The following is a 55,656-nucleotide window of genomic DNA, read 5'->3' on the forward strand; positions in this document are numbered from 1 at the left end:
CGTCGGTGTCCTGGGACTACCCAAAAGACCGGATGTTGGCCTTGCAGCGCCAGTCGCAGGCGGCTAGCGCCGCCGCACCGGTCGATACCGGACTGTCGCTGGAGAAGATCCGCTTCCGATATTCCGTCTCAGGCAGCAATCCGCCGTGGAAGCCGCTGCGCGCCTTCGACGATGGCGAGAAGGTCTATATCCAGTTCCCGCCGGGAATCGCCCAAGGCGAGCTGCCACCGCTGTTCGTCATCGGCGCGCAGGGCGACGGACAACTGGTGAATTACCGTTTTCGCTCGCCTTACTACATCGTGGATCGGCTGTTCGGCGCGGCCGAACTGCGCCTGGGCGGCGACAAGGGTGACGTGGTGCGTATCGAACGCACGGATGGCTTGGCGCGGAGGAACTGACCATGAGCCAGGACGACACTCCCGACCTCGCCACGCCGCATGCGGGCAAGGTGGCACCCGAGGCAGTTGCGCTGCGCGCCCAACCGCGCCCGGTCACGCGCCTGAACCGGCGCACGCTGGCCATCCTCGTCGGCGGTCTCTCGGTCGCTGTGCTCGGCGCGCTGATGTGGTCGCTGCAACCGCAGCGGCGCGGTGCAGGCGAGCAGACCGAGCTTTACAACGTCGATCGCGTCTCGAAGTCCGAAGGGTTGGACGCGCTGCCGGCGGACTACTCGAAGCTGCCGCCCCCCTTGGCGGCATCCGTGCCGGAGTTGGGGCCGCCGCTGCCAGGCGATCTTGGCCCGGCCATTGTGAAGTCGCAGCAGCCGGTGACGGCCGCCTACGCGGCCCCCGGCAACGACCCCAACGACGCGTTGCGCAAGGAAGCCGAAGCAGCAGCGGCATCGGCGGTGTTCTTCCGCTCTGGTTCGCAGAAGGCCGCGCCGGTGGCGCAGACACAGGTAGCCGCTGCGCCGGGCTTCACCGCCAATGCGGCCTTCGACCCGCTGGCGGCCGGGCCTGCGTCGACGGCGGCCCAGCCCGCCGACCCGACCGCCGTGCAGAACCGGCAAGACCAGAAAGAGGCATTCCAGAAAGCCGGAACCACGGAAGCCCGTGATTCCGGCAACCTGACGCTGCCGGCGTCGCCGTATCAGGTCATGGCCGGAACGGTGGTCGCCGGGGCGCTGGTGACGGGCATCAAGTCGGACTTGCCGGGCGATGTGATCGCCACAGTGACGGAGCCGGTCTATGACACGGCTACCGGCAAGTTCCTGCTGATCCCGCAGGGGTCACGCATCCTGGGCAAATACAACAGCCAGGTCAGCTACGGGCAGAGCCGCGTGCAAGTGGTGTGGAACCGGATCATCCTGCCCGACACGTCTTCGCTCAAGCTCGACAACTTGGCCGGCACCGATCCGGCCGGCTACGCCGGCTTGGAAGATGATGTGGATTGGCATTGGGATCGCGTCTTTGCCGGTGCGGCACTGACGACGCTACTGGGCATCGGTGCCGAACTGGCTGCGCCGGAGAACCGGCAGGACGGTGATCGCGTCATCATCGCCGGCCGCGATAGCGCCCAGGACAGCATCAATCAGGTCGGTCAGGAGATGACCCGGCGCAACCTCAACATCCAGCCCACCTTGACGGAGCGCCCCGGCTTGCCGGTTCGCATCATCGTCAACCGCGATCTGGTGCTGCGGCCGTACCAGCCACTTTTCTTCAACAGGGGGACTTCGCGATGACGACGCGCAAGCTACGGCTCGGGCCGCTGCCGAAAACGGAATCCACGAAGCTGACTTTTGCTTGCCCGGCCAGCCTGAAAGCCGACCTCGACCGCTACGCTACGCTGCACGCGCAGACCTACGGCGAGGCGGTCGATGCCACGGTGCTAATTCCGCACATGCTAGAAGCCTTCATGGTCGGAGATCGGGGATTCAGGAAGGGAGGCGCGGGCAAGGCCGCGCCGCCGAAGCCAAGCTGATGATGCCGGTTTCCGCTGGCGGCCATCCCTCAAACGCGCAGCCCAAGGCTGCGCGTTCTTCATTCTGGAGGACGGCGACCGATTGGGCTATGAAGACCAAACGCGGCTACCGCCTGCAGGCAACCGCCCCCGATGCAGCACGCTCGGGCTTTCTACCGCGAAGCTCCTATGTGGCTCCCAGCCCACAACGCCACAGCCCCGCAAGGCGGCCCGAAGTAGAGCCAAACCCGCACCCCATATAGACTTCCGGCCATCAGGCTGATTTCAACAATCGCTTGACTGCGGACATTTTTTATTCTGTTTCGTTAAAGGTTCAACGGAAGTTCAACCGTGATTGAGCCTTGCTAGTGGATTGAGCTGCCGTGTCTCCTGCAGGTGCTCAGGTGACAGGTGGGCGTATCGCATTGTCATCGTCAAACTGTGATGCCCCAGGACCTTCTGTAGGGCCAGGATGTTGCCACCATTCATCATGAAGTGACTCGCAAACGTGTGCCGCAAAATATGTGTGAGTTGGCCTACAGAGAGCTTAAGCTTAGCCTTAGTCAGCGCTTCACGAAATGCAGAATAGGCAGTGGTGAAAAATCGCTCGCCATCTCCGGTGATCCCGTGATGGGTCTTTAATGATTTTTCGAGTTCATCTGTAATTGGAACTGCCCGTGCTTTGCTCGACTTTGTTTGCACGAACTGAATCAGGCCGTTTCGAACCTGGGTTAAGCGTAAGCTTTCCGCTTCTCCCCAGCGCGCGCCAGTCGCTAAGCATACCTTAGCCACAAGTGAGACATGTGCATTTCTAGATTTATCAAGTTGCGTTAGTAGCGTGACTATTTGCCCCTGCTCCAAATACGACAATTCTTTTTCCTGAATTTTGAAGGCCCGTAGTTTGGTCAGCGGGTTCTCTTTCTTCCAATGGCCTAGTCTGATCGTTTCGTTGAATACAGCCCTCAGATACGCTTGCTCACGGTTCATGGTGTTGGCAGTGATGCCAGCTTCCATGCGCTTCATCCGATATTCAGCAAATTGATCGGGCGTAAATTGATCTGCCCGTGGATTCCCCATCGCTTCACACATTGCGAGCAATATGCGCTTCCGTCCTGCTCCATCCTTTAGACCGGACCCGTGGTGCTGGTGCCATACGTCGATGAGATCAGAAAGTCGTCGTGCATCTTTCTTTGGTGGCGCCCACTCTGGGACTTCTTGCACCTTTGCTTGTATGTGTCGCTCCCAGGCGATTGCTTCTGCTTTGGTTGGGAATGTTTTCTTGATTCGTTTCCCACTTCTCCCACCAGGTTGCACATTTACCTGCCAGCCAGTCTTGACAGGCTTAATTGTCATTTTCGTTCTCCAAAGTTATTTGCTGTGGGTCTCATTTTTTACGTAAATTGATCATGGATAGCAGCTTGTCCAAGACTTCTTCAACCTGCACACTTTCCCCCAGATGAGTTCGCTCTATGTAAATGCTTTTTTGCAATTTCAGCTCTGCTTTCCAGCGCTCTAGTCGAATGTTGCGTAGTTCTTTGTCATATTCAAGCAAGAACAATTCGTCCCGGCTTTCTTGCCCTAGAGCGCGCATGATGCGCTCGTAGCATAGTTGAACAGCTGGCATAACTTGCCGCTCACGAACTTTGAATACTTCGTCCCTGATCTTCTTGTCTCGTAGAGCTTTTTCGACCGGCTCTACTGGCACTTTGTCAAGAAGTTTTTGTTTATATATTCTTTCCGCAGATGCCCAATGCTGCGGAACACCGTTCACGATTGGATAGCTCACTGCAGTGGTGATCGGCGCGACATGCCCCCGCTCTGGTTCTGTGTCTCCACATGCCAACCAAAATGCATAGTCTGGCCAGAGTTTAGCAATAGCTTCGATCATTTCAGCAGTGGGGCGTTGCCGTCTATGCCAAACGGCTGTCCAGCTATCTTTCGCTATCCCCGTGGCGTCTTCCAGCGTTTTGAAGCGATTTCTCTGCTGCGTCTCTGCTTCGATTATTTCCAACAGTCGATCTGTAATCACACTTCCTCCTATTGACACATCTTCATTGAGCTGATAATGTTCATTTGCGCTGATACAGTATCATCGCAATGAATTATTCAAAGGAAATTATGGCGCAATTCAGTGAACTTGTCAGATTTGACGCATCTACATCTTCGCCGTTGGTGAGCCGAGAGCGGTTCGCAGAGATGGTCGGGCTTCCAGTTGGTGTCATAACAGGATGGTGCAACAAGGGCTTAGTGCCGTGCATGTCAATCGGCAAGTACAGCCTCATCAATGTTGCGCTCTTAGTGCAACGTTGTGTTGCTAAGGAATTCAGCTAAGTTATGTCGAAAACATCCTCAAAAATTTCATCCGTTGCTGAGCATGCTCAGCGCTACATAGATGCTTCTGGTGGCGTGTCAGCAGTCCGTTCTGTTAAGTCTCGGATTTATGGTGTCGGCAAACTTGCGGCCGCATGCACCGACCGTTCCGTCAGCGCGCCAGCGCTGCCGGTGCGGATCGGTGCAGAGGCCGAATCGGCCGGGTTAGTGCCGCAAATAGCGCAGGTAAGCGCGAGCGAAGGTTCCCACATTAATAACATGTGGGAAAACCTAGAAAGCACCGAATCGGAGACCTGGTCGAGCATCTGCGACGAAGACCTAGGTGAAGTTGAACTGGTTATGACTGACAGCGGGAAAATCAAGTCGGTGATGGTACGCCGTCCCTCTGCCGCTCAAACCTGTGTGATCGACTGGATTAATTTTTCGGTTCTAGAAGACACCTGGTTCAAGACTGCGCGTGAGCAATTGATTTCTGATGACCAGATCATCGTTGAAGCCAGCCGGCAACTGGAAAAAATATTCGGCTTTGGGATAACGTCAAATCGTGGAAAGGGCATGAACTTTTACCGTGATTCTTGGGTGCTTGGAGACGGTATGGGCTTCGTCTGCTTCGGTGGGCAGCGTTCAACTATGCTGATCACGTTGACTGGTCAAGGGTGCTTGAACGCTGTCGCTGGCTGGGAAAAGCGCCTGCACGGCTTCCTCACGAGAACGGCAATCAGACCCACTATTTCCCGCATTGACCTTGCGCATGATGACCTTGACGGCTCCTACCTTTCCGTCGATTGGGCAGAACAGCAATGGTGGGACGGCGGATACAGCTTTAAAAAAGGTGGTCGACCTCCGGAGATCCAAGAGATTGGTAACTGGAAACGTCCTAGCGGTAAGGGACGTACTCTGGCAATAGGCCAGCGTACTTCCAGCAAATATTGCCGCTTCTATGAGAAGGGCAAGAAGGAGGGCGACAAGCTGTCTTTGTGGTGTCGTTGCGAGATTGAGTTTAAGAACACGAACACAATTATTCGTCCGGATGTGTTGCTTGATCCAAGCTCTTTTTTTGTCGGCGCATATCCATGCTTGGCAATGTTTGCCACTGTCGAAACGCCTGCCCGCATGGAAGTGAAGGCCCGCGCCCAGCACATCACGGTGGATGACTCTATCGCTGTGACGAAGCGCCAATACGGCAAATATATCCGTGTCTTTCGCGCGTTGTTTGGCGACAAGGAAACGCTCGATCTGATCACCAATGAAGACGAAAACGCTTTTCCAAAGCGGCTCAAACCGTTCCTCAGTTTTGCCGATACCGGACCAGCTCCCGTTCACGTCGAGCCGCCTCCGTACGTCCCGTCATTTTTTCATTTTATTAACACCGTCCCATCTTTCGGCCTCAATGGGGAACACGGTTTTGCGTAGGCCATGAAAAACGTAAGGTTATCCAATGAAATTTAGCTCAACCATCAAAGTAACAGGCATGAAGTTCTCCAAAGGCAAGATGGATAACGGCACAGAATTTGACAGCACCAAGGTGTATGTCGAGACCGAGCTGGACAGCAGCAAAGACTCTGCCATGGGTACTGCGTGCGCCGAATACGGGCTGGGTAAGTCAGATGAGTACCAGAAGTACAAGCACCTTGCTGATTCGCTTCCTTTCATGGCCATCGCCGAAATGGAGATTGTCACGAATGGCACAAAGCAAAAGACCATCGTTCATTCATTGAAGCCAATCGAGCCTGCGAAGCCTTCCGGCCAGGGTGTCAAAAATGTGGCTGCATAGGCCGGAAGTAAAGTTCATCGTCCAGGACCGGGAGTCAGCATTGTTTCTAATGCCTTGCAAAGGTGATGTGGCCTTCACTCCTTGGGCACATGAGGCGGGACGATTTGAGGGCCTTGCTGAGGCTGTCGATACGGCCGCTCTGAATTGTCATGAGGGTTTTTTCGTGACCGAAGTTTTACCAGATATGGGATCTGCAGGGGGGATCCATGCTTTCTGATTATCCGATTCAGGATATCGCGCTGGTCGTGTCGTGCGTGGTTATCTGGGCACTTGGCTTTCAGGCCGGGTTGAGCCTCAGATGAGTGCGCAGGACGCAATTGAATTAGGCGGTTTATTGCTCGCCGTCTATGCCGGCGGTTTTTGTTGCGGCTTCATTGTCAACTATTTCCGCAGGTTTCTTGAGCAAATTTAAACATGGATGATATTCAAATGAAAAACAAGTTGATCGCTGGTGTTGTTCTGTCGATTGCCTCGGCTGGCTCTGCAATGGCTGAAGTACCTGCTGCTGTAGCGACTACGGTTGCATCGATTTCCGCAGATGGTAAGAGCATTTTCGACACCGTGTTTCCGGTTGTTGGCGTCGTCATCGGCCTGATGGTAGTCATCAAGCTGTTCAAACGCTTCATCGCCAAAATCTAAGGCGGTTCAATATGCGCGTGCCACTGTTTAGTAAAAAACGGCTAGTAGCCCTAGTCCTTTGTTTCGTTTTCGTCGCCCCATTGGCGCATGCGATTCTTCCGGCTTTCGCTGCTGCTTGGCTGATCAGTGGCACCAACATGCTTATTACCGATCTGGTCATGGCGCAACTTGGCGTGATCAGCGGTTGGCTCTGGTACGAGTGCAACGGCTTCACGTCGCTCAGTGCGTGCAAGGCTACAACGCCTGCCATCGACCCCGCCGCCGTAGACAATGCCTTTGGCAAGAAACCAATTGTAGTTAAGCTCAACCCTGATGCCACTCGCAAGAATCCTGATGCTAAAGTCTTCAATGATCCGTCAGGCGGATCTCGTGATGTGACGCCCAAAAATACCATTGCACAGAATTCGCTTTATTCGCCTGCTTCTGGCGGATGGAATGCAGATGCAATGATGTACCAGAGCATGGATAATCCGGTTACGACCTATGGTACGCCCAGCGGGGCTACTGTTCAAAAAATCACATATCTCACTCCGTCTAGTAAGGCCGCACCGGGCACACCTTACACGGTTTACATGACCTGGACCTTCACATCGGGGGCTCAGCAGGGCAAGTCATATACGTTATATTCCAAGTCAGAGACCGTTCCTTACACCTGCCCGGCTGGCTACACACTATCCTCCGGAACGTGCAATTTGACGGCGCCAGCTGATGTCAAGAAACCCTCTACGACAACATGCGAAGTGCTCTATAGCGCTGGAACGCAGACCTTTGATTTCGATGCTGCCAACCCAAACTGTGACGGCCTTAAAGATTCCCTCACATCCAGCGGTGGTCTCAATTCCCCATCATCGGCTACTGGCGAGAAGATGAGCGCCAAACCTACGGCTAATGGCGGATTCAATATTTGTCAGACACAGCCGGATGGGGCCTGGAAGTGCGTCCAGACTGGTTCTTATAACCCAGGCATTGGTGGCTATCCTGGCCAGACGACCACTAGTGGCACAGGTGGCATTCCTGGTGATATCGGAGGCGGTAGTGGCACTGGTACGGGCACCGGCACTGGCACTGGCACTGGCACTGGCACTGGCACTGGCCCTGGCACCGGCACCGGCACATCTTCTGGCGGTTCATGCGGTGGGACATCGCAGGTCAAGTGCGGAATTGACGATTCTGGCCTCGATGGTAAGACCGCTAACACCGATACTTCAATTGCAAACGTTCAGGCTGCACATGATGGAGTTCTCGGTGCGATCCAGTCGCACATGCCCACACCGTTCAGCTGGAACTGGGTTATCCCTATCCAGCCTATTGCATGTAGCTCTCTTTCGTACAACGTTCTCGGCATGGTTTTCGTGATTGAGTGGTGTAAGTACATATCTATGATGCAGCAGGCAATATCGTTCCTTGCCTACTGTTTCACAGCCTTGCATTTGTTCAAAATCGTCACGCGGCCAGCTCGTCGCTAGGAGGTAATTATGCAGTTTTTCGGCAGCTTCTTCATCGGCCTTCTTGGAAGTCTTTTCGAGTTTTTCGTTAAGTATCTTGGCAAGCGGCTTTCGCTTGTCATAGCACTTATTACTTTTCTCGGTGGATTGGCAGCAGCTTTTTTCACTGCCATCTTTGCCCTCATAACAGCCGTTCAATATGCGATCAGTGACTATTCAATCTCATTCGCTATTGCTGTGCTCTGGCCCGTGCATGTTTCCGTTTGCATATCCGTCATTTTCAGCGCGGAGATAACTCGGTGGGTTTACGACCGCTCCACGTTCTATGTCGGCCTTTTCTGGGAGTCTGCAGGCCGTTAGGTGGAAGCATGGATGCATTGCTCAATCCATGCTGTTTCAGATGTGTAGGGAGGTGGGCGGTAAAGCTAATCCCTGTACTTACTAATTTTCATTGGAGTCGCTTATGGCAATTATCTTATTTAGTGGACGTCTTGGTGAAGGAATGAGTTACCAATCCTTCGCTCGAATAACAGACATGCAAATTCGTCTTCAACAGCTGCATAAGCTCGAATACACAATGCTGGATGTTCGCCGCTGCTTCATTGCACTTGGGGAAACTAAGAGTGTCAGCGTTGTTGATGCCCTTCTTACTCTCATACACCAGAGAACTGATGAGTGACGCTATGGCTAATAATTACTCGTTTGGATGTTAAATGGCCTTCTACATTGTTACTGGAAAACTTGGAAGCGGTAAGAGCTTGATATGCGTTTCGAAGATCAAGGAAGCGCTTCTAAATGGTCGTCGGGTCGCCACGAACCTTGATATCTTTGTCGAAAAAATGCTGCCGGTAGACTGCCGCAGAATTTCGCTCACTCGCCTTCCTGATTTACCCTCGCTTGCTGATCTTGATGCACTTGGACGTGGCTCCGAATCGTTTGCTGATGAAGATAAATTCGGCATGATCGTGCTCGACGAGGCATCCGGTAGTTTCAATGCTCGTGAGTGGGCTGACAAGTCACGACAAGGAATGATCGATTGGCTCAAGCATGCGCGCAAACTTCGCTGGCACGTGTACATCATCGTCCAGACTGAGGGCATGCTCGACAAGCAGATACGCGACGCCTTCGGTGAACATCTTGTCACCTGCAAGCGTATGGACCGGCTTGCTATCCCGTTCGTCGGGCTGCTTGGCAAGCTTGCCGGCTTCAATATTCGACCTCCGAAAATTCATGTCGGTATTGTTCGGTATGGCCTTGGCCAGCGCGACCCCGTCGTTGACCGCTGGTTCTTCCGTGGCACTGGACTGTATAAGGCATACGACACTGAGCAGAAATTCGATGCCGCTACGTCGCCAGGACGATTCTCGTATTTGGCACCTTACTCTCTCGTGGGACATTCAATGAACAAATTCCAAATCGCGAAAGCCATCGCAGCCACGTACGTCGGTTCTGCTCTTTTCATCGGCGCTTTGTTCAGCTGGTCGGCCAGTTGGTGGCTCTATAAGGGCAGTCAAAATGATCTTATCAAGCATGGCTCTGCCACGTTGAATCAGTTCAAAGCGGGTGACGTGGACAACTCGATCTCGATCGATGGCGTGATGTTTCTCGATAACGTTGTTGTCGCGTACCTCAGCGATGGCAGGGTGATGCGTACTACCGACTTCGCGAGGGACGATGGAGGCATTCGTGTCAAGGTCGGCTCCAAATGGATTTACAAAAAGGACTGACATGAAAAATTTCATCGTGGCTGCTATATTCACTATGACCGCTTTGTCGGTCACCGCCAAGCCCATCGCTTTTAACTTCTCCAAGGTGGACCTTAATAAATTTCTCGACGCAACCTATGGCGAGGTACTTCACAAGAATTACGTTCAGACGCCAGAGCTGATGGCTCAGGGCAAGAAGGTGTCGGTTCGTATTTCTGTCGAGGAATCTGAATTGTTGCCTTTCCTCGTCGGTTTTCTCGATCAGCTTGGAGTGGCGCAGCGTGAGACCGGCGGTGTTGTCTACCTCGCTCCTAAATCGTTAGCGGCCCCACAGCCGCTGCAAGGTATGTCGGCACCTGTTATGCCAGTGGGCCTTGATTCACCGCTTCCGGTAGCGTTTGGTGGCCTGCAACCAGTATCCACCGCTCTTATTGTTAGAAAAGAATACGAGGTTTACACGCCTGTGGCGCGTACCGGGGAGTTCATCTGTGCGTTTGTTGGCGCTATGTTTTCACCAGGTGCCTGCCACGTTTCCGGTCCTGTGGTCGTCTTCAAGCTTGATACTGAGGATATGGACAAGCTAAATTCGCTTCTTGAGAAAATCGATACCGTCGCCGGTCGCGTTAAGATCAATGCCACCTTTGTGGAAGTGACCAGCACCGGCCGCGACGGTTTTGGCATGTCGGTCTTGGCCAACGTCCTCGGTTCGCAACTGGGCGTCACTCTCGGGACTCCATCCTCGGCTGCTGCCATTTCGCTTAAGGGTGCGAATTTTTCGGCGGTTGTTGACGCTATCAAGCGTGACAGTCGATTCAAGCAGATCGCTGCCCCTTCCGGCACTGTTTATTCGGGTGAGCGATTTAGCATCACTACCGGTGAAGACGTTCCGACCCTAGGTGACATCCAGCTGGACAACAAGGGCAATACTTCGCAAGCGGTTGTTTATCGCCCATCAGGTGTTATCCTCGATGTCGTTCCTCGTGTCGTGCGTGGCCCGGGCGGATCACGTGTTGAGGCCGTCATTAAAGCGCAGGTGTCTTCGTTTGTTGCTACGACCAACGGTGTGAACGGGAGTCCTACTCTCAGCAAGCGTGAGGTTCAAACTGTCCAGTTGCTTGACGATGGAGAAGTCGTTGTACTAGGTGGTCTTAACTCATCCAAGACTACACATACCAAGGTTACCTTGTTAGGTTTGCCGTTTGGACACGGGGATCAGTCTGATTCTACGGAGTTGATGTTAATCCTGGCAGCGTCAGTAGATCGGTGATTTAGCCATGAAATATTTGGAAATAAACTGATATGCAGAGAAATTGTTTGAAATTTAACTAAATACTGTGCAAATAGTTGAAATTGTTTGAAAATCGGCATCTACGTCTGGCCTTTCGAGGGTCTACCATGACCTGTATGAAGGTCACGACTGGATCTTTTATCTCACTCTGCTAGCAATGTGCCAGTGAAAATTTTAAAGGTAAAGTAAATGAGCTGGATCGTATACGCGGTAAGTCCGATTGATTGGAACTGGGAGCACCTTCAAAGCGTTGAGGCTGTGGCACGGAAACTTGGTAGTGAGCATGCTGCTCTGCAATTGGGGCGTGATGACGTTGATGCATACTATGAGGATGGGATTTCCCTGGAGGATTTCCTTTCCGATTGGAAGGCAGCCCGTGAGGCAGCAGCAGCTGAAGGGTGGGAGGGTGATTTTCGTCAACCACCTGTTGTCTTCTGGATTCCGGACGAAACAGGTTTCCGCTACGGATTCGCCTTCAAGCAGGACAATAACGGTACTACCTTCATCATTACGCCCGTCCAGCTGCGTTGGCTTGAACGCTTGACCTGACACATGCTGCCCAAATCCATTTGTTTGGAAGACTCGCTGTACAGGTTGAGCTGTGGGAAAAGGGCGATTTGAGGCCCGCGAGGGCTGGAGCGCAGCGGAACCCTTTTTGCCGCACGGTGGCATGTAGGAGCGTTTTGGCCGGTCGTCCCGGCCAGCGACGATGCCAGCCGGCAACTGGCAGTTTAGTCTGTGCTTACTTAAGCTAACATTTACCGGGAACCTTCCTCTTCAGCTGTACTTAATCAATAGTTCAGTAACCAGCGCTGTGGCTGAATAGCCCAGGGATAAACCCGTTTTTCTGCAGTAGATACCTCTAAATCTGCCCATATCTTGCTTTCTTGGCAGCATATTGAGACCATAAACCCTATACTAATCAAATGTGCTGCAGAAAAACTGCAGATCATTGCAAACTCCTTCATAATCGACAGGTCAAATAACCCTTAGTGAGACCTCTCTATGTTGATCGAATTCTCAGTCAGCAACTTCCGTTCTTTTCGGGAGAAGGAAACCTTCTCCATGGTTGCTGCGCCGCGCCTGCACCGGCGTGGTAATGTGTTTAGTCCAGAGGTGGTGGGTGAGAAGCTGCCTGACCTCCTTAAAGTTGCTGCTATCTACGGCCCCAATGCTTCTGGAAAGAGCAATCTTTTAATGGCATTGAACATAGTTCCTACTATGGTTCAAACGTCCCCAGCTAACTTAGTTCCAGTAAAACCTTTTCGTTTTGATAAGAATCTAGCTCACTCTCCTAGCGTATTTGAATATCATTTTATAAATAATAAGATTCGTTATCAATTCAACTTTTCAGCGACATCTAATCGAATTTTCGAAGAGCGTCTAATATTTTTTCCCGATGGTAAAGCTGTAACTTTATATGATAGGAAATATAGTGAAGAATGTGGTGAGGAGTACGTTTTTTCGGAGAAATTAGAGGGCGGAAGCGAGTTGCATCAGATTTGGACGCGCTTGACTAATCCGACTACTTTGTTTTTAGCTCAAGCAGTTGCAAATAGCAGTGAGGAAATTAAACAGTTATCTTTTCCATTTCAATGGTTAAAGAATAAACTTTTTATTGTGGGTACTAAAATGGAGTATTTAGCAAATTCTGGCAAGAACTTGGTGAAAGACAATCCAGTTTTTGCTCAAGAAATTGCAAGTTTTTTGCAAGAAATAGATGTTCCTGTGACTTCTGTTCGTACGGAATTTATATCTGAAGAGCCGTTAAATAACCTTTTAGCATCAATAAATTCTGAACCAACATCTAAAAATAAAAAAAGTACATCTTCGACTACAACTTTTACGCATCGGACAGCATTAGGGGACGCTGAATTTGATTATGACGAGCAATCTGAAGGAACTAAGAATTTATTCGGATTTTATCTGCCATGGGGTCTTATAGAAAATGATACTGAATTTTTTTCAGTTATGGGGATTGATGAATTAGATAGTAGTTTGCATCCAGAAATAGTTGCAAATCTAATTGAAAGGTTTTTGAAAAGGGCCAAAGTCACTCAGCTTATTTTTACAACTCACGATACCCATTTGATGGATACAAAGTTACTTAGGCGTGATCAAATATGGCTAACAGAGCGAGATATGAATGGCGCCACTAAGCTCCGTTCGGTTTACGAATTTGAGGGCCGTGAGAGCGAAGATATTGAAAAACGTTATTTTGAAGGCCGTTATCGCTCGTTGCCAAATTTACGTAAAGGATGAATATGGTGCGCCAGATCAAAAATGCCACATCATTTTCTCGCAAAGGTTCAACGCTAAAGACGCAACCTAAGATATTAATTATTTGCGAAGATTCAAAGTCTGGAAAACGCTATATAGAGGATGCAACTCGATACTATAGAGTTCATGTTTCAATTAAGGTGTCTCACTGTGGAAAAACTGATCCAAAAGGAATAGTTGTTGAGGCAATAAGTCAGAAAAATAATTACGATAATGTATTTTGTGCAATCGATCGCGACACTCACCTGAATTATGATGAGGCATTAGCTCTAGCTTTTAAGGTGGAAAATGTGACGGTTATTTCATCTCACCCATGTATGGAATATTGGTATGTTTTGCACTTTGGTTATAGTAGGAAGGCATTTAACGCGTTACCAGGAAAATCGCCGGGTGATCAAATGGTTTCTGAGTTGAAGAATCTTATTCCAGATTATGATAAATCTTCTGGCAGTAATTTATTTATGGAGCTATTCCCAAAGCTAGATGATGCAAAACGTTATGCGAAGAAAGTAATTAAACATGCTGGGGAAGACGGTGGTTTTAATCCAAGTACGAGGCTGTATGAATTAATCGAGTTATTTGAGAAGTTGTCTGTGCCTCAGTTAAAGGACGTTGTAGTTGAGTGAAGGTTCAACGGAGGTTCAACCAAGTAGTTAGATAACAAACACGTATAGTTAGAGAACGAGCTTTAAGTGCTTGTATTGTTAGCTGTTGTTATCTAATGTTGCATGATGATAAGGACTCATAATCCGTTGGTGCCGTGTTCGACTCACGGGAGGCCCACCAATTAAATCAAGGACTTAGGTGCAAACCTAAGTCCTTTTGTATTTCTACTGTCAACAAAGTGTCAACCGAGTTTTATCGTTTAGCTAGCGCTCTTGGGAGGCCAGCTTTAAAGACTCAAGCTGCTTTAGGCTTAGCCAATGGGTTTAGGTGTTTTGCCTCTTGTAGATGCTCTGGGGCCAAGTGTGCATAGCGCATTGTCATTGTGAGACTTGCATGCCCAAGAATACGTTGTAAGACTAAGATGTTGCCGCCGTTCATCATGAAATGACTGGCAAAAGAATGCCGAAGGCAGTGTGTAAGCTGACCGTCCGGAAGTTCGATTCCGGTTCTTTTAATGCCCTCCCGAAACGCAGAATACGCATAGCCAAATATTCGGGCTCCATCCCCGTGTACCTTGAAATGTGTTTCAAGGTCGCTTTGCAATTCCTTCGAAATTGGAACTGACCGTACTTTGCCAGACTTCGTTTTAGCAAATTGAATTTGCCCATCTCTTACTTGTGTTGAGCGTAACTCTTCCGCTTCGCTCCAGCGAGCGCCAGTACTCAAACACACTCGGGTCACCAAGTGAACATGCGGGTTTTGTGCAATGTTTAATTCTAGCAACCGGTAGTTGTCAACAAAGATGTCGCGTCAAGTCATGCAGCTTTTCTTAATTCCTCTGGCGGTTTCCGCTCCGGATTCAGCCAGACCTCATCGTTCAATTCCCAATCCCGCGTAGTCCCGGTCCAGCGCTCTGGATGACGTTGCTTGGCGGCCTCGTAGACCTGCTTGCGGTGCTTGAGGATCGCTCCGTCCCGGCCATCATGGCGTTGCGCAGGCGTCACGAATTTCAGGCCGCTGTGCTTGTGCTGATGGTTGTACCACTGCACAAATGACAGCGTCCATTGCCGCGCCTTTTCGATACTTTCAAACGGCTTGCTCGGATAGTTCGGCCGGTATTTGCAGGTCCGGAACAGCGACTCGGCGTAGGCATTGTCGTTGCTCACACGGGGCCTGCTGAACGACGGCATGATCCCCAGCTTTTCCAACGTCGCCAACATTGTGGAGCCTTTCATCGAGCTGCCATTGTCCGAGTGCAGCACCACCTCACGCCCGGCCAGTCCCTCTGCCAGACTGGCTTTGCGCATCAGCAGCGAGGCCATTTCCGCCGACTCGGCGATGTTCACTTCATGCCCGACGATCTTGCGGCTGTAGACGTCAAGAACCATGTACCAGTAAAAATATAAACCCCGCACACCGGTCGGCAACCAGGTAATGTCCCACGCCCACAAGCGGTTCGGTTCGATTGCGCAGTGGCTCGTGACGACCCTTGTGCTGGGCTTCTTCGCCCGACCGCGGTGATGCTGCTGCTTCTCTTCTTTCAAGATCCGGTAGACGGTCGATTCTGATGCCAGATACTCGCCCCGGTCAGCCAAGGTCGGCACGATCTGGCTAGGCGGACTGCTGGCAAATTCAGGGCTGTTGGCAACCGTCAGAATCTGCTGGCGTTCCTCTTCGCTCAGCTTGTTGGCCGGCGCCCTGCGGCGGCTGCCTTTGCGCCCGTCGGCCTGGCTGCCATCACTGTCGAGCATCCAGCGCTGATAGGTTCGAAGGCTGATCTCCAGCGCACCACATGCCTGCGCACGCCGACACCCGCCGTCAACGGCTTCTTCAACCAATATCATCACCTGCTGGCGATCTGGGGTGCCGATCAATCGTCCTCGGGCTCCCCCCAGATCGCCTGTGCTTTTTTTCTGAGAATGATCAGCGCCGCTGCCTCTGCCAGTGCCTTCTCTTTGCGCTGCAAATCCTTCTTCAATTGCTTGATTTCTTTGCGGTCGCTTTTGCCTTGCTCGCGCAGTTCCCGGTTGCGCTCGGCCGGCGCTTCATTGGCCTGCTGGCAAGCCTCGCGCCAGTCGGCAACCTGTTCGACGAACAAGCCTTTGCCCCGACAGTATTGAGCCAGTTCGGCCTCGTTCATGCGTGCCGTTTCCAGCACCACCCCAAACTTATCTGCCGACGACCACACGACGGCATTCTTTCCATTTCCCGGCACCGGCACTCCCTGAGACTGTAGATTTCGTCGCCAAGTATAAAGTGTCTGTTCCGAGATGCCATTCTCCTTCGCCAGGGCCGACACCGGCCTGTTCTCCGGCGGCATCATCTGCCGAAGAATGGCTTCCTTGCGTTCTGCTGGATACTGATTCACTGTACGTCTTTGCTCCGCCCCCGGATGGATTAAAGTGATTCAAGTGACGCGACATCTATCCTGACATAGGGGGCAACAGTTTTTCTATCTGTTGGTAGGTTAGATATGAAAGTTCAGTTTGTTGCACCTTGAACTGTCGTAATTTCCCCAATGGATTTTCTGCCGTCCAGTAGCCTAGCCTTGCGTAAGCGTAAAGCCAGCGCCGTCTTGAACTGGGTGTTGATTTGCTAGATGATGGCCTCACACCGCTGGGAAGCGGCGTGTTGTTTAGGCTGAAGGGAGCTGCGCGGTGCAGTTCCAGGGCAGGAAGGCGTCAACCCGGTTGACCGGATGATCGGCGATGTTGGCCAGCACATGGCGCAGCCAGGCTTCGGGGTCGATACCATTGAGCTTGGCGGTGCCGATCAGCGAGTAGATCGCGGCCGCCCGTTCGCCACCGCTGTCGGCGCCGGCGAACAGGTAGTTGCGCCGGCCGATGGCGATACCGCGCAATGCCCGTTCGGCTGCCGAGTTATCGATCTCGATGGCGCCGTTGTCGCAGTAGCGCGTCAGGGCCGGCCACAGGTTCAGGGCATACAGGATGGCCGCTGCCGTGTCCGACTTGCGGGACAGCTTTTCCAGAGACGTGCGCAGCCAGCGCTCCAGGTCATCGAGCAAGGGGCATGCTTCTGTCTGCCGCACTGACTTGCGCTGGTCCGGCGGTTTGCCACGGATTTCGGCTTCGATCAGATACAGCTCGGCGATGCGCCGCAGCGCTTCGGTGGTCAGCGGCGATGGCCGTGCGGCATGCAGGTCGTGGAACTTGCGCCGCGCGTGCGCCCAGCAGGCTGCCTCGTGGATATCGCCGTTGTCGTACAGCGCGTTGAAGCCGGCGTAGGCATCGGCTTGCAACACGCCCTTGAACTGGGCCAGGTGGCTTTGCGGATGGATGCCTTTACGATCAGGCGAGTAGGCGAACCACACCGCCGGCGGCGTGTTGTCGCCAGCTGGCCGATCATCACGCACGTAAGTCCACAGCCGCCCGGTTTTGGTTTTGCCGTTGCCAGGCGCGAGCACTGGTACCGGCGTGTCATCGGCATGCAGTTTGGTGCCAGCCAGTACGTGTTGACGGATCGCTTCGACCAGCGGGCGCAGCAGCGCACTGGCAGCGCCGACCCAGCTGGCCAGCAGGGCCCGGTCCAGCTCGACACCCTCGCGTGCGTAGATCACCGACTGCCGGTACAACGGCAGGTGATCCGCGAACTTGGCCACCAGCACATGCGCCAGCAGGCCCGGACCGGCGATACCGCGGGCGATCGGCCGGCTTGGCGCCGGCGCCTGCACGATGGCGTCGCAGCCGCCGCAGGCCAGTTTCGGGCGCACGTGACGGATCACGCGGAAGCTGGCCGGCACGAACTCGAGTTGCTCGGCCACGTCCTCGCCCAGTTGATGCAGCTTGCCGCCGCAGGACGGGCAGGCTTCATCGGGAGGCAGGTAGCGCTGTTCATCACGCGGCAGATGCTCGGGCAAAGGCTTGCGTGCCGCCCGTTTGCGCGGCGCCTGGTCCGCTGCCGGCATCTCCCGTTCGGCCTCGGCGTCGTCGGCCTGCAAGTCTTCAAGCTGCAACTCCAGTTGTTCGATCTGGTGGTCGAGTTTTTCGGACTTGCGGCCAAACTGCATGCGCCGCAGCTTGGCGATCTGCAGTTTCAGATGCTCGATCTCGGCGGCGCGGGTATTCAACTGCGCTTTCAAACCCGCCACTTCGACCTCGCGTGCCCACAGCAATGCCTTCAGGGCATCGATGTCGTTGGGCAGGTCGGCAGGGTTGAGCATGGGCCGAGTTTACGCGAGGTTCGTGACGTTTACAAGGCCGCTGTCGGGCGCCAGGTACGCTCTGGCCGACGCCAGTCTATGCCCTCGAGCAGCATCGACAGCTGTGCCTGCGTCAGGGCGACACTGCCGTCGGCGGCCTGCGGCCAGACGAAGCGCCCGCGCTCAAGCCGCTTGGACAGCAGGCACAGGCCATCACCACTCCACCATAGCACCTTGAGCATGTCGCCGCGCCGCCCCCGAAACACGAACACGTGGCCGCTGAACGGGTCTTCGGCCAGCGCCGCCTGCACCTTGACGGCCAGCCCGTTCATGCCTGCACGCATGTCGGTGACGCCGGCGGCCAGCCATATCTTCGTGCCTGCTGGCAAACCGATCATGGCAGTAGCCGCGCCAGCAACAGCGTCAGCGTGGTCGCGTCGACCTGGCCTTCCAGACGCAGCTGGGCCTGGCCCACGCTGAGCACGATCACGCCGGGCGGGACGCTGGCGACCGGTGCACTTGCGGGCAAGGTGTCGAGCACTGTGACGGCCACCAGCTGGCTTGGCGCATTGCCGCCGGCAAGCGCCTGGTCACCGAAACGCTTGCGCCAACTGAACAACTGATTGGTGTTGATCTTGAGTTCGCGGGCGATCAGCGAGACAGAGGCGCCATCGACCTGCGTACGTGCGACAGCGGCACGCTTGAATTCATCGCTGTGACGGCGATACGGCCCGCGTTTCGCCCTAATTGCAACTGGTTGAATGATTGTGTCCATAAATAAATTTGTGGACACAACCAATTTGTGTCCCAAATTCAATCATGGCATCGTGCGATGCTCAAGGGTAGACGGCGGTGGGACGACGCTTACAGCCTTGCTAATTCATTGAAAACAGAGCGTAGATATGCATGTTCTCGGTTCATGCTGTTCGCAGACAGACCTGCTTCAAGCCGTTTTGTTCGATACTGTGCGAACATACTTGCACTAAAATTGCTGGCAATGGGATCACCTATCGCGTTCGCCATTGAGAGCAATCGTTGCTTGGTATCCACCCCGGAACTGAGTCCAGTGCCGTGGTAATCGAACCATAGGCTGATCAGCGCAGATAGCTTTCTTAGATCTTTCTTTTTCGGTGCCCAATCTGCATCTTGAGTTACCTGGGACTTTAGCCAAGCCTCATGGGCCTTTGCCTCGGCCTGTGTTTTGAATGTCTTCCGAAAGCGCTTTCCGCCTCTGCCATTCGGTTGAGAGTCCACTAACCATCCACTGTTACTTTTTTTGATCGCCATCTGTTTTTCCGACCCTCTGTTTGAAATCGGGAAGATTGTTTAGGTAGCTCTCCTCCGATTCAGGATATTCCTCTGCCTTTCGCGCCTGCCTAAAGCTTGCGATCCGATGTTCAATTTCTTTAAAGCGCATTTCCTCCGTGCCGATTATGGCCGTTCTTTCCGCGCTAGATATCCCTCCATCCCCTTTGTCGTCAGTACGTTGGTCAATGATTTCTCTCTCGGAAATTACTTCTCTGAAAAATCGACTGGAATAGGGTGATGTTTTGTCCGTCCACAACCCCAAATACTCGAGCGTTTCGTCCTTGTTGGTTGAGATGCCAATGTGACCTGCGACTGGATCAGGCGTGCCGGTTACTAGCCAAAATGCATACTCTGGCCATACCTTGCTTACACTTTCTATCATCTCAGCAGTAGGGCGTTGCCCCTTCGTGAATGCTTTCCGCCAGCTGACTGCGGCGATTCCAGATACCTCCTCCAGTTCCTTGAAGCGACGTGCCTCATGCGTTTTGGCACTAATAAGTGCCTGAAATCTATCAAAAATGGTTTTTAAGCTTGACATTGGGTACCTATGGTATTAATGTGCGTACCATTAGTACTCAGAAGAGTACGTTTTGGGCGAATGTTAGGGTCATTATGGTCAATTCTCAAGTAAATTTCCAGTCGATTCCAGTGCCACTGATGACGCGCGAAGCATTTGCGTCTGCTATTGGCCTACCACTTGGCGTTTTAGTCGGTCAGTGTGAGCGAGGCTATTGGCCGCAGGTAACCATCGGCAAGAGAGTCTTCGTGAATGTTGAGGCTGTTCGCATACATGCCGCGCAACGTGGCCAGGAGTTCTCGTTGTGACTAAATTTTCTCCTCTCGGTAAAGCTGATTTTGCGTTTGCTTTAACGATGCAAGGCGTCGCTCAATTTGTGCATTCTGAGAACGGAGAGAAGGCATGAGGCCGCCACGTCATTCTTTGGTAACGCGCGTGCTTAAGAATACGTACAACCCATACGCCGAAGCTTCTGGCTGTTCGACGCGACCCCGTGTCCTTAATTCACAAATGCATGGCGTCGGCGAGACTTCGCCAGGTCGCGCTGACCGTGCCGACAGCGCGCCAGCGCTGCCGGTGCGGAGCAGCGCGAGTGCCGAAAACGCCCGGTTAGTGCCGAAAATAGCGTATGTAAGCGCCACCGAATGCCCCCCCATTAATAAAATGGGGGAAAACTTAGAGGGCGCCGAATCGGCAGCATGGTCGAGCATCTGTGACGAAGATTTGGGCGAAGTCGAACTGGTGATGACCGATAGCGGGAAGATTAAGTCGGTAATGGTTCGTCGTCCTTCTGCCGCTCAGACCTGCGTGATCGACTGGATCAATTTTTCGGTGCTGGAAGACACTTGGTTCAGGACTGCGCGTGAGCAATTGATTTCTGACGATCAGATCATTGTTGAAGCCAGCCGGCAGCTTGAGAAAATTTTTGGTTTTGGCATAACGTCTAATCGTGGCAAGCGCATGAACTTTTACCGTGATTCCTGGGTACTTGGTGACGATATGGGCTTCGTCTGCTTCGGTGGGCAGCGCTCGACAATGTTGATTACGTTGACTGGCCAAGGGTGTTTAAACGCCGTAGCGGGATGGGAAAAGAGGCTATATGACTTCCTCACTAAGACGGCTATCAGGCCCACCATTTCCCGCATCGATCTTGCACACGATGACTTTGATGGCTCTTACCTGTCAGTCGATTGGGCAGAGCAACAGTGGTGGGATAACGGATACAGTTTTAAAAAAGGTGGACGACCTCCTGAGATTCAAGAGATTGGAAACTGGAAACGTCCTAGCGGAAAGGGACGTACTTTGACGATAGGCCAGCGCACTTCCAGCAAATATTGCCGCTTCTATGAAAAGGGCAAGAAGGAGGGCGACAAGCTGTCTCTGTGGTGCCGCTGCGAAATTGAGTTTAAGAACACGAACACGATTATTCGTCCCGATGTGTTGCTTGATCCAAGCTCATTTTTTGTTGGCGCATATCCATGCCTGGCAAAATTTGCCACCGCCGAAACGCCTGCCCGCATGGAAGTGAAGGCGCGCGCCCAGCACATTACGGTGGATGACTCTATCGCTGTGACGAAGCGCCAGTACGGTAAATATATCCGTGTCTTTCGGGCGCTGTTCGGGGACAAGGAAACGCTCGATCTGATTACCAATGAGGACGAAAACGCTTTTCCAAAGCGACTTAAACCGTTTCTCAGTTTTGCTGATAGTGGACCGGTTCCAATGCATAAGGAGCAACCGGTATACATCCCTCCATTTATTTTTATTAAATCCGTCTCCGTCTTCCGGCCTAACGGAGAACACGGTTTTGAATAGGCCAAAAAAATAAGGATATCCAATGAAATTTAGCTCAACCCTCAAAGTCACCGGCATGAAGTTCAGCAAGGGCACCATGGAGAACGGCCAGTCTTACGACAGCACCAAAGTGTATGTTGAGACAGCGCTGGACAACAGCAAGGACTCTGCCATGGGAACTGCTTGCGCAGAGTATGGCCTCGGTAAAGCAGACGAGTACCAGAAATACAAGCACCTCGCCGATGCGTTTCCTTTCATGGCGTTGGCCGAAATGGAAATCGTCACGAACGGCAAGCTCCAAAAAACTGTAATTCATTCGCTGCGTCCGGTTGAGGCAGCCAAGGCTGCTATGCCCGGTGCCAAGCATGTTGCCGCATGAGGTTGCGGTTAAGTTTGTAGTCCAAGATGAGGAGTCCGGATGCTTTTTGCTTCCTATCCAGGGCGACGTTGGATTTACTCGATGGCTTCATGAAGCAGGCCAATTTGACGGGTATGACGAAGCTTGCGATACCGCCTCTGTGAACTGTCACGAAGGATATTTCGTATCGCAGGTCCTATGTGCGGAGGTGTGTAAATGGATTCAGTAACACCGGAATTTTTTTTGGCTATTGCCGTAGTCGTCATCTTCTCCTTGGGCTGGATTGCCGGGGGGCAACGATGACGATAAGCCCCGTCGAATTTGAAGCCATGTATGTATTAATGGGTATCAATATATTTTGTTCCGGTTTTGCTGGATTTATTGGTACATTTTTTTTTCGTTATGAAAAATCGATGTCTCAATTTATGCGTATTGATTCTCTTCCAATGCCAGAAAGAAAATTGGCGCAAGAAATCTATGGCAAGAAAAATTACGAAGTTAATTCGCCAACATTTTTCTTGGGGGTTGTTGTCGTTTCCACCCTCTTTGTGATTTTAATGGCTAGGGTTTCTGGGATGACGATGTTGACTGCTGATATTAAGTGGTTTAAAAGCGCATTTGCTTACCAAATTATACTTTCTTGGATCGCAGGAATTATTGGCGTAATTTTTTATAAATTCGTATGGTTTATTTTTTGTCATTTTGGAAAATTGGAGTTTGGTTGCGATGCCGAAAGGGGGGCGAATGAGCGTTCTCCTTAAATCCCTTTGGCCGATTCTGCTATTGACCGTACTTTTCGTCGGCGGGGTTTATCTTTTTAAGTACATCGTTCACCGCTGGTTCGACCACAAATGACCGTCTACCAAATCGTTGGCTACTGCCTTACCGCCTTCGGCCTCGGCTATGCAGGTGGGTCTATTCGGCGGATTGCACGTCAGGCAATAGAATCGCTTGATTAACTCTATGGACTTGTCATATTAATTATTTCGTAGCACTCCCCGGCGTTGCCAAACCGGGGTTTTATTAACGGCTCTCCTGAAAGAGATTTCACATGAACGCAAATATCAAAAAAGGCTTGGTAGCTGTCGGTGCTTTTGCTGCTTCCGCCACCTCGTTCGCTCAAGCCGCCGATCCTGGCGTCGATGCAATCACCGCGCTGTCTGCTCAGGCTACCACCTACATCAGTGCTGCGTTCGCGGTGGCTGTGTTGGTTGCTGGCGGCTTCTGGGGCATCAAGATGATGAAAAAGGCATTCAGTAAAGCCGGTTAAACGGTCTCGCCCCGATAGATCCTTTAGGCCAGCGTTTAGCGACTCTGGCCGTTTTTATGGCAAGTGCACAAATGGCCTCGTTTAAAAAAATCCTCGCCGTCTCGTTCATATCGGCATCCCTCATTGTCGTGCCGATTCGGAGCACCCGGGCCATCGTGCCGCTGATTATTCCTTGGCTGCTGGTTGGTTCCAATTTGCTCGTTACCGATCTGGTTGTCGGGCAGGTCGGCATCCTTGCAGCACTGTTCTGGTGGGACTGCAACAAGTTTGCGCTTAGCGCGCCATGTACGACCAAGACGCCCATTCCCGCCGCGCAATTGCCCAAGCCTTCCCTCACGGTTAACCTCCAACCAGATGCCAAGCGCGAGAATCCTAATCCGGCTAAGTTCAACGACCCTGCACCGGGTAAGCGCGATGTGACGCCCAAGCAGACCATCGCGGCATCGGGCAAAGGCCCGCCGCCTACCGCTCAGGGCATTCCCGGCGTGCCGATCGGCCCCGGCGACATTGGCGTGTTGACGCAGGCCCCACGCGAGTCCAACGTCGGCGTCGCTGGCGTCGATCCCGCCGTGCAGCTCGCGCAGTACAACGGTTCCGTGTCTCGCAGCGGTCCGGTGACCGGCATCGAGGTCGTGCCGCAGAAGGCCCCTGCGCCGCCCAAGGCGATACCGTTCATCGCCCTGCACACCACTTGCGCGGCCACGTCCGATTGCGTGACGGCGATCCGGGCGAACGAGCAATACCTCCGGCAGTACAACGGCGGCAAGTACATCAACACGGCAGTCATCGACTGCTGCACCGGGGCATCTTACAAGTACGTGAGCATCGCCTACCTCTACGACCAAGCCACCGACGTGACGCTAGCCTGTGACTCGGGCTACACGGGCAGTGGCAAGGACGTCAACGGCAACTATCGGTGCAGTCTTACCGATGCTACCGAGGTTAAGAAGCCGTTGGACACTACCTGCGAGATGCTGTTTGACCCTGCTACCAAGCAGATAATGACCGATCCCGCCAATCCAGGCTGTGCTGGTATAGAGTCCACTTCTAGCCTGAGCGTGCCAGGTTCTGATGGCAAGTCGAGCATCGACGTTAAGGCTAACGCTGGTAACGGATTTGATGTCTGTATTAACAAGGCGAATGGTGGCAAGACTTGTTTTGACACTGGCGTTTACGATCCAGGTACCGGGGGATACGTCATCGTCCATACCACTGTCACGCCACCACCTGATCCGAACAACGGCTTGGGCTGTGGTGGTCAAGTAATTTCGGACACAACGATAGGTTCACGTGTTGCCATTTTCCGTTCGTAGACGGTGGGTGGCAGATTGCCCAATGCTGAATTGAGACGCTTGCAGTTGTAGAAACCGACGATGTAGTCGGTAATATCGGCTTTTGCTTCGGCATGGTTGGCATATTGGCGCTGCCACACACGCTCCATTTTCAGATTCAGGAAGAAGCGTTCTGCGACGGCGTTATCCCAACAATTCCCCTTACGGCTCATACTGCAAACGAAGCCGTGCCGCTCAAGCATCTCCTGGTACAGCGCGCTGGCATATTGACTGCCGCGATCCGAATGGACGATCAATCCCGGGGCTGGCCGCCGCTGTCCGATCGCCATGCTCAAGGCATCGCAGACCAGTTGGGCGGGCATGCTCGGCGCCATGGCCCAGCCGACCACTTTGCGTGCATACAGATCGAGAACCGTGGCCAGGTACAGCCATCCTGCGCCAGTCCGAATGTAAGTGATGTCACTGACGTAAGCGAGATTCGGTGCGGCCGGATTGAACTGCCGGTTCAACACATTGGCGGCCACCGGCAAGCCGTGCTTGCTGTCCGTTGTGTGTACGAATTTACGCTTCCAGACCGGCTTCAAGGCCGCCTGGCGCATCAGCCGGCGTACTTTGTAACGCCCGATGCGCACACCCGCGTTGGCCATGGCCGTGACCAGTCGCCGGCTTCCGTAGCTCTGATGGCTGGCCATGAATGCCGCTTTCAGATGGATGCTCGCTTTGCAGGATGCAGGCTTGGCGGTACGGTGCTGTGCCGTGTAAAAACCCGACCTGCTGACGGCCAGCAAATCACAGCTCTTCTGCACAGGCAAGGCCTCCTTTTGCAGCTGACGAATGACCGTGTAAATCATTTCATTTCGCGGGCAAAGAAGGCCGATGCCTTTTTTAAGATGGTGACGTCCTGGCGCAGTTGCTGATTTTCCTGCTCCAGTTGCCGGATCCTTTGTTGCTCGGCGGTGAGCGGTTTTCCGATGCCTGGCTGGCCGTTCTGTTCAGCACTGTATTGCGTCAACCAGCGCCGGATCGCCGTCTGGCCGATGCTCATGGTCTCGCTGACGTTTTGGACGCTCTGACCCTGTTCCTTGATCATGCGCACTACTTCCAGCTTCAAGCTGGCATCGAATACTCTTCGTTTTCTTGTTGTCATGTCTAACTCCTCAGGTGGTGTATTTTCCACCTATCGAGGTGTCCGAGCAAATTAGACCACAGCACTAACGCAGACATGCTGGAAAAGGACGCTGCCTCGCGCGCCAGTATCGATCAGGCCAACACGGGCTTAAAGGGAAAGATGGATAACATCGACCCGAATAAATTCCAGTGGTCGTTCATCCCACAGATTCCTACCACGGCCTGCGTCAATCCATCCCTTCGTAACCCTGTCACCGGTGGCCCTGTCGAAATGGACATTTGTGGTGGCTTCAGTAAATTTACGTTTTTTCTTAACGCCGTGCTGGCTATTGCCTGTGTGTATGGGTGCGTAAGGCAGGTACAGAACGCTATTAAGACATGACCATGACCCGTTTTCTCATCTTCCTAGTCTTCGCGCTGGCAGCCCTGTCGGCATCGGCGCAAACCGTACCCACTGCTTGCGGTGGCAGTTCGCAACCACGCTGTGAGGTGAACATGGCCGCTGACAGCTCCATGACCACTACCGAAAAGGCGTACAAGGACAACCGTACCTCATGGGATGACTACTCGAAGTCGTTCATTAATACTGGCATGAGTTTCCAGTGGTCTTTCATACCGAATATCCCGACCGCCGTTTGCGTTAATCCAAGGCTCGACAACCCATCGGGCACTGCGTCGGTGGAAATGGATGTATGCGGACCATTTAATGTGTTTATGACGTTCATCAACGGCGTGCTGGCGTTCTTCTGCCTACTTGGCTGTGTCCAACAAATTCGCGGCGCTCTGGCCGCATAAAAGGAAGTTCCATGTTCCAGTCAATTTTAGCGTTCATCGGCTTTAACGCCACGTCTAACATCGGCATGAAGGTGTGGGCCGTCACCACGCTCGCACTGATGGTGAGTGTTCTGTGGGCCGCAGGCCAGAGCTGTGCGCAGTACGTGTGCGGTCCTGCTATTCAGGCGATCAGCACGTCACACCCTTCGTTCGCGGTGGGCCTATCGCTTGGGTTTAATACGACTACCTACGGGCTGGCGAGTTGTTACATGTCCGTCTATGCGGCGTGCCAGCTCTACATTTACAAGAAACGTACCTTGGATAAGTTGGTTTAATCATGATAATTTTTCGCTGTATTGTTCTCGCTCTGTTCTGGACTGAACATTTTGGAAGGCCTTGACATGGCCGTCTACGCAATCACCGGCAAGCTTGGAAGCGGAAAGGGCAAAGGCGCAATGAAGTTGTTGCGCGACTACCTGCGTGCTGGCAAACGCGTTGCGACAAACTGCGACGTGTTCATGGAACACATGATGCCGGGCCAGTCTAAGCAAACCGTGATACGGGTTCCTGACAAGCCCACGTCGGCGGATTTGTACGCCATCGGTTCAGGCAACCGCTTCATCGACTTCGAGCCTGTGCTTAAATACACCGCCAAGGGGTTCGAGTACACGCCGCCCGCGCCGCAGCTTCTCCCCGGTTTCGATGAGTCGCACAACGGGGCGCTATTCCTCGACGAATGCGCGTCCTGGCTGAATACGCGGGACTTCCAGGCTGGTGGGCGCAAGGAGCTGCTGGAATGGGCGATCCATGCGCGTAAGTACGGATGGGATGTGTATTTCATCTGCCAGAACATCAGTCAGATTGACAAGCAGTTGCGCGATAGCCTGTTCGAGTACGTGGTGCGCATGAGCCGCCTTGATCGGATGAAAGTGCCGTTCGTTTCAGCCGCCTTCAAGCTTGTCACCGCTGGTTTCAGCGATGGCTCACTGCCTCGCATGCATATCGGCGTGGTGCGCCTCGGTTGCTCTCCTGAAGGCGTCGTAGCCGACCGCTGGCACTTCCGGGGTGATGACCTGAACCGGGCTTATAACACCACACAAGTGTTCTCTGATAGCTACCCACACGCTATCCACTGCTTGCTGCCTAGCTGGCACTTGCAGTCCCGCACTGGCATCCGTCCTGGCTTCGTTGGCCCTGTACGTATTCCTCAGGACTATGAACTGCTCGCAGGCCGCCCGATTCCTCCCAAACCACCGCACAAGCATATGACCAAATTTCTCGCAATCGCTCTAATATTTGGCCTCGTACTCGGGGGCGTAGGCTCCCATGTACTTGGACCGATGTTCTTCACCCCCTCTGCCGCCGTGGCCGATGCTGCCAAGCCGGTCAAGTTCTCCGAGACCGTTACCGGAAAAGGGTTTCTCACCAATTCTGGTTCGGTGAGCGTGGTTCTTTCCGATGGCCGTGTTGTATCGCCGCTGCGCTTCAAGTCTGGTGCCAGCGGCTGGGAGGCCGAAATCGAGACAGGTCTATGGGTCAGAGGAGGTGCGCAATGAGACGTTTCCTGTCTGCCCTGATCCTCGCCCCGGTCTTGGCGATTGCCGCACCTGCCCCAGCTCCGGTTTCACTTAGCTTTAATGCCACGCCGCTGATGGCGTTCGGCGAAGCTATGTTTAAGGCGATCATGCATCGAGACTTTGTTGTATCCCCCGACGTCATCGGAATCGACAAACGAATTACGATCAACGTAAAGAACATCGACGCCGCCGAGCTGCCACGCTTCGTTGAAGACCTGCTACTGCGCGAAGGAATTGCGACGACGCTCAAGGGCGGTATCTACTACCTGTCGCTGAACCGTGAGAGCGGCTCTCAGGATGCCATTGCGAACCAGCTGCTACCTGCGCACTCCGCTAGTCAGGCATCGAGCCTTCTTAGCTCGCAAATCGCGCCCATTGGCATCGATGGTCACGTGGTGCAAGATGCCGCAGGTTTTCAAACGCGGAAAGAAGACGAAGAATCGGAACTTTTTGCGCCCATTCATCGGACGAGCGAATTTGTGAGCGCAGTTGTCGCCGCTGGTTTCGGTGCTAAGGCAGCTACCGTCGCGGGCGAATTGGTGGTGCTTACTGGCTCTAAATCGGCTGTTTCCAAGATGCTTGCGTTGTGCCGCAGTCTCGACACTCACGCCAAGATGGTCGACGTCTCGGCATCGTGGATTGAAGTCACAAACAGTCGCGGCTCTGGCCGAGGCATTTCATTGGCGGCTTCCTTTCTAGGGGCAAAGCTGGGAGCGTCGCTCGGTACAACTAATTCGGGTTCGGTCATCAGTCTGAAGAACACACGTTTTGAGCTGGTCATTGATGCGCTGAACAGTGATGCACGTTTCAAACAGGTTACTAATAGCCGTCTTCTTGGCTATGACAGGACCAAGCTTAAATTGACGGTAGGTGACAAGACGGCCACTGTTTCCAGTAGTGGCAACGACAATGCTGTGGTCTAATTTGCTCGGACACCTCGATAGGTGGAAAATACACCACCTGAGGAGTTAGACATGACAACAAGAAAACGAAGAGTATTCGATGCCAGCTTGAAGCTGGAAGTAGTGCGCATGATCAAGGAACAGGGTCAGAGCGTCCAAAACGTCAGCGAGACCATGAGCATCGGCCAGACGGCGATCCGGCGCTGGTTGACGCAATACAGTGCTGAACAGAACGGCCAGCCAGGCATCGGAAAACCGCTCACCGCCGAGCAACAAAGGATCCGGCAACTGGAGCAGGAAAATCAGCAACTGCGCCAGGACGTCACCATCTTAAAAAAGGCATCGGCCTTCTTTGCCCGCGAAATGAAATGATTTACACGGTCATTCGTCAGCTGCAAAAGGAGGCCTTGCCTGTGCAGAAGAGCTGTGATTTGCTGGCCGTCAGCAGGTCGGGTTTTTACACGGCACAGCACCGTACCGCCAAGCCTGCATCCTGCAAAGCGAGCATCCATCTGAAAGCGGCATTCATGGCCAGCCATCAGAGCTACGGAAGCCGGCGACTGGTCACGGCCATGGCCAACGCGGGTGTGCGCATCGGGCGTTACAAAGTACGCCGGCTGATGCGCCAGGCGGCCTTGAAGCCGGTCTGGAAGCGTAAATTCGTACACACAACGGACAGCAAGCACGGCTTGCCGGTGGCCGCCAATGTGTTGAACCGGCAGTTCAATCCGGCCGCACCGAATCTCGCTTACGTCAGTGACATCACTTACATTCGGACTGGCGCAGGATGGCTGTACCTGGCCACGGTTCTCGATCTGTATGCACGCAAAGTGGTCGGCTGGGCCATGGCGCCGAGCATGCCCGCCCAACTGGTCTGCGATGCCTTGAGCATGGCGATCGGACAGCGGCGGCCAGCCCCGGGATTGATCGTCCATTCGGATCGCGGCAGTCAATATGCCAGCGCGCTGTACCAGGAGATGCTTGAGCGGCACGGCTTCGTTTGCAGTATGAGCCGTAAGGGGAATTGTTGGGATAACGCCGTCGCAGAACGCTTCTTCCTGAATCTGAAAATGGAGCGTGTGTGGCAGCGCCAATATGCCAACCATGCCGAAGCAAAAGCCGATATTACCGACTACATCGTCGGTTTCTACAACTGCAAGCGTCTCAATTCAGCATTGGGCAATCTGCCACCCACCGTCTACGAACGGAAAATGGCAACACGTGAACCTATCGTTGTGTCCGAAATTACTTGACCACCACACAATGCGGGCAATCGGGTTCAAAACATCGTGTACACGCCGTCCGGGGTCATCATTGATGTCTTGCCTCGCGTATTGGGGAGCGGAGAGATTAGCCTGGACGTGGACGCCCAGATCAGTAGCTTTAAAGTAAATACCAACGGGCTTGTCGGGTCCCCGACACTTATTCTGCGGCAGTTGACTACCACCGTAGGTCTTAAAGACGGTGACGTAATGCTGCTGGGCGGATTGCAGGATACCCAGTCGTCGGAATCGAAATCCGGATACAGTTTTCTGCCTGCATCTTGGTCTGCTAGTACGGACGGTAGGCATCAAACTGACCTTGTGCTTGTGGTATCAGCAAGGATTTTAGAGGACTAGCTTGGGCCTTGAAAGGTGCCGCAACAGCTGCAAGTATTTAACAAGACTCATTTGTCAAATGGCAGGTGAGGTAGGGGGCATGTTGCCTCATTTGCGTGTGCCACTCGGTATCTGAGCAATGATTCGTGGATCATTTTTGGGAGGTCGCACTGTCAAGAGCATTGAATTATCGGCAAACATCTGCTTTGAAAGTCGCTTTAGGTCACAAATTGATCCTCTTGACGAACCCTCTGTTGCATTGAAATTGAGAGCATGCGGTCCGCTATCTGAGCGTTCATTCATCATTTTTTAGAAATGTCCAATTTTGACTTGCAAATGTCCAAAATGGACGTTACCATGTCCCTTATCGACGTTGGTTCGTCTGAACATAGGAGACAGTATGGAAGCGAAATATGCGTTTTGGAATAATAAAGGCGGTACGGGGAAGACAAGCTTAGCGTTTCAGGCTATTACGTTATATGCAGAAAAGCATCCTAAAAAGCGTATTCTTGCAATTGATGTTTGCCCACAAGCAAATCTTTCAGAGTTGCTTTTGGGTGGTTTGAATAATAACGGTAGCGAAAAATTGCTTGGTCAGCAAGGTTTAGTGCCACGCTGTAGTATTGGGGGATATTTTCAGCTTCGGTTGCCCGCACCATATACGCCTCCACCTTTTTCCGCAGAAGATTTCATAACTGAACCGCATAGGTTTAATCCAGGTGTACCAAAAAATATTGATTTGGTATGTGGTGATCCCCTTCTTGAGTTGCAAGCAAATGCCGTTAATACCTTGGCAAATAACCAGATTCCAGGAACGGATCCTTGGATAAATGTGATCGATTGGTTAAATCATTTCGTTTCAAAAGTCGAGAATGATTATGATGTCATTTTCTTTGATTGCAATCCAAGTTTTTCGCTCTATACCCAAATAGCGTTAGCAACAGCTGATAAGTTAATTCTTCCAGTTATGGCAGATGACTCATCGCGTCGGGCAATACAGAACGCATTTTCTCTTGTGTATGGGCTTAAGTTGCCCTCTGAGATTTATGCTGCGTATGCATTTTCGACTAAGTTGCTTAAGGCAGGACGTCAGCTGCCCAAGGTCCATGTAATTGCAAAAAATCGTCTTACTCAATACATGGGGGCAGCATCTGCATACGCAGCTGTTCTTGATGCAATTCAGCAAGATGTCGCAAAATTACTGAAATCTCATCCTGATATTTTTAGTTTTAAGAAAATAGATGATGGGTTTGTTGAAATTCGCGATTTTCAGACCACAGGGGTTGTGGCCTTCGCGAAGGGGCTGCCATTTTCTAAACTGAAGATCGGAAAACAGAGCATTAATGGGCATCGTGTACAAGTAAAGGATGAGTATTTGACTAATGCAAAACACTCTATGCAGCGGTTGGTAAATTGTCTTTAATTTTTCTGCAAGTTGTCTAACAGATAGCCATTTTTGATATGGCATGCTAGGGCCTTTTCATCCGCTCATCTGCTTGCAAAGCTGGTGTGAAAAGTTGAGCATGCAAGAAAGCGCGCCAGCGGGCCGGTCTTTCGCTTCAGCGGCCTGATCCCCGTTAGGGGATCACTTGATGCTTCATGACGCCCCTCCAGGGCGGAAGTTGTTGACTGTAGATCGTCAACTAAGTGTCAACGGTATAGCTATTTAAAGCGGGATCAATGCTGCTTGTTTATCTGTAAGTTATTGATTTTACGGGTTATTGCAGTGCTATAGCGGGCTTGTGTTAGGGACTCATAATCCGTTGGTGCCGTGTTCGACTCACGGGAGGCCCACCAGAATTTTCTGTAAAAACAAAGGGTTAGCCGCGGGCTAGCCCTTTTTCATTTGGCATGCCAAAATAGTTAGTGTCCACTTCTTGTTCGTCACTTGTCTGACCCCTAGCCAAGGCCACTTGCTGAAATATCTTTACCTTGCCCCGGATAAATTGCTATCGTCGTTGCCGGGTGGCACAGATATAAACCGAAGGAAAACTCGGTATCCTCTGTGCCGCAATTCATAATCACTCCTTTGAATGGCATCATCATGTCCGCACCAGAGTCCAAACGCCGCCTGACGCTTATCCCCGAGCCGCTGACTCTTACCGAGCAGCTGCGCCGGAAGATGGCGGGAGACACTGTGCTCGCCGTCGCGCCTGATCTCGACGCCGGTTTGCGCGAGCCGTTTCTGGCATATCTGTGCAAGGAGTTTCTGGACGAGGACAGCAGCGATACGCTCAACTGGGCCTTTGAATGGGCATTCAGTGATGAACTGACGGACCTGAAGAAGCATTTACAAACTTTGCAGTCAGATGCCCAGCTGCGCCGAACATATGATGTTCGCGGCTTCCATGCGAAGCTGTTTGCTCTTTTTCGTACCGTTGCTCTTGCGCTGGAGAAAAGAGTTGCTGCTTGCATTGATGTTGGTGGGCAATGCCTGGATCGCTTCCATATCGATAAGGAAGAGTGGTCATGGAAGCGTCATGACATGCATCCGGACGAGGAGAAAGCGCTATGCGACGTGATACCCGTGGCACGGGTGTTTTCACGCTTGTTCTACCAGAAGCTGCGCCAGCATCGCAGCTGGTGGAACGGCTTTTCGCTTGCACGAGCCACCGGCATGCATGCAAGCGAGGCCGATCCGTTGATACTGGCCCTTGAGGTCGGCTTGAATGGTTTCTTGCTTTACATTAAATTCCTGTCGGACCTGGACGCGGACGCAAGGCTACTGGCCGATGCCGTTGCAAAATTCGAGACGGTGAAGCGGTGTATTGCGGATCACGAAGAAGAGCTGGCGCGCGCCCGGAACCGGCAGCACGCAGCATCGGCTCCATCCTCGAAGGAGCGGGTTTCATCTGCCGTTTCCGCAAGAACCACGGGCAATGAATCCGGGTGCAAGGAATGGCAAGCTGGCGCCACTGCAGCGGCGATTGCTGACGTGGACTACGATAGCGGGATTGGCGTGGTTCCTCAAATCAATCCGGCAACCGGGCTGCCGATGCTGGACCCGGTGTTGGACGTGCACGGCAACGCCTTCGGTACCAGTAATATGGACGACATGTGGAGCAGCGACAGCGGTGTCGGTACGCTGGACAGCGGCTACAGCAGCTTCAGCGATAGTGGTGTTGATTTCACTGCGGGCAGTACAGGCTTCGGCAGCTTTGACGATATATGAGGTGCCGGAGGTAAGTGCCCCAGCATCAAATCATGATGCAGGGAGTGATCATGAGAACCCTCGTAACGATCGATGGCGATCTTTATAACAAGGCACTGGAGATGGCAGATCAAGCCATGGACAAAGCCGATCTCTTTCTTGAAGCGTTCAAGACCTTTGTGTGCGTACAGGCAGCCAAGCGATTGGCTGCGTTGGGTGGCTCAACGCCTGATATGCCTGATATTCCCAAACGCCAGCCGGACGTCGCGTAACAGCCATCTTAATGAGAAAAAATGACAACTGACCTGAACATCGAAGACCTCCTCATCGGTACCGGCAAGGCCGCCGAACGGGGCGCCCTGATCACCGCCCACTACCGTGGCTGGCTGGAAGACGGCACGGAATTCGATTCCTCGCACCAACGCGGCGTACCGTTCAAGTGCGTGCTGAGCAACAACAAGGTGATACAGGGCTGGATATTGGGCCTGAAAGGCATGCAGGTTGGTGGCAAGCGCAAGCTGTGGGTGCCGGCGCAGTTGGCGTATGGCGAGCGGCAGGTGGGCTTGATCCCGCCGAACGCCGATCTGACGTTCGAGATTGAATTGCTGGAAGTGCTGACGCGCGACTGATGCGTTTTATTCCTGGGTGCGGCCCTTGTCCAGCAGCCGTTTGACTTCCTTGATCAGCTTGTCGATCGGCACCGGTTTCCTGAAAAAACTGTCGTAGGGAATTGTGGCGTGGTCGCGCACGATGCCGGCGCTGCACAGGATAAAGGGGATCGCCCGCAGTTTCTCGTCTTCGCGCCAGGCGCGGCACAGGTCGGCGCCGTCCATCACCGGCATCATGAAATCCGAGACGACGATCGCCGGCTGCTCGAGCTTTGCGGCGGCCAGCGCTTCGCGGCCGTTGGCGGTGGCGCGCACGCGAAAACCGCTGTATTCGAACAGCATGGTGTAGGTCGACAAGATATCGAACTCGTCATCGACGAGCAGGATCAGCTTGCCTTCCGGGTGGGCGTCCATCATCGCGGTGTGATCGCTCATGGCCGCTCGCTATAGCGCGATGTCGGGCACGACCGGCCCGGTGACGGCGGCCTTGACCGACATGCCATGATCATTGATGAGCAGAATGTGATTGGCCGCGTCGTAGCTGTTTTCGCGCAGCTTCAACACGCCGATCTGGCGCCGGTTGATGCCGTTGACGTCGACGAAGCGCAGCAAGATGATATTTTCGAACAGCATCGACGCCGACATGTCGCCATGCAACTGGTCCTGGCCGAAGTAGGGCAGTTCCTGTGTGAAGAAGGTGGTCACGTTGCTGCAGCGCAGTTCGTTCACAAACGCCGCCAGGAAGGAGCGCGAGCGGCCGTCGTGGACGATGATGTCGCGCAGGCCGTCGATGCCGTCGACCAGCAGCCGCGTCACGGCGCGTTCCTTGATGTTGCGCAGCACCTGCTGGGCCAGGCGGTCGACCAGCACTTCCAGCGGCGGATGCCAGATCACCTGCAAGGTGCCGCTGTCATGGTAGGGCTGCAAGTCGATGCCGACGCTGGCGGCCTTTTCGATCAGGCGCGAGGGTGACTCATAAAAGCCGGCGATCAGGCAGTGTTCGCCGCGCCGCAAACCCTCGTGGATAAAGTGCAGGCCCATCAGGGTCTTGCCTACGCCCGGGTTGCCCAGCAGCGCCGTGGTCGAGCCTTTGGCGATGCCGCCCAAGGTCAGTTCATCGATGCCCTGGATGCCGAAGCCCAGGCGCTGGCGCGAGATGCCGGGCGCCGCGCCCGAGGTCGAGCTGATGGCTTCCAGGCGCGGATACATCACCAGGCCGTCTTCGTCCACTTCGAACACATGGCGGCCCAGCAAGTGCTTGCTGCCGCGCAGCTTGAAGACCTTGATTTCGCGGATCAGCTGCAAGCCGTGCTCGAACTGGCTCAGTTCGATCAGGCCGTCGACCAAGGTGTTTTCCGAGTCGGCCACGTTGCCTTCGGTCGGCGACAGCAGGAAGGTGGTGCACTGCATGGTCGAGACGAGGGAATTTAGCGAGAGCATGAATTCGGACAGCGCGAGGTCCGACGGCCGGGCGTCGCGCACGGTGCGAAAACCGTCGATGATCATGATGTCGGGCCGCTGCTCGGCCAGGGTTGCGGCGATGGATTTCAGCAGTTCGCGCAGGCCGCCCTTGAGCAGGTCGGGGTAGGCGCCGATAAACAGGATGCGTTCGCCCACCAGCGTTTCGTCGAAGAAGGAAAAGCTGCTCAGGTGATTGAGCATCTTGTCGTGGGTTTCGGCGATCAGGGTCAGGATCAGCACCTTTTTGCCCTGGTGCGCATGGTGAAAGCCGATCTGGCAGGCGAGGGTGGTCTTGCCGCTGCCGGCCAGGCCCTGGATCAGATACAGGCTGTGCGACGGGAAGCCACCGCCCAGGATGTGGTCCATGCCGGCCACGCCGGTATTCAACAAGGGGATGCGCACTGCCGGGTTGGTTCTGGTGGTCATGTCAATCTCATCATGGACTTCGGACCGGTCGAAGCGGTCTCGCTCGCAGCGCGCGCTGGCTGCCGGAGCGTTGGAAAAAGCAGGTCATCTATCGTAGCGATTATAGCAAGGTGGACACCATGCTACTGCCGTTTCCATACCTGACTCACACCATCGCCTGGTTTTTTAACGCTGCGGCAATCTGGTGCAGGCTGGCGACCTCAAAAGTGGGCACCGCCAGCGAGGTATTGGCCAGTTGCTCCGGATTGAACCAGCAGCTGTCGATGCCGAAGCGGTTCGCGCCCAGGATATCGGCATCGAGCCGGTCGCCGATAATGATGGCTTGCTCTTTGCGGACGGGTCGCGCCATGTTCATTGCATACTCGAAAAAGCGCACATCGGGCTTGGCATGGCCGCAGGCTTCCGAGGTTGCCACAAACGCAATATGTTGCTGCAATCCGGAACTGGCGATGCGGCGGTTCTGGATGGTTTCGACGCCGTTGGTGATGATGCCCACTTCGCCGATCGCCGCCAGGCTGGCGCACAGTTCGATCGCGCCATCGATCAGCACCACTGTGTCCGACAGCGATTCGAGGTAGATCCGGCTGGCCAGTTCGGGGTCCAGCACCAGGCCGGCGGCGGCGAAGGTCTTGCGGAAACGCTCGACTTTCAGGAAATCCTTGCTGACGGTGCCGTGCTCGAAGGCGCGCCACAGCGCCACGTTGATCGGCTGGTAATGATTGAACAGCGTTTCGGTGGCGCCGGCCACGCCCAGCGCGTGCATGGTGCGCACAAACGACAGGTTTTCGGAAGCCTTGAAGTCGAGCAGGGTATCGTCGAGGTCGAACAGGAAAAGTGTGTGTTTCATGGGTATGCATGGCCAGATCAATCGCGCATCCTAGCATGGACGGCTTTGTTGTTCAGGCCGTCAACCACCAGTCCAGCAAGGTCTCGTCATCGTCGTCGTCCAGGTTGGCGTAGATATTGGCGAAATACCATTCCACGCCGGTTGCTTCGCGGAAGGCGTCGAACGGCCCGTTGACGTTGTAGATGCCATGCCGGCCCGGCACGCTGAAGGTGAGATTGCCCTTGAATTGGCCATCCAGGGTGCCGCCCAGTTGTTGCTGCACCTCGCGTTCAAGTTTTTCCACGGCCTCGTCGGGCACCTGGTCGGCATAGATCTGGATGCAGAAGTTGCCGCCGCGTGTCAGCACTTCGGCGGGCGCGGACGGGTCCTTGATGCTGACGACGTCGCCACGCGCCAGGTTCAGCGTCAGGCCGGGCGAGGCCAGCAGTTCGTAGACGTCGTCGTCGAGCTGGCGGGCCGGCAGCGATTCGTAGACGGGGCCGTTTTCGTTTTCGCCGGCCAGTACGCGAATATGGGGCAGGTCCTCGCAGTTGAAGTCGTCCATGGTGCCTTTCGTAAATAAGGCCACGATTGTACAGGCGAAAAAAAAGCACGCCGGAGCGTGCCTTGAAGGAGAGTACGGTAAGGCGGTGATCAGTGATCAGTTGTAGGCGCTGATGCCGCTGATGCTGCTGCGAAATTGTTCGAAACCGGCGCGGGCGGCTTTGTAGCAATTACCGGCAGCCACTTCCAGGCCAGCGCGGTCCAGCACTTCGACGGTGCCGCGGCGGTATTGGATCAGGCCTTCGTCCTGCAGCTTGCGGGCGGTGACGGTGATGCTTTCACGGCGCACGCCCAGCATGTTGGCCATGGTGTCTTGCGTGACTTTCAATTCGTTCGACAGCGAACGGTCCAGGCGGTCCAGCAGCCAGCGGCACAGTTTCTGTTCGATGCTGCAGTGGCGGCCGCCGACGACGTTCTGGGCCATCTGGGCGAACATGGCGCTGGTGTAGCGCATCAGCAACTGGGCCAGGGCGCCGCCTTCGTTGAAGACTTCACGCAGGAAAGTGGTTTTCAGGCGGTAGCCGTAGCCGGCGCTTTGCACGACGGCGGTGCAGGTGGCGCGTTCGGCTTCGTACAAGGTCACGCCGGCGACGCCTTCACGGCCGATCACGGCGATCTCGGTGGTGGCGCCGTCTTCCATCACATACAGCAGGGAGACGATGGCGTTGGTCGGGAAATAGGTGTATTCGATCTTGTCGCCGAAGTCGAACAGGTGCTTGCCGGCAGGCAGCGCCACCAGTTCGAGCTGGCAGAACAGGCGTTCCAGGTCGGTGCGCGACAGGGCCCGCAGCAGTTCGTTCTGCTGGGCGCCGGTGATGCTGATCATGGGCGAGGCGGCTGCTTTGGCGGGGGCTGCGCTCCAGTCGCGGTTGGCGGTGGTGCTGGTCAAGGCTGGGGACAGGTTGCTATAAGCTTTGTACATGATATGGCCTCGTCTTCTGATCTTGTTGATTGGCGTTGTTACTGTTGTTTTGTACTCTGTGCTGCGTTGTGTTCTGCAATGACTCCACTATAGGACGATGGTGAAGCCGGCGGCATCGGATGAGCCGACGCGCTTATGTAGGTTAGGAACATTGCCCCGTGTCATCCCATTCCTACGTCGTCAAATTGCAGGCATGGCAAGGCCGCCGCGTGCCGTGATGGCGCGCGGCTCCGGCCTGCGTATGGAATGGAAGGTTAAGCGCCGCGCTGCTGCGGCTTGGCGGGGGTGGGCTGGCGCTCTTGCCAGGCGCGCAGCTTTTCTTCGTAGGCGATCCGCTGTTCCTGGTACATATCGAGGATGCAATAGGTGCAGCCGCTGTTGCAGCACTCGTCATCGCCCGGCCTGACAGGGGCTTCTGGAGGTGGATCGTGCGGGAGGGAAGGGCTGGACATGGTGGTGGGGGAAGACGGAATGGCTGTCATCATACTGTATGGCAAGGTGCGGTCGCTGGAATGGTTTTTGCCGGAAATCACGGTTTCCGTGTACAGTTGCACTGAATTAGGGTATCGTTTACAGCACTGATATTGTATCTTCTGCGCGCGATGTTCCGCCGGCGCGATCTCCGCCGCCATTGCCCGCACACCTCCCTGACGCTACCGCACTCGCCGCACAGCCTGCCTCGGAGCACAGAGGTGCCGCAAGAACAATCATCGGGCTTGCAAAACGTAGCTGCTGCGCCCTGAAATGTTGTTTATTGAGAAAGCATGGCTTCCGCAGTGCGGAGGCACACCAGAAAACTATGTCTGAAACCGAAACGACTCCTACGCCCGATCCGGCGATTGCCCCGGCCGCGGCGCCTGCCGCCGCCACCGAAACGCCTGCTGTTACCGCCACGCCTGCCGCTCCCGCTGTCACCTCCGCTGTCACTCCCGCTCCCGCCGCTCCCGCCTTCAGCTTTACCGATTTCGGCCTGGCGCCCGAGATCCTGCGCGCGCTGACCGAGCAGGGCTATACCCATCCGACACCGATCCAGGAACAGGCCATTCCGGTGGTGCTGCAAGGGCGTGACGTGATGGGCGCCGCGCAGACCGGTACCGGCAAGACGGCCGGCTTCTCGCTGCCGATCATCCAGTTGCTGCTGGCCCACGCCAGCAGCAGCATGTCGCCGGCGCGCCACCCGGTGCGCGCACTGATCCTGACCCCCACGCGCGAGCTGGCGGTGCAGGTGGCGGAAAACGTCAAGGCCTACGCCAAGCACACGCCGCTGCGCTCGACCGTGGTGTTCGGCGGCATGGACATGAAGCCGCAAACGGTGATCTTGCGCGGTGGCGTGGAAATCGTCATCGCCACGCCGGGCCGCCTGCTCGACCATATCGAGCAGAAGAACATCAGCCTGGGCCAGGTACAGATGCTGGTGATGGACGAAGCCGACCGCATGCTCGACATGGGCTTCCTGCCGGACTTGCAGCGCATTATCAATTTGCTGCCGAAGCAGCGCCAGAACCTGATGTTCTCGGCTACCTTCTCGCCGGAAATCAAGAAGCTGGCCGCGACCTTCCTCAACGATCCGCTGACGATCGAAGTGGCGCGCAGCAACCAGACGGCCGACAAGGTCACGCAAGTGGTCTATAAAGTGCCGGAAGACCAGAAGCACGCCCTGGTGGCGCACTTGCTGCGCCAGCGCGACCTGAAACAGGTGATCGTGTTTTCGAACACCAAGATTGGCGCCTCGCGCCTGGCCCGCGTGCTGGAACAGGAAGGCATGAGCGCCACCGCGATCCACGGCGACAAGAGCCAGCAGGAACGCATGGCCGCGCTGGAGGCGTTCAAGAAAGGCGAGATCGACGTGCTGGTGGCCACCGACGTCGCCGCGCGCGGGCTCGACATTTCCGACCTGCCGTGCGTGATCAATTTCGACTTGCCGTATAACGCGGAAGACTATGTGCATCGCATCGGCCGCACCGGCCGCGCCGGCGCCTCGGGCGACGCGATTTCGATCTATTCCGACAAGGACGAGCGCCTGCTGGCCGATATCGAAAAGCTGATCAAGCAGACCGTCAAGCGCGGCGACCTGGGTGGTTTCTCGCCGGCACCGTCGCGTTCCGCCGACAGCGACCGCGAGCGCCGTCCGCCGCGCCGCACCGAAGGCGACACGCGGCCACCGCGTAGCGCCGGCGATACCGACATGCGTTCGACCGGCCGTCCGCCCGAGCGTTCCAGCCGCCCGGCCTTTGGCCCCGGCGCGCGCCGCGAGAAGGTCGATCCGTGGTTCCTCAAGCCGTACGAACCGGCCAAGGTGGTGGCGCCTGTCGCCAGCAGCAATATGCCGCCAGCCAAGGCCAAGCCGAAGCTGGCCGCGCTGCTGGGTGGCTTGCCCAAGTAAGTCATCGCCCGCTAGGCTGGCTTCAGAAGCCGCTGTTTCCTGACCGGGGGCAGCGGTTTTTTTTGCGTGAAAATTATCAGCACACACTTGAGATTTCTCTAGATGAGGGCTCTTCCAACACGCCATACTCGCTTGTTGACACGTTTAGGCGTGCGCGCTTTCTACACGAAGGCGGTATATTGGGCATCCATGCAGGCACTGGGCGAGCCTTGTATTGTTACATGATGTTACCAGCTTATTAAAAAACGCCTGCATCTGAGATACTTCCCTGGGGCGTGCTTTGCACATCGAATGTTGCCAGGAAGATCAGTGATAGAGACGAGATAAATAAGTGAGTCAATTCAAGCATGTATCCACTGCCGTGAGCGGCCGGCGCCACAGCGCGCCGATGGGCCGTAGCGCGCCCGAAGCGGCCAATTACGATATCCGCCAACAAAGCCGTTTGCTGGCGCCGTCGGCCGTGTCGAAAGTGCCGAAAGTGGCGATTTTGCTGTGCACTTATCATGGCCAGCATTTCCTGGCTGATCAGCTTGATTCTTTCGCCGCGCAGACGCATGCAAACTGGCAAGTTTGCGCATCCGACGATGGTTCCCGGGACGATACCCATGCGATCCTGGCGCAGTACCGGCAGCAGTGGGGCGCAAAACGCCTGAGCATGCATGCCGGACCGGCGCAAGGCTTCGCCGCCAATTTCCTGTCGCTCAGCTGCGATACCAGCATCGAGGCGGATTACTACGCTTATTCCGACCAGGACGATATCTGGGAAGCCGACAAATTGCAGCGGGCGCTGAATTGGCTGGCAGGCATTGCACCGGACGTGCCGGCCTTGTATTGTTCACGCGCCCTGCTGGTCGACGCAAATAATCAGCCCATCGGCACCTCGCCCCTGTTTACCCAGGCGCCCAGTTTCGCCAATTCCCTGATACAAAGCATCGGCGGTGGCAATACCATGGTGTTCAATAATGCGTTGCGCAAATTGCTGATCGAAGCGGGCAAGGATGTACAGATCATTTCGCATGACTGCTGGGCCTACATGGTGGCCAGCGGCTGCGGCGGCAAGGTATTTTACGATGCCTGTCCGTCCTTGCGCTACCGCCAGCATGACGCCAACCTGGTCGGCACCAACCGTAGCTGGCGCGCGCGCTACTCGCGCTTGCAACTCTTGTGCAATGGCTGGTTTCGCAGCTGGAACGATCACAATATTGCGTCCTTGCAACGCCTCCGTCACCGATTGACGCCGGAAAATCGACGCATCCTCGATGATTTCGCCAAAGCCCGCCAGAGTCGGCTGCTTCCAAGGCTGTGGCTGATGAAGCGCTCCGGCATTCACCGTCAAAGCCTGGGCGGCAATATCGCATTCTGCGTGGCCGCCATTTTTAATAAAATATAATCATATGAATTTGTTTTCAATCCACCTTGTCGCCAGCGCGGCCTCGTCCCGCCATCTGGCCAGCCACGCTATCGGGCCGGCAGCATGAAAATTCTATTATTGGGCAAGAATGGACAAGTCGGCTGGGAATTGCAGCGCAGCCTGGCGCCGCTGGGCGAACTGGTTGCCGTCGGCCGCGATGAAGGCGGCCTGTGCGGCGACCTTGCCAACCTGGATGGCCTGGCCGCCACGGTGCGACAGCTTGCTCCCGATGTGATCGTCAATGCGGCCGCCTATACGGCCGTGGACCGCGCCGAAAATGAGGTTGAGCTGTGCCATACCGTCAACGCGCTGGCACCCGGCGTGCTGGCGGCCGAGGCGGCCCGCAGCGGTGCGCTGCTGGTGCATTATTCAACCGATTATGTATTCGACGGCAGCGGCCAGGCGCCTTGGCGCGAAGACGCGGCAACCGGTCCGCTGAGCGTGTACGGCAAGACCAAGCTGGCGGGCGAGCAGGCCATCGCCGCTGCTGCATGCCGGCACCTGATTTTCCGCACCAGCTGGGTGTATGCGGCGCGCGGCGGCAATTTTGCCAGGACCATGCTGCGCCTGGCGGACGAGCGTGAACGCCTGTCGGTGGTCGATGACCAGATCGGTGCGCCCACGGGCGCCGACCTGATCGCCGATGTGACGGCCCATGCGCTGCGGTCCTTGCAATATCAAGCGGCGCCGGGTGGCATCTATCACCTGGCCGCCGCCGGCCAGACGTCGTGGCATGGCTATGCCAGTTTCGTGATCGCACTGGCGCGCGAGACCGGCGTGCCGCTGCGCGTGGCGGCCAACGCCATCGATGCGGTTGGCAGTGCGGCATTTCCCGCACCTGCGCCGCGACCGAAAAATTCACGGCTGGCGCTACAGAAAATCGAGCAGGCTTTCGAATTGACAATGCCGCCATGGCAGGCAGGCGTACGCAGGATGCTGAGCGAAATCCTGGGAAAATAAAACATGACTGAACGCAAAGGTATCCTCCTTGCCGCAGGTTCCGTCCTGCGTGCTTCCCACACCGATCCCAGCCTGGTTGGCGCTTTCACGGAAGACGCGCATCCAGCACGATTTGCGCCGCTCACGGTGCTTGCCCATTCTGAGGTAGTTAGCTGATGAAAGACTTTTCGGTTTCACCGAGAGAAATGGTTGCCAGTTTGTGGCGTAACCGCAGTCTGGTACGGGCCCTGATACAGCGCGAGGTCATCGGCCGCTACCGTGGTTCCTTCATGGGCATCCTCTGGTCGTTTTTCAATCCCGTGTTCATGCTGGTCATCTACACGTTCGTGTTCAGTGTCGTATTCAAGGCGCGCTGGAGCAGTGGCAGCGACTCCAAGACGGAGTTTGCGCTGGTGCTGTTTGCCGGGCTGATCATGTTCAATTTATTTGCAGAATGCTTCAACCGCGCGCCGGGATTGATATTGTCCAATGTGAACTATGTCAAGAAGGTGGTGTTTCCATTGGAAATACTGCCCTGGGTCGTGCTGGGCTCCGCCATGTTTCATACCTTGATCAGTATCGGCGTGTGGCTGATTGCGTATGTGATTCTGTTTGGCACGCCGCATGCCACCGTGCTGATGTTGCCGCTGGTGATGCTGCCCCTGCTGCTGCTGATCATGGGGCTGAGCTGGGGGCTGGCGGCGCTGGGCGTGTACCTGCGTGACGTGTCGCAAGTCATTGGTGTCATGACGACGGTGCTGATGTTTTTATCGCCGATTTTTTATTCAGGTAGTTCCTTGCCTGAAAATTACCGCCATTTGCTGTTGCTTAATCCATTGACGCCCGCCATCGAACAGGCGCGTGATGTGCTGTTCTGGGGCATAGTTCCTGACTTTGGCATGGCCGGCTTGTATTTGCTGGGTTCGGCCGTGATTGCATGGCTGGGCTTTGCATGGTTCCAGAAGACCAGAAAGGGTTTTGCAGATGTCCTCTGAGGTTGCCATCAAAGTAGAAAATCTGAGCAAATGCTACCAGATTTATGCGCAGCCGCACGACAGGCTGAAACAGTCCTTGTATCCCAGAATGCAGCGCATGCTGGGGCGGCAAGCGCGGCAATATTATCGCGAATTCTGGGCCTTGAAAGAGTTGTCGTTTGAAATACGCCGTGGCCAGACGGTGGGGATCATCGGCCGCAATGGCAGCGGCAAGTCGACCCTGCTGCAAATGATCTGCGGCACGCTCAATCCCACCAGCGGCAGCGTGCAGACGCATGGCCGCGTCGCCGCCTTGCTGGAGCTGGGTTCGGGTTTCAATCCCGAATTCACGGGCCGCGAAAATGTCTATCTGAATGCGGCCGTGCTGGGCCTGAGCCACGATGAAACGGCGGCCCGTTTTGCCGATATCGAGACCTTTGCCGATATCGGTGATTTTATCGATCAGCCGGTCAAGACCTATTCCAGCGGCATGATGGTGCGTCTGGCGTTCGCCGTGATTGCGCACGTCGATGCCGACATCCTGGTGGTCGATGAAGCACTGGCCGTCGGTGATGCTTTTTTCACGCAAAAATGCATGCGTTTTCTGCGTGGTTTCATGAAAAATGGCACGGTCCTGTTCGTTAGCCACGATACGGGCGCCATCAAGAATTTCTGCAGTCATGCGATCTGGCTCGACAAGGGCGTGGTGATCGAAACCGGCGCACCGAAGGATGTCTGCGAACTGTATTTGCAGGCCTATTATGAGTCGCAACAAGGCAAGGGGACGGCCGCCAAGGTTGCCCTGCCGCGTCGCGAGGCCAAAGAGCTGCCGCGCGCCGACCAGCGGCGCGAGTTCATCAATCACAGCAACTTGCGCAATGATCTGCAGGTATTCGAATTCAACGCCGATGCCGCCTCCTTCGGCAAGGGCGGCGCGCATATCGTCAATGTCGAATTCCTCGACCAGCACGGCGCCGTGCTGTCCTGGGTGGTGGGCGGCGAGCAGGTGACACTGCGCGTGACGGCGCAGGCACACGAATTGCTGCTGGCGCCCATCGTCGGCTTCCTGATCAAGGACAGGCTGGGACAGCCTTTGTTTGGCGACAATACCTACCTTTCCCATGCCGGCATGGCGCCGGAATGCCGTGCAGGCGACGAGATCCGGGCCGAATTTACCTTTTACATGCCCATCCTGCCCGCCGGCGACTACAGCATCAGTACGGCATTGGCCGATGGCACGCAGGATCAGCATGTCCAGCACCACTGGATGCATGACGCGGTGCTGTTCAAGTCGGAAGCGAGCAGCGCGGCAACCGGCCTGGTCGGCATTCCCATGATCGGCATTACGCTCGATGCGCTGGCAAACACAGAGGCGCAGTAACGTAGATATGCGGGCAAGTCGCTTCAGGCAGACTGTTTTAGCGTAGGGCGGCTGGCATCAATGGCCGTCCGCACGCTTTATTCATTCAATAGATAGATTACATAATGGCTCATCCACAACAGCAAGCATTTTGCGAAACCGTCAAAGCCCGCTTTCCGCAGTATTTTTCCGGCACCATGGTGCTCGATATCGGCGCGCTCGATATCAATGGCAATAACCAGGTGCTGTTCGATGCCGAGACCTTGTATCTGGGCCTGGACATCGCGGAAGGCCGCAATGTCGACATCATTTGCCCCGGCCATGAACTGGGCCTGCCGGATGCGACCTTCGACATGGTGATTTCCACCGAATGCCTGGAGCATGACCGCCATTGGGTTGCCACCCTCAACAATGCCATACGCCTGCTGCGGCCGGGTGGCATGCTGCTGATGACCTGTGCCACCACCGGACGCCCCGAGCATGGCACGCGCCGCACCACGCCTGCCGATGCACCGTTGCTGGCAGAGGTCGATGATGAGTGGGCCGACTATTACCGCAATCTCGATGAACACGATGTGCGCGCCGAGATCGACGTGCCCGCCATGTTCCAGTTTGCCGAGTTCTCGATCGGACACGAAACCTGCGATCTGTATTTTGTGGCCATCAAGCATGGCACCTACCAGCGGCGGCTGAACCGTTCCACCTCGGTGGCGACGCGGCCGTCCACCGTGCAGGCAATCGAATTGCGCGAGCAACTGCAGCGCTCGTTTGAACATCTGCATCTGCGCGAGCAGGATTTTTCCAGACTGCTCGACATGATGTCGACCGAACAGCGCGCGCGTCAGCATGACATCGATACGCTCAAGGCCACGACGGAACAGCTGGCCGACGTCCGGGTTCAGCTGGCATTGACGGCGGCAAGGGAAGCAAATGTCTTTTCCGAACTGCACCGCGTGCAATCGCTGAGCCAGTTGCAGCACGAAGAGCTCGACGCCATCTATCGCTCCCGCTCCTGGCGTGCGACCGGTGCGCTGCGCTGGGTGTCGCGCAAGACCGGCAAGGCCAGGACGCTGCTGCGCCTGTCGCGCAATGGCTTGCGCTATGCCTTGCGTGGCGACTTTGCAGGATTGGCCAACCGCCTGCGGGCGTTTCGGGCCGACCGTGTCTCGCATGCCATCTTGCTCAGTGGTCCGCCGAAGCACTGGTGCGTCATGGCCACGCCGCATACCCTGTTCATTGCCCATCTGATTGCGCGCCAGTTGCGCAATCAGGGGTGGGAAGTCGATATCACGACCGAGCCGCCAGCCGGTTTTCCCCATCAGATGTATATCGTGGTCTGCCCGCAAATGTTCAAGCAGCTGCCGCCGGGCGAACGGCGCATCGTGTATCAGATGGAACAGTCGGTCAGCTCGCGCTGGTTTACCGATGACTATTTTCACATCCTCGAGCACTCCATGGCGGTGCTCGATTATGCAACCGTCAACATCGAGTTTCTCGCCCAGCACAATGTGGCCTACCCGCATGTCTATTATTTGCCGGTAGGGGCCGATCCGGCGTATGCGCCCGTCGCCGCGCCAGTGGAAAAAACATGCGATGTGCTGTTCTATGGCGATTCGAACAGTTCTGCCCGCCGCCGCGCCATGCTCGATACCTTGAAGCAGCATTTCAATGTGCGTGTGTGCAGCGAGGTGTTTGGGGCGGACATGAATGCGGCCATCCGCAGCGCCCGGATCGTGATCAACCTGCACTATTACGAGAATGCCTTGCTGGAAATGCCGCGCGTCCAGGAATGCCTGTCGCTGGGAATACCGCTGGTGTCCGAGGCTTCGCAGGATCAGGCGGATTATCCGGAACTGGCAGGGGCGGTGACATTCTTTGAACAGGGCAATGCCGACGCCATGGTGGCGGCGGTACGCCATGCACTGGCCCAGCAAGTACCGGAAGAGGCGGTCAAGGCATCGGCCAGCTTGTCGGACCAGCGCTTTACCTATATGTTTGGCAGGTTCCTGGTGGCCATGAACCTGCTGGACACCGACACGCTCAAGGACGTCACCATCCCGGTACCGCCGGGCAGCACGCGGGTGGCCTTGTCGATGCCGGAAACCATCGTCCGGCGCCGTATCTTCGAAGCGAACAAGCCGCAGGACTGCGCCGTATTCGACGGCGTGCGCCTGCGTCCGGGCTGGGTCGGTTGCGCCCTGTCGTACTCGACCCTGGCGCGGCACGCCTTGAAGCATGACGTGACGCGGCTGACGGTACTGGAAGACGATGCCTTGCTGCCTGAGGACTTCGAGGAAAAGATGCGTACTGTAAATGCTTACCTGGATGCCCGCGCAGGGCAGTGGGATATTTTTGCCGGCGTCATTGCATCACTGCATCCTGACACCCGGATCTTGCATTCGGAAGTTTTCCAGGGCATGCGTTTTCTGACCGTCGACAAGATGACCAGCATGGTATGCAATATCTATGACACTTCGGCCTTGCGCCTGCTGGCATCGTGGGATCCGTCGCATCGCAACGACCAAACCAATACCATCGACAAATATGTGGAACGCCAGAAAGAATTGCGCGTCGTGGTCGCCTTGCCCTTCCTCGTCGGACACCGCGAAGAAGTGCATTCCACGCTATGGGGATTCCAGAATACCCAGTACAGCGACATGATACAGAGCAGCAGCGAGGCGCTGACGGCCCTGGCGGGCAAGCACGCCGTGCTGGCTTGAACAACGCAACGGCTATTCAATCCGTGGATTGAAAAGCCGTTGCTGAGAAGAACAGTCAGGCGGTTTTTTTGCCGTGGCAATGCGGGCAAGACACTTCGTACACATACTCGGGCGCCAGCTGCTGGCGCGGCGTCACCACCGCGCGGCACACGAAGCACTGCACGGTTTCGGTCGGCTCCAGCTTCGGATTGAGGGCGGTGCGGTAGTCGAACACGAAGCAGTCGCCCGTGTAATGCGCGCCGCCCACTTCCTCGAAATACTTCAGGATGCCGCCGTCGAGCTGGTACACGCTGTCGTAGCCGATTTCCTTCATGTGAATGGCGGCTTTTTCGCAGCGGATGCCGCCGGTGCAGAAGGTCACCACGGTCTTGCCTTCGAGTTCGTCCTTGTGTGCGGCGGCGACGGCCGGGAATTCCGTAAACTTGTCGATGCGATAATCCAGCGTGTTGTTGAAGGTACCCACGTCGACTTCGAACGCGTTGCGCGTTTCCATCATCACCACCGGTTTGCCCGCGTCGTCGACGCCGGCGTCCAGCCAGCGCTTGAGCGTGTGCGCGTCGACCGACGGCGCGCGGCCCAGTTCCGGCTTGATCAAGGGCATGCGCATGGTGATGATTTCTTTTTTCAGCTTCACCAGCATGCGCTTGTGCGATTGCTCATTGGATAAACTTTCCTTCCACTCCAGGTCCGCCAGCCGTTCGTCGCTGCGCACCCAGGCGAGAAACGCGTCGATATGCGCGCGCGTGCCCGACAAAAACATATTGATGCCTTCGGGGGTGAGCAGGATGGTGCCCTTCAGCGCCAGTGCCAGGCATTGCTCCTGGTATAGCGGGCGCATGGCTTCCGTATCGTACAGCGTGATGAATTTATACGCTGCAATATTGACAAAAGAATCGGCGGGCGCGGCCGCCACAGGGCTGGCGGCGGTGGAAATGGCGGGGGTGGCGTGTATCTCGGAATGCATGATGGCGATCGGATTGGACTGGACAGCCGATATTATAAGCCCGCCGGGCCAGCCACGATACCCGGCCGATGGCCGCGACGCGGTAGAATAGACCCCATTGAATTTTGCACGATGGGTACACAAAGATGGAAATGGTAATGCAGCAAGCCGGCGTTCCGGCAACGGTCAGCTCCGCCACGCAAGGTCCGGGATTCGTGCATTTGCGCGTGCACTCGGAGTACTCGATCGTCGACGGCCTGGTGCGTATCGACGACGTGGTGGGCGCCGCCGCCAGGGACAAGCAGGCGGCGCTGGCCGTGACCGACCTGTCGAACCTGTTCGGCATGGTGAAGTTCTACAAGGCCGCGCGCGGCAAGGGCATCAAGCCCGTGATCGGCGTCGATGTGTGGATTACCAACGACGATAACCGTGAAAAACCGTCGCGCCTGCTGCTGCTGGCCAAGAACCGCATGGGCTATCTGCAGCTGTGCGAACTGCTGTCGACTGCCTGGCTGACGAACCAGTACAAGGGCCGCGCCGAAGTGCGCATCGAGTGGCTGCAGGCGCTGGCCAGCAATACCTATGAGCTGTACCCGGGCGAAAGCGCGGCCAATGGCCTGATCGCGCTGTCCGGCGCGCATTTCGGCGACGTCGGCATCGCCATCGAAAACGGCAACCTGGCGTTGGCTGAACGCAACGCCCAGCGCTGGGCCGAGATTTTCCCTGGCCATTTTTATATTGAAATCCAGCGCGGTGGCCAGGCCAACCAGGAGGCGCAGGTGCGCCATGCGGTGGCGCTGGCGTCCAAGCTGGGCTTGCCGGTGGTGGCCACCCATCCGGTGCAATTCATTTCACCCGAAGAATTCATCGCCCACGAGGCGCGCACCTGTATCGCCGAAGGCGAGATGCTGGCCAACGCCAAGCGCGTGAAACGTTTCAACGACAGCCAGCGCTTCATGTCGCAGGCCGAAATGCAGGAATTGTTCGCCGACCTGCCGGCCGCGCTGGCCAACTCGGTCGAGATCGCCAAGCGCTGCAACCTGACCCTGACCCTGGGCAAGCCGCAACTGCCGAATTTCCCCACGCCGCCGGGCATGACGATCGACGAGTTTCTGGTTGCCGAATCGCAGGCCGGCCTGGAAAAACGGCTGCTGCAGCTGTACCCGAATGAAGAGCGGCGCGAAAAAGAGCGGCCACGCTACGAGGCGCGGCTGAAATTCGAGACCGATACCATCTGCAACATGAAGTTCCCCGGCTACTTTTTGATCGTGGCCGAGTTTATCCAGTGGGCCAAGGAAAACGGCGTGCCGGTGGGACCGGGCCGGGGTTCGGGCGCGGGCTCGCTGGTCGCGTATTCGCTGCTGATTACCGATCTGGACCCCTTGCAGTACAACCTGCTGTTCGAGCGCTTCCTGAATCCAGAACGCGTTTCGATGCCCGACTTCGATATCGACTTTTGCCAGGAAGGGCGCGACCGCGTCATCCAGCACGTCAAGGACTTGTACGGCAAGGAGGCGGTCTCGCAGATCGCCACCTTCGGTACCATGGCGGCCAAGGGTGCGATCCGCGACGTCGGCCGCGTGATGGACTTCGGCTACAACTTCTGCGATGGCATCTCCAAGCTGATTCCGTTCAAGCCGGGCAAACCGGTCAGCATCGCCGACGCCATCGAAGAAGAGCCGCTGCTCAAGGAGCGCCAGGAAAACGAGGAAGAGGTCAAGCAGCTGCTGGACCTGGCGCAGCAGGTCGAAGGCATTACCCGCAATATCGGCATGCACGCCGGGGGCGTCTTGATCGCGCCGGGCAAGCTGACCGATTTCTGCCCGCTGTACACGCAGGGCGGCGATTCCGGTGTCGTCTCCCAGTACGACAAGGACGATGTGGAGGCCGTCGGTCTCGTGAAATTCGACTTTCTGGGGCTGACCACGCTGACGATTCTGGACCGCGCGGTGCGCTATATCAAGCAGCTCGACCCGGCCCAGGCCAATTTTGATCTGGCGACCTTGCCGCTGAACGACAAGCCCTCGTATGACCTGTTGACCAAGGCCAAGACCGTGGCCGTGTTCCAGCTGGAGTCGCGCGGCATGCAGGGCATGCTGAAAGACGCGCGTCCCGACCGCTTCGAAGACATTATCGCGCTGGTGGCCTTGTACCGTCCGGGCCCGATGGATCTGATTCCCGATTTTTGCAAGCGCAAGCACGGCGAGCGCTTTGACTACCCCGATCCGCGCACCGAATCGATTCTGTCCGAAACCTACGGCATCATGGTGTACCAGGAGCAGGTGATGCAGATGGCACAGATCGTCGGCGGCTATTCGCTGGGCGGCGCCGACATGCTGCGCCGCGCGATGGGTAAAAAGAAGGCCGAAGAGATGGCCGAGCACCGCGAGATCTTCCGCGCCGGTGCGGCGAAAGACGGCCTGACGGCTGAAAAAGCCGACGAGATCTTCGACTTGATGGAAAAGTTCGCCGGCTACGGTTTCAATAAATCGCACGCCGCCGCCTACGCCCTGCTGTCCTACCACACGGCCTACCTGAAGCAGCACCACACGGCCGCCTTCATGGCCGCCAACTTGTCGCTGGCGATGGACGATACCGACAAGATCAAGATCCTGGTGGAAGACTCGCTGGACATCTGCAAGCTGACCTTGTTGCCGCCGGACATCAACGAATCCGATTACCGCTTCACGCCGAGCGGCGAAGCGCCTTCGGTGAGTGGCAAGAAAGTCACGCAGATCCGCTACGGCCTTGGCGCCGTCAAGGGCTCGGGACAGAACGCGATCGAGGCCATCATTGCCGCGCGCACGGCGGGCGGGCCGTTTGTCAGCCTGTTCGATTTCTGCAAGCGGGTCGACAAGAAGCAGATCAACCGCCGCACCATCGAATCCCTGATCCGCAGCGGCGCCTTCGACTGCCTGAAGGTCGACCGCGCGATCTTGCTGGCCTCGGTCGCGTTCGCCATGGAATGCGCCGACCAGGCCGCCAAGGCGGCCAACCAGGTCAGTCTGTTCGGCGGCGACGACAGCGACATGGTGGCGCCGCCCGAGTACGTCAAGGCGCAGCCGTGGACCGACAAGCAGCGCCTGACGGAGGAAAAGATTGCCCTGGGCTTTTATCTGTCCGGTCACCTGTTCGATTCGTATGCGCCCGAAGCGCGCCGCTTTGCCCGCACCAAGCTGTCGGATCTGTCGCCGTCGCGCGAGCCGCGCATGATGGCCGGCGTGATCACCGGCCTGCGCACGCAGATGACGCAGCGCGGCAAGATCGTCATCGTCACCCTGGACGACAAGAGCGGCACGGTGGAAGTGACGGTGTACAGCGAATTGTTCGAGCAGAACAAGAAGATCTTCAAGGAAGACGAATTCCTGGCGGTGGTGGGCAAGGTGTCGGAAGACCGTTTTTCGGGTGGCTTGCGCATCATGGCCGAGAGCGCTTTCGATATTATCTCGGCGCGTGTGCAGTATGGCCGCCAGCTGGGCTTGACCCTGCCGACCACGCTCGACATGAAGCGCATCAGCGACGTCTTGATGCCGTACCGCGCCCAGGATGGCTTGCCGATCGCAGCCAAGGTCAGCCCGCAAGGCGTCAGTTGCGTGTTGCAGTTTGGCGATGAGTGGAAGGTCGCGCCATCGGATGAGTTGCAGACGGCGCTGGTGCAGCAGCTGGGCGCGCAGGAAGTGGAAGTGGAATACTGAGGCGTCTAGCCTTGGAAGAAAAAAAAGCCGGACCCTGAAGGTCCGGCTTTTTTTACAGTGAAACCTTACATATCCTTGAGGCTGGTGATCGCATAGCCTTTTGCCGCGATCTGCTGCAGCGGATGTTCGATATGGTAGTCGGGCAAGGCCTGGGCATCGTCGGCCACTTCGCTGGCCTGGGTTTCCAGTTGCCAGTCGGTGCTCGTGACTTCTTCGGGAATGATCTTTCCTTCTGGCACGGCGAGATAGGAAAAAATGCCATCGTGTTCGGCTCGACGGTAGATATCGACGCGCATGACTTGCCTCCTTGTAAGCGTTAGGGGAAACGGCGCACCTGGCGTGCCAACCGATCGTGCTAGCGTAACAGGAATGCGGGGAGCATGCTTTTTGTCTGCGTGCTGTGGGAAAAACGGTGGTAGAGGCTGGGGAGGCGTGGCTGGGCGCGGGGGCGGGGCGCCGGGCTTGCTGGGGCAGGGGTCAAGGGTCAGGCAACGGCGGCGGCGGGCGCGATTTGATGCTGGGAATCGTTGGCGGCAGGGGCGATGCCGCACAGGGAAACCGCGACACTATGGTTGTCGAGGCCGCTACGCAAAGTCGCGATCATGGCCAGGGTCAGTTCATGGCGTTTGCGTGCTTCCGAGCGTTTTTTCGAGGCGATCTCATCGAGCATCAGCGGCGGCATGTTTTCACACGGCAGTTCAAAATCGCCATCGCGTCGCGCCTGGGCGCCCAGTTCTTGCCAGACACTGTCGTAGTCGGCCATCAGGCGGCCATGTTTTTTCGCCGAATGGTGCACCGTGCGATTGTCATTGCCGACCAAAATCATGGTGCGGCAGCCATGTTCCCAGGCCAGCTGGCGCGCCAGGCGCATCATCAGGAACTTGGGACGCATGCCGTGCAGGTCGCGCGTTGCTTCGCGCACGCGGCGCAAGCTTTCCTCGCCCCTGGGTCCCTGGAGACAGCCGATGCGCACGCCCAGCTCCATCGGTGCGCGCGTGCGGCAGCCGAAAAAGGTAAACACCACCGCATACAGCATCTCGCCGCCGTGCATCAGTTGCAGCACCATTTCGCCTTCGCGGTCCATGCACGACAGCGACGTCAACTGCAGGTGGTACAGCTCGCCGGACTTGCCTGGCATCGATCCCAGCAGCACGGCGTCGTGCGCCGCGTCCACCATCAGCTTGCCCCAGCCTTGTTGCAGGATAAAGCGGTAGTGATCGACCAGCAAGGCCACGCGCTGGCTGCAGGACAGGGTTTTGCTCAGGTAATGACGGTAGACCTTGTGCATCATGCGTGGATAGGCCCGCAGCAAGTCCTGGAACACGGGATGGGAGTTGAGCAGCTGCAGCCAGATGCGTGTCTCGCGCTGTTGCAAACGGGCCCGCAATTGCAGCTTGAGCAGTTCGCGCAGGCGCGCGAAGCCGGGCGGCATATTGGTCAGGCCGGCATGCAGGGTAATGGCTTGTGTCATGGACAGTCCTTGGGTAAGAAAACGAGGGGAAGGCGGGAACGTCAGGCCGCGGGCGGGCCGCCGAAGCCGTCGGCGTCGGCCAGCAGTACCGTGGCGCTGCGCGTGGCGCGCGCCAGCCTGTGCGCCAGGGTGTCGGCAAAGTGGCGCTGCCAGGAGCTGTTTTTCAGAACCGGCAAAACGATTTCATGGCAGCCGAGCAGCTCGGCGGTATCGAGGATGGTGAACAGGCGTTCGCCCGAGAAAATATGGGTGCTGAAGGAAAGATGCGAGCGGCTCAGGTACAGGCCGGCTTCACGCATCAGTTGCGCGGCGGCGTCATTGTCGTCCTGGCCATGGATGGCGGTGCCGTCGGCATGTTGCGCCAGCGGTGGCGTCACATGCAGCAGGCTGACATGGACATGGATGCCCCACTCGCGCAAGCGCCTGGCGTAGCGCGCGCCGTAGACGATGTCGCCGACGCGCTTGACCGGCAGCAGCAATTGCAGCGTTGCCTGGCCGCTGCCGGCCGCACTTGCCGCATGCTCGGTGGCATGCGCATGGCGTGGCGGAACAGGGTGTGCAGCTTGCATGGATGGGTGCCGTTGTCAGGAAAACGGCCCCATCTTAGCCAGCGTCTTTGCCCCTGTAAATTGGCGAAATGGCGTACGGGCTTCCCTTATGACAGGGGATTTTTAATACCGGTAAGTGACATACACGGCGCCCATCGGCGCAGTCTTGCGCTGCACGATGGGACTCTTCGCTGCGTCGCCGAGGCGCCGTTCCACGCCCAGCACGGTGTTGACGCCCCAGCTTGCATCGATGCGGTGTTCCCAGCTGACGCTGGCCTGCGCTTCATGAAAACCGCCCTTCGGCGTGTACTGGCGAAATGCCGTCCTGGCCGCCTGCGCCGCCGTCACGCCATACATGGTCTGCAGATATTTCTTTTCGCCCCAGCTCGTTTGCAGGCCCAGGCTGACCGTGTCTTGCGGCACGCCACGGCCGTCCTTGCGGCTGTACACCTGGCCGCTGGCGCCCAGCTGCACCGTGGCGCCGTTCTCGCGGTGGTTGAGCGGAATATCGCCAGCCACGCTCAGCTGCACGCCGGGCAGCGGCGAGTAGCCCAGGCTCAGCAGGGCGCTGGCATTGCCTTCGACCTTGCCCATGCCTTTCAGGTAGTC

Annotated in this window: 59 protein-coding genes (2 of these 59 cut by a window edge); 37 read left to right on the forward strand and 22 right to left on the reverse strand. The window is 56.0% G+C overall.

The window, feature by feature from the left end; all coding sequences use genetic code 11:
- The 3 genes in view from trbG to Q8L25_RS09560 are tightly spaced (at most 2 nt apart) and all read left to right on the forward strand, a layout consistent with a single transcriptional unit that may run on beyond the window.
- On the forward strand, positions 1 to 398 hold the final stretch of the coding sequence (gene trbG, locus Q8L25_RS09550; protein ID WP_004883112.1) for a P-type conjugative transfer protein TrbG. 595 nt of this gene lie to the left of the window's left edge; the window shows 398 of its 993 coding nt (coding positions 596-993); its start codon lies off the left edge, out of view; the stop codon is at positions 396 to 398.
- Between the two features lie 2 nt (positions 399 to 400).
- A complete protein-coding gene (locus Q8L25_RS09555) occupies positions 401 to 1,681 on the forward strand; it encodes a TrbI/VirB10 family protein (RefSeq protein WP_004883119.1) in 1,281 nt (426 codons plus the stop codon).
- The gene (locus tag Q8L25_RS09560; RefSeq protein WP_004883121.1) at positions 1,678 to 1,920 is read left to right on the forward strand and encodes a DUF2274 domain-containing protein; all 243 of its coding nucleotides are present in this window, start codon (positions 1,678 to 1,680) and stop codon (positions 1,918 to 1,920) included. The genes Q8L25_RS09555 and Q8L25_RS09560 overlap by 4 nt, the downstream gene beginning before the upstream one ends.
- A gap of 324 nt (positions 1,921 to 2,244) precedes the next feature.
- On the opposite strand, the gene Q8L25_RS09565 is transcribed toward Q8L25_RS09560, so the two are convergent.
- Positions 2,245 to 3,252 (reverse strand): tyrosine-type recombinase/integrase, encoded by a 1,008-nt coding sequence (locus Q8L25_RS09565; protein WP_308924599.1) that lies wholly within the window; start codon positions 3,250 to 3,252, stop codon positions 2,245 to 2,247.
- A 31-nt stretch (positions 3,253 to 3,283) separates the two neighbouring features.
- On the reverse strand, positions 3,284 to 3,928 hold the full coding sequence (locus Q8L25_RS09570; RefSeq protein ID WP_308924600.1) for a hypothetical protein: 645 nt from the start codon (positions 3,926 to 3,928) through the stop codon (positions 3,284 to 3,286).
- Positions 3,929 to 4,233: 305 nt separating this feature from the next.
- On the opposite strand from Q8L25_RS09570, the gene Q8L25_RS09575 reads away from it, so the two are divergent.
- From Q8L25_RS09575 to Q8L25_RS09625, 11 genes are all read left to right on the forward strand, one after another.
- Positions 4,234 to 5,643 (forward strand): replication initiation factor domain-containing protein, encoded by a 1,410-nt coding sequence (locus tag Q8L25_RS09575; RefSeq protein ID WP_308924601.1) that lies wholly within the window; start codon positions 4,234 to 4,236, stop codon positions 5,641 to 5,643.
- A gap of 25 nt (positions 5,644 to 5,668) precedes the next feature.
- A complete protein-coding gene (locus Q8L25_RS09580; protein WP_308924602.1) occupies positions 5,669 to 6,004 on the forward strand; it encodes a hypothetical protein in 336 nt (111 codons plus the stop codon).
- Positions 6,005 to 6,418: 414 nt separating this feature from the next.
- Positions 6,419 to 6,643 carry a major coat protein gene (locus Q8L25_RS09585; protein WP_308924603.1) on the forward strand — a complete coding sequence of 75 codons (225 nt, stop codon included), beginning with the start codon at positions 6,419 to 6,421 and terminating at the stop codon, positions 6,641 to 6,643.
- 11 nt (positions 6,644 to 6,654) lie between these two features.
- Positions 6,655 to 8,109: a hypothetical protein gene (locus Q8L25_RS09590; protein WP_308924604.1), complete on the forward strand. Its 1,455-nt coding sequence runs from the start codon at positions 6,655 to 6,657 to the stop codon at positions 8,107 to 8,109.
- A gap of 9 nt (positions 8,110 to 8,118) precedes the next feature.
- Positions 8,119 to 8,448: a DUF5455 family protein gene (locus Q8L25_RS09595; RefSeq protein WP_308924605.1), complete on the forward strand. Its 330-nt coding sequence runs from the start codon at positions 8,119 to 8,121 to the stop codon at positions 8,446 to 8,448.
- 103 nt (positions 8,449 to 8,551) lie between these two features.
- Positions 8,552 to 8,767, forward strand: coding sequence for a hypothetical protein (locus tag Q8L25_RS09600; RefSeq protein WP_308924606.1), 216 nt, complete (start codon positions 8,552 to 8,554; stop codon positions 8,765 to 8,767).
- 34 nt (positions 8,768 to 8,801) lie between these two features.
- The gene (locus tag Q8L25_RS09605; protein ID WP_308924607.1) at positions 8,802 to 9,815 is read left to right on the forward strand and encodes a zonular occludens toxin domain-containing protein; all 1,014 of its coding nucleotides are present in this window, start codon (positions 8,802 to 8,804) and stop codon (positions 9,813 to 9,815) included.
- Position 9,816: 1 nt separating this feature from the next.
- On the forward strand, positions 9,817 to 11,061 hold the full coding sequence (locus Q8L25_RS09610) for a hypothetical protein (protein ID WP_308924608.1): 1,245 nt from the start codon (positions 9,817 to 9,819) through the stop codon (positions 11,059 to 11,061).
- A gap of 210 nt (positions 11,062 to 11,271) precedes the next feature.
- Positions 11,272 to 11,631, forward strand: a complete 360-nt coding sequence (locus tag Q8L25_RS09615; RefSeq protein ID WP_308924609.1) for a hypothetical protein — start codon at positions 11,272 to 11,274, stop codon at positions 11,629 to 11,631.
- Positions 11,632 to 12,087: 456 nt separating this feature from the next.
- Positions 12,088 to 13,344 (forward strand): ATP-binding protein, encoded by a 1,257-nt coding sequence (locus Q8L25_RS09620; protein WP_308924610.1) that lies wholly within the window; start codon positions 12,088 to 12,090, stop codon positions 13,342 to 13,344.
- 2 nt (positions 13,345 to 13,346) lie between these two features.
- Positions 13,347 to 13,988: an RloB family protein gene (locus Q8L25_RS09625; protein ID WP_308924611.1), complete on the forward strand. Its 642-nt coding sequence runs from the start codon at positions 13,347 to 13,349 to the stop codon at positions 13,986 to 13,988.
- Positions 13,989 to 14,262: 274 nt separating this feature from the next.
- Here Q8L25_RS09625 and Q8L25_RS09630 read toward each other — a convergent pair whose 3' ends face one another.
- The 7 genes from Q8L25_RS09630 to Q8L25_RS09660 all read right to left on the reverse strand — a co-directional run bounded on the left by Q8L25_RS09630 (position 14,263) and on the right by Q8L25_RS09660 (position 19,973).
- Positions 14,263 to 14,709 (reverse strand): tyrosine-type recombinase/integrase, encoded by a 447-nt coding sequence (locus tag Q8L25_RS09630; protein WP_374694296.1) that lies wholly within the window; start codon positions 14,707 to 14,709, stop codon positions 14,263 to 14,265.
- 74 nt (positions 14,710 to 14,783) lie between these two features.
- Positions 14,784 to 16,336 (reverse strand): IS3 family transposase gene (locus Q8L25_RS09635; RefSeq protein ID WP_308920467.1). Its coding sequence is split into 2 segments (ribosomal slippage): positions 14,784 to 15,871 and positions 15,871 to 16,336, totalling 1,554 coding nucleotides; the frame shifts between segments, so codons are not numbered across the junction.
- A gap of 267 nt (positions 16,337 to 16,603) precedes the next feature.
- A complete protein-coding gene (locus Q8L25_RS09640; protein ID WP_308921040.1) occupies positions 16,604 to 18,148 on the reverse strand; it encodes an IS66 family transposase in 1,545 nt (514 codons plus the stop codon).
- A gap of 29 nt (positions 18,149 to 18,177) precedes the next feature.
- The gene (gene tnpB / locus Q8L25_RS09645) at positions 18,178 to 18,525 is read right to left on the reverse strand and encodes an IS66 family insertion sequence element accessory protein TnpB (RefSeq protein ID WP_070346880.1); all 348 of its coding nucleotides are present in this window, start codon (positions 18,523 to 18,525) and stop codon (positions 18,178 to 18,180) included.
- A complete protein-coding gene (locus Q8L25_RS09650; RefSeq protein ID WP_308921039.1) occupies positions 18,522 to 18,902 on the reverse strand; it encodes a transposase in 381 nt (126 codons plus the stop codon). The genes tnpB and Q8L25_RS09650 overlap by 4 nt, the downstream gene beginning before the upstream one ends.
- Before the next feature lie 89 nt (positions 18,903 to 18,991).
- Positions 18,992 to 19,414: a hypothetical protein gene (locus Q8L25_RS09655; protein ID WP_308924613.1), complete on the reverse strand. Its 423-nt coding sequence runs from the start codon at positions 19,412 to 19,414 to the stop codon at positions 18,992 to 18,994.
- Positions 19,395 to 19,973, reverse strand: a complete 579-nt coding sequence (locus Q8L25_RS09660; protein ID WP_308924614.1) for a hypothetical protein — start codon at positions 19,971 to 19,973, stop codon at positions 19,395 to 19,397. The genes Q8L25_RS09655 and Q8L25_RS09660 overlap by 20 nt, the downstream gene beginning before the upstream one ends.
- Before the next feature lie 414 nt (positions 19,974 to 20,387).
- Between Q8L25_RS09660 and Q8L25_RS09665 the strand changes: the two genes are divergently transcribed.
- The 5 genes from Q8L25_RS09665 to Q8L25_RS09685 all read left to right on the forward strand — a co-directional run bounded on the left by Q8L25_RS09665 (position 20,388) and on the right by Q8L25_RS09685 (position 24,687).
- A complete protein-coding gene (locus Q8L25_RS09665) occupies positions 20,388 to 21,767 on the forward strand; it encodes a replication initiation factor domain-containing protein (protein ID WP_308924615.1) in 1,380 nt (459 codons plus the stop codon).
- Between the two features lie 22 nt (positions 21,768 to 21,789).
- Entirely contained in the window at positions 21,790 to 22,125 is a 336-nt protein-coding gene (locus Q8L25_RS09670; RefSeq protein ID WP_308924616.1) for a hypothetical protein, read from the forward strand.
- A gap of 278 nt (positions 22,126 to 22,403) precedes the next feature.
- Entirely contained in the window at positions 22,404 to 22,865 is a 462-nt protein-coding gene (locus Q8L25_RS09675) for a hypothetical protein (protein WP_308924617.1), read from the forward strand.
- Positions 22,866 to 23,155: 290 nt separating this feature from the next.
- A complete protein-coding gene (locus Q8L25_RS09680; RefSeq protein WP_308924618.1) occupies positions 23,156 to 23,374 on the forward strand; it encodes a major coat protein in 219 nt (72 codons plus the stop codon).
- Between the two features lie 71 nt (positions 23,375 to 23,445).
- Positions 23,446 to 24,687: a hypothetical protein gene (locus tag Q8L25_RS09685; protein ID WP_308924619.1), complete on the forward strand. Its 1,242-nt coding sequence runs from the start codon at positions 23,446 to 23,448 to the stop codon at positions 24,685 to 24,687.
- On the opposite strand, the gene Q8L25_RS09690 is transcribed toward Q8L25_RS09685, so the two are convergent.
- A protein-coding gene (locus tag Q8L25_RS09690) for an IS3 family transposase (RefSeq protein WP_308920653.1) occupies positions 24,633 to 25,813 on the reverse strand; the annotation gives its coding sequence in 2 pieces (ribosomal slippage) (positions 24,633 to 25,543 and positions 25,543 to 25,813; 1,182 coding nt in all). The two genes, Q8L25_RS09685 and Q8L25_RS09690, sit on opposite strands and share 55 nt — an antisense overlap.
- Before the next feature lie 75 nt (positions 25,814 to 25,888).
- On the opposite strand from Q8L25_RS09690, the gene Q8L25_RS09695 reads away from it, so the two are divergent.
- The 8 genes from Q8L25_RS09695 (at position 25,889) to Q8L25_RS09725 (ending at position 32,068) form a co-directional block, all read left to right on the forward strand.
- Positions 25,889 to 26,176, forward strand: a complete 288-nt coding sequence (locus Q8L25_RS09695; protein ID WP_308924620.1) for a hypothetical protein — start codon at positions 25,889 to 25,891, stop codon at positions 26,174 to 26,176.
- 2 nt (positions 26,177 to 26,178) lie between these two features.
- Positions 26,179 to 26,589 carry a hypothetical protein gene (locus Q8L25_RS09700; protein ID WP_308924621.1) on the forward strand — a complete coding sequence of 137 codons (411 nt, stop codon included), beginning with the start codon at positions 26,179 to 26,181 and terminating at the stop codon, positions 26,587 to 26,589.
- 11 nt (positions 26,590 to 26,600) lie between these two features.
- Positions 26,601 to 26,903, forward strand: a complete 303-nt coding sequence (locus Q8L25_RS09705) for a hypothetical protein (RefSeq protein WP_308924622.1) — start codon at positions 26,601 to 26,603, stop codon at positions 26,901 to 26,903.
- A gap of 66 nt (positions 26,904 to 26,969) precedes the next feature.
- Complete coding sequence (locus Q8L25_RS09710) at positions 26,970 to 28,124, forward strand: zonular occludens toxin domain-containing protein (protein WP_308924623.1); 1,155 nt, start codon at positions 26,970 to 26,972, stop codon at positions 28,122 to 28,124.
- Entirely contained in the window at positions 28,121 to 29,068 is a 948-nt protein-coding gene (locus tag Q8L25_RS09715) for a hypothetical protein (RefSeq protein WP_308924624.1), read from the forward strand. The genes Q8L25_RS09710 and Q8L25_RS09715 overlap by 4 nt, the downstream gene beginning before the upstream one ends.
- A 51-nt stretch (positions 29,069 to 29,119) precedes the next feature.
- Positions 29,120 to 30,300 (forward strand): IS3 family transposase gene (locus Q8L25_RS09720; protein WP_308920653.1). Its coding sequence is split into 2 segments (ribosomal slippage): positions 29,120 to 29,390 and positions 29,390 to 30,300, totalling 1,182 coding nucleotides; the frame shifts between segments, so codons are not numbered across the junction.
- 36 nt (positions 30,301 to 30,336) lie between these two features.
- Positions 30,337 to 30,666 carry a hypothetical protein gene (locus Q8L25_RS31720; RefSeq protein WP_374694254.1) on the forward strand — a complete coding sequence of 110 codons (330 nt, stop codon included), beginning with the start codon at positions 30,337 to 30,339 and terminating at the stop codon, positions 30,664 to 30,666.
- 379 nt (positions 30,667 to 31,045) lie between these two features.
- Positions 31,046 to 32,068 carry a ParA family protein gene (locus tag Q8L25_RS09725; RefSeq protein ID WP_308924625.1) on the forward strand — a complete coding sequence of 341 codons (1,023 nt, stop codon included), beginning with the start codon at positions 31,046 to 31,048 and terminating at the stop codon, positions 32,066 to 32,068.
- Positions 32,069 to 32,544: 476 nt separating this feature from the next.
- Here Q8L25_RS09725 and Q8L25_RS09730 read toward each other — a convergent pair whose 3' ends face one another.
- A complete protein-coding gene (locus Q8L25_RS09730) occupies positions 32,545 to 32,691 on the reverse strand; it encodes a hypothetical protein (RefSeq protein ID WP_308924626.1) in 147 nt (48 codons plus the stop codon).
- Here Q8L25_RS09730 and Q8L25_RS09735 point away from each other — a divergent pair.
- The 3 genes from Q8L25_RS09735 to Q8L25_RS09745 are packed head-to-tail and all read left to right on the forward strand — an operon-like array spanning position 32,690 to position 34,425.
- Positions 32,690 to 33,817, forward strand: a complete 1,128-nt coding sequence (locus tag Q8L25_RS09735) for a hypothetical protein (RefSeq protein ID WP_308924627.1) — start codon at positions 32,690 to 32,692, stop codon at positions 33,815 to 33,817. The two genes, Q8L25_RS09730 and Q8L25_RS09735, sit on opposite strands and share 2 nt — an antisense overlap.
- A gap of 50 nt (positions 33,818 to 33,867) precedes the next feature.
- Positions 33,868 to 34,068 carry a type II toxin-antitoxin system VapB family antitoxin gene (locus Q8L25_RS09740; RefSeq protein ID WP_308924628.1) on the forward strand — a complete coding sequence of 67 codons (201 nt, stop codon included), beginning with the start codon at positions 33,868 to 33,870 and terminating at the stop codon, positions 34,066 to 34,068.
- A gap of 21 nt (positions 34,069 to 34,089) precedes the next feature.
- Positions 34,090 to 34,425 carry an FKBP-type peptidyl-prolyl cis-trans isomerase gene (locus Q8L25_RS09745; protein ID WP_308924629.1) on the forward strand — a complete coding sequence of 112 codons (336 nt, stop codon included), beginning with the start codon at positions 34,090 to 34,092 and terminating at the stop codon, positions 34,423 to 34,425.
- A 6-nt stretch (positions 34,426 to 34,431) separates the two neighbouring features.
- Here the strand turns inward: Q8L25_RS09745 and Q8L25_RS09750 are convergent, their stop codons facing one another.
- From Q8L25_RS09750 to Q8L25_RS09775, 6 genes are all read right to left on the reverse strand, one after another.
- Positions 34,432 to 34,839, reverse strand: a complete 408-nt coding sequence (locus tag Q8L25_RS09750; RefSeq protein WP_308924630.1) for a response regulator — start codon at positions 34,837 to 34,839, stop codon at positions 34,432 to 34,434.
- Between the two features lie 9 nt (positions 34,840 to 34,848).
- Positions 34,849 to 36,291 carry an ATPase domain-containing protein gene (locus Q8L25_RS09755; RefSeq protein WP_308924631.1) on the reverse strand — a complete coding sequence of 481 codons (1,443 nt, stop codon included), beginning with the start codon at positions 36,289 to 36,291 and terminating at the stop codon, positions 34,849 to 34,851.
- A 145-nt stretch (positions 36,292 to 36,436) separates the two neighbouring features.
- The gene (locus Q8L25_RS09760; protein ID WP_308924632.1) at positions 36,437 to 37,138 is read right to left on the reverse strand and encodes a YjjG family noncanonical pyrimidine nucleotidase; all 702 of its coding nucleotides are present in this window, start codon (positions 37,136 to 37,138) and stop codon (positions 36,437 to 36,439) included.
- A gap of 52 nt (positions 37,139 to 37,190) precedes the next feature.
- Entirely contained in the window at positions 37,191 to 37,682 is a 492-nt protein-coding gene (locus Q8L25_RS09765; RefSeq protein WP_308924633.1) for a DUF4265 domain-containing protein, read from the reverse strand.
- A 96-nt stretch (positions 37,683 to 37,778) separates the two neighbouring features.
- Positions 37,779 to 38,507 (reverse strand): Crp/Fnr family transcriptional regulator, encoded by a 729-nt coding sequence (locus tag Q8L25_RS09770; RefSeq protein WP_308925697.1) that lies wholly within the window; start codon positions 38,505 to 38,507, stop codon positions 37,779 to 37,781.
- A gap of 350 nt (positions 38,508 to 38,857) precedes the next feature.
- Complete coding sequence (locus Q8L25_RS09775; protein WP_308924634.1) at positions 38,858 to 39,235, reverse strand: oxidoreductase-like domain-containing protein; 378 nt, start codon at positions 39,233 to 39,235, stop codon at positions 38,858 to 38,860.
- Positions 39,236 to 39,402: 167 nt separating this feature from the next.
- On the opposite strand from Q8L25_RS09775, the gene Q8L25_RS09780 reads away from it, so the two are divergent.
- The 6 genes from Q8L25_RS09780 (at position 39,403) to Q8L25_RS09805 (ending at position 48,390) form a co-directional block, all read left to right on the forward strand.
- Positions 39,403 to 40,986 carry a DEAD/DEAH box helicase gene (locus tag Q8L25_RS09780; RefSeq protein ID WP_308924635.1) on the forward strand — a complete coding sequence of 528 codons (1,584 nt, stop codon included), beginning with the start codon at positions 39,403 to 39,405 and terminating at the stop codon, positions 40,984 to 40,986.
- A gap of 331 nt (positions 40,987 to 41,317) precedes the next feature.
- Positions 41,318 to 42,376, forward strand: a complete 1,059-nt coding sequence (locus Q8L25_RS09785; protein ID WP_308924636.1) for a glycosyltransferase family 2 protein — start codon at positions 41,318 to 41,320, stop codon at positions 42,374 to 42,376.
- Between the two features lie 84 nt (positions 42,377 to 42,460).
- Positions 42,461 to 43,357, forward strand: coding sequence for a dTDP-4-dehydrorhamnose reductase (gene rfbD, locus Q8L25_RS09790; protein ID WP_308924637.1), 897 nt, complete (start codon positions 42,461 to 42,463; stop codon positions 43,355 to 43,357).
- 155 nt (positions 43,358 to 43,512) lie between these two features.
- The gene (locus Q8L25_RS09795) at positions 43,513 to 44,331 is read left to right on the forward strand and encodes an ABC transporter permease (protein WP_308924638.1); all 819 of its coding nucleotides are present in this window, start codon (positions 43,513 to 43,515) and stop codon (positions 44,329 to 44,331) included.
- Positions 44,321 to 45,691, forward strand: coding sequence for an ABC transporter ATP-binding protein (locus tag Q8L25_RS09800; protein ID WP_308924639.1), 1,371 nt, complete (start codon positions 44,321 to 44,323; stop codon positions 45,689 to 45,691). The genes Q8L25_RS09795 and Q8L25_RS09800 overlap by 11 nt, the downstream gene beginning before the upstream one ends.
- 104 nt (positions 45,692 to 45,795) lie before the next feature.
- Positions 45,796 to 48,390, forward strand: a complete 2,595-nt coding sequence (locus tag Q8L25_RS09805; RefSeq protein WP_308924640.1) for a methyltransferase domain-containing protein — start codon at positions 45,796 to 45,798, stop codon at positions 48,388 to 48,390.
- Between the two features lie 55 nt (positions 48,391 to 48,445).
- Here the strand turns inward: Q8L25_RS09805 and Q8L25_RS09810 are convergent, their stop codons facing one another.
- Positions 48,446 to 49,354 carry a sulfurtransferase gene (locus Q8L25_RS09810; RefSeq protein WP_308924641.1) on the reverse strand — a complete coding sequence of 303 codons (909 nt, stop codon included), beginning with the start codon at positions 49,352 to 49,354 and terminating at the stop codon, positions 48,446 to 48,448.
- Positions 49,355 to 49,491: 137 nt separating this feature from the next.
- Here Q8L25_RS09810 and dnaE point away from each other — a divergent pair, with 137 nt between their 5' ends.
- Complete coding sequence (gene dnaE / locus Q8L25_RS09815; RefSeq protein ID WP_308924642.1) at positions 49,492 to 53,028, forward strand: DNA polymerase III subunit alpha; 3,537 nt, start codon at positions 49,492 to 49,494, stop codon at positions 53,026 to 53,028.
- 65 nt (positions 53,029 to 53,093) lie between these two features.
- Here dnaE and Q8L25_RS09820 read toward each other — a convergent pair whose 3' ends face one another.
- The 4 genes from Q8L25_RS09820 to Q8L25_RS09835 form a co-directional block, all read right to left on the reverse strand.
- Entirely contained in the window at positions 53,094 to 53,324 is a 231-nt protein-coding gene (locus Q8L25_RS09820) for a DUF6139 family protein (RefSeq protein ID WP_094441797.1), read from the reverse strand.
- A 188-nt stretch (positions 53,325 to 53,512) separates the two neighbouring features.
- Positions 53,513 to 54,499, reverse strand: coding sequence for a DUF535 family protein (locus tag Q8L25_RS09825; RefSeq protein WP_308924643.1), 987 nt, complete (start codon positions 54,497 to 54,499; stop codon positions 53,513 to 53,515).
- A gap of 41 nt (positions 54,500 to 54,540) precedes the next feature.
- On the reverse strand, positions 54,541 to 55,068 hold the full coding sequence (locus Q8L25_RS09830) for a universal stress protein (protein ID WP_308924644.1): 528 nt from the start codon (positions 55,066 to 55,068) through the stop codon (positions 54,541 to 54,543).
- A 102-nt stretch (positions 55,069 to 55,170) separates the two neighbouring features.
- Positions 55,171 to 55,656, reverse strand: partial view of a MipA/OmpV family protein gene (locus Q8L25_RS09835; RefSeq protein ID WP_308924645.1) — the 3' portion only. 333 nt of this gene lie beyond the right edge of the window; only the last 486 of its 819 coding nucleotides appear in the window; its start codon lies beyond the right edge, outside the window; it ends in the stop codon at positions 55,171 to 55,173.

The sequence above is a fragment of the Janthinobacterium sp. J1-1 genome, from assembly GCF_030944405.1.
In the GTDB taxonomy this organism is placed as follows: Bacteria; Pseudomonadota; Gammaproteobacteria; order Burkholderiales; family Burkholderiaceae_D; genus Janthinobacterium.

Coding starts and splice junctions, on each gene's coding strand:
- Q8L25_RS09555 (WP_004883119.1), top strand. CDS start 401: ATGAGCCAGGACGACACTCCCGACCTCGCCACGCCGCATGCGGGCAAG.
- Q8L25_RS09560 (WP_004883121.1), top strand. CDS start 1,678: ATGACGACGCGCAAGCTACGGCTCGGGCCGCTGCCGAAAACGGAATCC.
- Q8L25_RS09565 (WP_308924599.1), bottom strand. CDS start 3,252: ATGACAATTAAGCCTGTCAAGACTGGCTGGCAGGTAAATGTGCAACCT.
- Q8L25_RS09575 (WP_308924601.1), top strand. CDS start 4,234: ATGTCGAAAACATCCTCAAAAATTTCATCCGTTGCTGAGCATGCTCAG.
- Q8L25_RS09580 (WP_308924602.1), top strand. CDS start 5,669: ATGAAATTTAGCTCAACCATCAAAGTAACAGGCATGAAGTTCTCCAAA.
- Q8L25_RS09585 (WP_308924603.1), top strand. CDS start 6,419: ATGGATGATATTCAAATGAAAAACAAGTTGATCGCTGGTGTTGTTCTG.
- Q8L25_RS09590 (WP_308924604.1), top strand. CDS start 6,655: ATGCGCGTGCCACTGTTTAGTAAAAAACGGCTAGTAGCCCTAGTCCTT.
- Q8L25_RS09595 (WP_308924605.1), top strand. CDS start 8,119: ATGCAGTTTTTCGGCAGCTTCTTCATCGGCCTTCTTGGAAGTCTTTTC.
- Q8L25_RS09600 (WP_308924606.1), top strand. CDS start 8,552: ATGGCAATTATCTTATTTAGTGGACGTCTTGGTGAAGGAATGAGTTAC.
- Q8L25_RS09605 (WP_308924607.1), top strand. CDS start 8,802: ATGGCCTTCTACATTGTTACTGGAAAACTTGGAAGCGGTAAGAGCTTG.
- Q8L25_RS09610 (WP_308924608.1), top strand. CDS start 9,817: ATGAAAAATTTCATCGTGGCTGCTATATTCACTATGACCGCTTTGTCG.
- Q8L25_RS09615 (WP_308924609.1), top strand. CDS start 11,272: ATGAGCTGGATCGTATACGCGGTAAGTCCGATTGATTGGAACTGGGAG.
- Q8L25_RS09620 (WP_308924610.1), top strand. CDS start 12,088: ATGTTGATCGAATTCTCAGTCAGCAACTTCCGTTCTTTTCGGGAGAAG.
- Q8L25_RS09625 (WP_308924611.1), top strand. CDS start 13,347: ATGGTGCGCCAGATCAAAAATGCCACATCATTTTCTCGCAAAGGTTCA.
- Q8L25_RS09640 (WP_308921040.1), bottom strand. CDS start 18,148: ATGCTCAACCCTGCCGACCTGCCCAACGACATCGATGCCCTGAAGGCA.
- tnpB (WP_070346880.1), bottom strand. CDS start 18,525: ATGATCGGTTTGCCAGCAGGCACGAAGATATGGCTGGCCGCCGGCGTC.
- Q8L25_RS09650 (WP_308921039.1), bottom strand. CDS start 18,902: ATGGACACAATCATTCAACCAGTTGCAATTAGGGCGAAACGCGGGCCG.
- Q8L25_RS09655 (WP_308924613.1), bottom strand. CDS start 19,414: ATGGCGATCAAAAAAAGTAACAGTGGATGGTTAGTGGACTCTCAACCG.
- Q8L25_RS09660 (WP_308924614.1), bottom strand. CDS start 19,973: ATGTCAAGCTTAAAAACCATTTTTGATAGATTTCAGGCACTTATTAGT.
- Q8L25_RS09670 (WP_308924616.1), top strand. CDS start 21,790: ATGAAATTTAGCTCAACCCTCAAAGTCACCGGCATGAAGTTCAGCAAG.
- Q8L25_RS09675 (WP_308924617.1), top strand. CDS start 22,404: ATGACGATAAGCCCCGTCGAATTTGAAGCCATGTATGTATTAATGGGT.
- Q8L25_RS09680 (WP_308924618.1), top strand. CDS start 23,156: ATGAACGCAAATATCAAAAAAGGCTTGGTAGCTGTCGGTGCTTTTGCT.
- Q8L25_RS09685 (WP_308924619.1), top strand. CDS start 23,446: ATGGCCTCGTTTAAAAAAATCCTCGCCGTCTCGTTCATATCGGCATCC.
- Q8L25_RS09695 (WP_308924620.1), top strand. CDS start 25,889: ATGCTGGAAAAGGACGCTGCCTCGCGCGCCAGTATCGATCAGGCCAAC.
- Q8L25_RS09700 (WP_308924621.1), top strand. CDS start 26,179: ATGACCCGTTTTCTCATCTTCCTAGTCTTCGCGCTGGCAGCCCTGTCG.
- Q8L25_RS09705 (WP_308924622.1), top strand. CDS start 26,601: ATGTTCCAGTCAATTTTAGCGTTCATCGGCTTTAACGCCACGTCTAAC.
- Q8L25_RS09710 (WP_308924623.1), top strand. CDS start 26,970: ATGGCCGTCTACGCAATCACCGGCAAGCTTGGAAGCGGAAAGGGCAAA.
- Q8L25_RS09715 (WP_308924624.1), top strand. CDS start 28,121: ATGAGACGTTTCCTGTCTGCCCTGATCCTCGCCCCGGTCTTGGCGATT.
- Q8L25_RS09725 (WP_308924625.1), top strand. CDS start 31,046: ATGGAAGCGAAATATGCGTTTTGGAATAATAAAGGCGGTACGGGGAAG.
- Q8L25_RS09735 (WP_308924627.1), top strand. CDS start 32,690: ATGTCCGCACCAGAGTCCAAACGCCGCCTGACGCTTATCCCCGAGCCG.
- Q8L25_RS09730 (WP_308924626.1), bottom strand. CDS start 32,691: ATGATGATGCCATTCAAAGGAGTGATTATGAATTGCGGCACAGAGGAT.
- Q8L25_RS09740 (WP_308924628.1), top strand. CDS start 33,868: ATGAGAACCCTCGTAACGATCGATGGCGATCTTTATAACAAGGCACTG.
- Q8L25_RS09745 (WP_308924629.1), top strand. CDS start 34,090: ATGACAACTGACCTGAACATCGAAGACCTCCTCATCGGTACCGGCAAG.
- Q8L25_RS09750 (WP_308924630.1), bottom strand. CDS start 34,839: ATGAGCGATCACACCGCGATGATGGACGCCCACCCGGAAGGCAAGCTG.
- Q8L25_RS09755 (WP_308924631.1), bottom strand. CDS start 36,291: ATGACCACCAGAACCAACCCGGCAGTGCGCATCCCCTTGTTGAATACC.
- Q8L25_RS09760 (WP_308924632.1), bottom strand. CDS start 37,138: ATGAAACACACACTTTTCCTGTTCGACCTCGACGATACCCTGCTCGAC.
- Q8L25_RS09765 (WP_308924633.1), bottom strand. CDS start 37,682: ATGGACGACTTCAACTGCGAGGACCTGCCCCATATTCGCGTACTGGCC.
- Q8L25_RS09770 (WP_308925697.1), bottom strand. CDS start 38,507: ATGATCAGCATCACCGGCGCCCAGCAGAACGAACTGCTGCGGGCCCTG.
- Q8L25_RS09775 (WP_308924634.1), bottom strand. CDS start 39,235: ATGGCGGCGGAGATCGCGCCGGCGGAACATCGCGCGCAGAAGATACAA.
- Q8L25_RS09780 (WP_308924635.1), top strand. CDS start 39,403: ATGTCTGAAACCGAAACGACTCCTACGCCCGATCCGGCGATTGCCCCG.
- rfbD (WP_308924637.1), top strand. CDS start 42,461: ATGAAAATTCTATTATTGGGCAAGAATGGACAAGTCGGCTGGGAATTG.
- Q8L25_RS09795 (WP_308924638.1), top strand. CDS start 43,513: ATGAAAGACTTTTCGGTTTCACCGAGAGAAATGGTTGCCAGTTTGTGG.
- Q8L25_RS09800 (WP_308924639.1), top strand. CDS start 44,321: ATGTCCTCTGAGGTTGCCATCAAAGTAGAAAATCTGAGCAAATGCTAC.
- Q8L25_RS09805 (WP_308924640.1), top strand. CDS start 45,796: ATGGCTCATCCACAACAGCAAGCATTTTGCGAAACCGTCAAAGCCCGC.
- Q8L25_RS09810 (WP_308924641.1), bottom strand. CDS start 49,354: ATGCATTCCGAGATACACGCCACCCCCGCCATTTCCACCGCCGCCAGC.
- dnaE (WP_308924642.1), top strand. CDS start 49,492: ATGCAGCAAGCCGGCGTTCCGGCAACGGTCAGCTCCGCCACGCAAGGT.
- Q8L25_RS09820 (WP_094441797.1), bottom strand. CDS start 53,324: ATGCGCGTCGATATCTACCGTCGAGCCGAACACGATGGCATTTTTTCC.
- Q8L25_RS09825 (WP_308924643.1), bottom strand. CDS start 54,499: ATGACACAAGCCATTACCCTGCATGCCGGCCTGACCAATATGCCGCCC.
- Q8L25_RS09830 (WP_308924644.1), bottom strand. CDS start 55,068: ATGCAAGCTGCACACCCTGTTCCGCCACGCCATGCGCATGCCACCGAG.